Origin of the sequence: Rhodococcus sp. RS1C4 (assembly GCF_002258225.1) — a bacterium.
In the GTDB taxonomy this organism is placed as follows: Bacteria; Actinomycetota; Actinomycetes; order Mycobacteriales; family Mycobacteriaceae; genus Rhodococcoides; species Rhodococcoides fascians_E.
Genome location: NZ_NOXZ01000007.1, coordinates 113091 through 170761 on the forward strand (window position 1 = coordinate 113091; position 57671 = coordinate 170761).

Below are 57671 nucleotides of genomic sequence, written 5' to 3' on the forward strand. Positions count from 1 at the left end.
CCGCGGGCCCGACGACAAGCCAGCGAACCAGGTAGTCGGACTCGACCTACCCGAAGACATGACAAGAGCACCCGACCTGGTCGGGTGCTCTTGTTGTGTGTCTTGGATCCTGGCTTACAGCGTCCGTTCGAAACAGATGGATGTCGGCGAGTCGGTGTAAGGCCCGAATCCGTCGATGCGGGAGTACCCCTCGCGCTCGTAGAAGCGAACGGCGTCGGGTTGTCCGGATCCGGTCTCCAGTTTGAGGACACGGATCCCCCGATTTCGGGCACTGGTTTCCAGCCGTCGCAGTATCGCCACCGAAGCGCCTCGTCCCCGTTCGGGAGGGATGACGTACATCCGTTTGATTTCCGCTTCGCCCTCGTCGAGCAGTCGTAGCGCCCCGCACCCGATTCCGACGTGGGTGTCGTCCCGTGCGACGACGAACACCAGGATGTCCTCGGAGGTGGGCGCCGCGCCGGGCTCGTGGTTGCTGTTGCCGTAACGCGCGTCCAGTTCAGCGCGTTGTGCTGCGCGCAGTTGCGCGCCGACGGGGGTTTCCCAGTCCTCTTCGTCGACTGTGATCACTGTGCTGTGCCTCTTTCGTTCGCAGAGCGTGAAACGCCCATCTCGGTTGCTGGCACACTGGACAAGTGACAGTCAGCCCCGCCGAGCCTCGCACGTCCGGGGCTCTATCGCCTACCGAGCTGGCTACGGCAGCGGTGATGAGCAGTTTCGCGGTCGCCCTGTCGGTCGTCGCGATTCTCGTTCCCATGGCCACAGCGCTTCAGATCGTGGCGGCCGTGCCGATGGCCGTCGTGGTGCAGCGTCACCGCACCCGAGCACTCGTGGCAGCGGCGGTTGCGGGCGTGCTCGTGGCGTTCGTCGCAGCCGGCACCACCACCGCGTTCACCGTCGCCATGTCCGCGATCCTGGGTGGCCTCGTCGGCCGGGCCAAACGGAAGAAGCAGGGGCTGCTGTCCGTTCTGGCCACGTCGATGGTGGTGGGTCCGGCAATCGGGGCAATCATGGTCGGCCTGCTGCTGATTCTGTCGCCACTGCGAGAGCTGTTTCTGCGGACCATCGAGAACACCGTGGAAGGCTTGGCCCGCTTGATGTCTCGGGCCGAATTCCTCGTCACCCCCGCGAATGTTCTGCGGGACAGCGTCGGAACCATCCTCGATCACTGGTGGTGGTGGATTCTCGGCACGACCACACTGTCGATCGTCTTCGGCGCCCTGTTCGCCTGGCTGATCCTCGGCGCCGTCCTGGATCGGCTCGCCACCATCCCGGTGATCGACCGGTTGCCCGTCGCAACGGACGGTGCCGTCGGACCACTTCCGGTACAACTGCGCGGCGTCGGATTCCGTTATCCGGACAGCACATTCGCCGCACTGGACAACATCGACCTGCGGATCGAGCTCGGTGAGTTCGTTGCCGTCGTCGGACACAACGGGTCGGGCAAATCCACACTCGCACGCATCCTCGCGGGCCGTGAGCCGACGTCGGGGACGGTGGAACGCCCGGGCACAGCCGGACTCGGACTGACCGGAGGAACGGCCGTCGTGCTGCAACGACCGGAAAGTCAGGTGCTGGGCAGCCGCGTCGCCGACGACGTCGTGTGGGGGCTTCCGCCCGGCTACGACATCGACGTCGAATCGGTACTGTCCGAAGTCGGGCTGGCAGGTCTGGGCGAGCGGGACACGTCGTCGTTGTCCGGCGGCCAGCTGCAACGACTTGCCGTGGCGTCGGCCCTGGCTCGGCGTCCCGCTCTTCTGATTGCCGACGAGGCCACCGCGATGATCGACGCGGAGGGTCGCGCGAGTCTGGTGGCATTGGTTGCGGCACTTCCGAAACGACACCCGATGTCCGTCGTGCTCGTCACGCATCAGGAGTTGGAGACGGTGGCTGCCGATCGCGTCGTACACCTGCACAGCGGGTTCCAGGTCGCGCATACACCCGATTGGATGCGCGGGCACTTCGCCTACTCCGCGGACGCTTTCCACACCGGCGCGCCCTTGATGACGTTGACCGGCGTCACCCACACCTACAACAGCCGGACACCGTGGTCTCAGGACGCGCTGCACGGCATCGATCTGTCCATCTCGAAGGGCGACGGCATTCTTGTCCTCGGCGGCAACGGATCCGGCAAGTCGACGCTGGCCTGGATTCTCGCCGGGTTGACGTCACCGTCGGCAGGCACCGCTCGTTTGGACGGACGCGACATCGCGGGCAACGTCGGTGCCGTGGGCCTGGCCTTCCAACATTCACGTCTGCAACTGCAGCGTCGAACCGTCGCCGAGGACATCGAGTCCGCAGGAGGTCCGGAGGTGGGATCCGCCAAGGTCGCGGTGGCCATGGACGCCGTCGGGCTGGATCGCACCCTTGCGGGCCGCGAGATCGACTCGCTCAGCGGCGGGCAGATGCGTCGCGTCGTGATTGCAGGCCTGATTGTCAACAAACCTCGAATTCTCGTGCTCGACGAGCCCCTTGCCGGCTTGGATCCGCCCGGCCGAACGGAGATCATCGACGTGCTCGGATCGCTGCGACGACAAGGGATTGCCATCGTGGTGATCTCGCACGACGTCGACGGAATGGATCGAATCTGCGATCGGACCGTCGTACTCGACGCCGGCAGGGTCGCGTCGTGACCACAGTCGTTCTCCGTCAGGTCCCCGGTTCCTCGCCCATCCATCGACTCTGGGCGGGAACCAAACTGCTCGCGGTGCTGCTGATCAGCATCACGATCGTCGTCGCACCGTCCTGGGCATCCATCGGACTCGTCGTCGGAGTGCTCGTCGTCGCGGCGGTGATCGGCCGAGTTCCACCGACCGCCGTTCCGCGGCCTCCGTGGTGGATCTGGGTGCTGTTTCTCGTCGGCGCACTCATCAACGTTCCGCTCGGTCTCGATGCGGTTCTGTTGTTCCTACGCTCGACCGTCTTCGCCTTCGTTCTTCTGGGGGCCTCGTTGATGATCGGGTGGACGACGTCGATGAGCGACATCGCACCCGCAGTGGCCGTACTGGTCTCGCCGCTGAAGAAGCTGAAATTGCCGGTCGACGAATGGGCCGCGACCCTGGCACTGTGTTTGCGATCGCTACCCCTGCTCATCGAAGAGATGCGCACGATGATCGCAGCCCGCAAACTCCGGCCGAAATCGGTGCTCAACAGCGCTTCGGACAACTCGATCGTCGACCTGATCACCGCGACGATGTCCATCGCCATTCGTCGGGCAACCGAGATGGGCGAAGCGATAACCGCCCGCGGCGGTACCGGCCAGATCACCGCGCACCCGAGCCGACCGGGGCTGTCCGACGCGCTGGCCCTCGCCGTCGTCGCACTGTGCTGCACCGCCGGGATCGTGCTGACGTTCGTCTAGAGCTACTCGCCGCCGATGCGTTGGGTTCGGCTGTTCAGTGCCTGCACGAACACGTCCGGGATGTCACGCGGATCCTCGGCGACGTAGCTGGTACCACCCGTCGCAGCGGCAATTCTCTGCAGCGCAACAGGATCGGCGTCGGTGGTGATACCGACGGTGACGATGACGACGGGGCGCACCGGATCCTGTTCGCGCTGCAAGGTTTCGATCAGCTGATCCAAGCTGGGGCTGCCTTCGTCCTCGTTCGTACCGTCCGTCAGCAGGATGACACTGTTGACGAAATTCGGGTCGTACCCTTCCTTGACCCGACGGAACGCAGCGAGAGTGGTGTCGTACAAACCGGTTCCGCCACCCACGATGCCTGGAAGCCCGCGGATTGCAGACAGAATCGCTTCGCGCTGTGGCAGACCGTTGAACACCGTGTCCACCGCTCCCAGGGGAACCAACTCGCGATAATCCTGTTGTCCTCCGCCGAGACCGATGGAGAACGCCCACAGTCCCATCTCGGTCTGGTCGCTGAAGAGAGCGTTGGCCCCGAGGCTTGCATCGACGGTCAGAGCTATCCGTGTCGAGTCACCGGACCGCGCCGCCATGGACCCGGATACATCCTCGACGACCAGGGTGCGAAGCGGAAGGGCCAGCACCGACCAGTCACGCAGCGTCGATTCGATGGCCAGCGGATTCTTCAACTCCAGCGACGCGACCGAACCCACACCCCTACCGTCGGCCACTGGAACACCGCTGGCCTGCCGAAAACCGGCGGCCGTCAGGGCCTCGGTGGCCGAGGTGGTCGACAGCGCCGACGCCAAGGCGGTACCGGCATCCTTGACGCGGTCGTAGTCCGGGCCTGCTGCCGCGGTGACCGCGAGCGGGTAGTTCAGGAAATAGCTGCCCGTCGGTGGAACCGACGCTTCGAGCGGGGCATCGGGATGCGCGGCGTTGTACGCGAGCACGCTCTGCTCGGTTGCAACCGACGTGCCACCCTCGGCCGCGACCTGGTCGACGAGATCCGCCGTTCCGTGCGGCAGATTCGCGATCCGGCCGTAGTCCTGAGCTTTCGGGACCAGTGCGGCAGAGACTGCCTTGGCGTCGGAGATCGCGACCTCCGATTCCGACAGAGCTCCGAGAATCGAGGCGAGGGCTCCGCTGCTGTCCAGCGGATCGCCGATCCGAAGGCCCGGATTCTGCAGCACCTCCAGCCAGGTGTTCACCGGAACCGACTCACCCGGACGCGTGACGACGACGGGCATGGTGTTGACCACCGAGGACTTGGCCACCTCGGGAAGAGCCCCGGTCGACCGGAGAGTCTTCAGCAGCCACAGCGTCGAATCAGGGATCCACAGGTCCGGACGGTTCTCGTTGTTGCCGGCAAGTTCGGTGGCCGTGTCCGTCGGCGCCTCGGCCCTGATGTCGAAATCGGTGCACCCTCGGTCGACAGGTTCCACGGTGGACAGCACGTCCGTGACGACCGGGGCGACGGTGGGATCGACTGCAACGGACACCTGCGCGACGGTGTCGCACTCGGCGCCACCTGCACGGACGGCCTGCACTCCGAAGTATCCGCCGACGACGACCACTACTGCCGTGACGACGATCGCGCCCCCCACGTACAGCGGATTTCTGCGCGTTCCCGTTCCGTGACGCCCCGACATCCCCGTGTTCCCCCAAACAGTCAGCTTCCGTTGCACGCTGCATCATGCACGACGAAGCGCGCCGAGCAAACGGCAAACCCAAAAATAGCGGGAAAATCAGCGTCCTGCGCGGCTCTTGAGAGCATTCACAAAAACGTTGGGGATTTCCGCCGGATTTCTGGCCAGAAAGCTGGTTCCGCCGGTCGCCGCGGAGATCTGCTGGAGAACCCCGGCGTCGGCGTCGTCGGTGATACCGATCGTGACGATGACGACAGGCTTGGTGGGATCCTGCTCGGCACGCAACGTCGAGAGGAGTTCGTCGAGCGAGATGCTGCCCGGGTCCTCGTTGGAACCGTCGGTGAGGATGATGACGCTGTTGATGTAATCGGGGTCGTATCCCTCTTTGACCTGGCGGAACGCCGCGAGCGCCGTGTCGTACAGGCCTGTTCCGCCGCCCACGAGGCCCGGGAGCGTGCGCGTCGCCTGCAGCAGAAGGTCACGCTGCGACGTGCCGTTCACGTCCTCGTCGAGCCGACGAATCGGAACCAACTCGCGGTAGTCCTGGTCTCCCCCACCGAGGCCGACCGAGAAGGCCCACAACCCCAGCGCGGCGTTGTTCGGGAACAACCGATTGCCGGTATCGCTGGCCTGCACGGTGAGCCCGATACGGGTGTCCGCACCCGCGCTGTACCCCATCGACCCCGACACGTCCTCCATCACGAGGGTGCGCGACGGCAGGGCCAGAACCTGGTAGCGACGCAGGGTCTCCTCGGCAGTCTGCTGGTCGGCGATGGTCAACGCCTCGATGTCCCCGACGCCACGGCCGTCGCTGAGCGGAGTGCCGTCGGGTGCTCGGAATCCGGCGTCGGACAGAGCTTGCAACCCCGTCTCCGACGCCAGGGCCTCCGCCACGGCGAGCCCGACGGCCTTCGCGCCCTCGACGCGATCGTCGGCCGGTTCGGTCACGGCCAGCGGAAAGTTGAGAAAGAAACTGCCGGTGGGGGGCGTCGTCGTGCCGAGTTCGGCGCCGGTGGATTTCTGGAAGTCGAGGTACGACTGCTCGGACACCACCGACACTCCGCCGTCGGCGACCATCTCCTCCAGACGCACCGTCGGATCTGCTTCACCGCGGGTAGCGGCCTGCGCCTGCGCGATCGGCACCAGCGCGGCCGACACCGAATCCACGGCGTCCGCGTCGGAGCCCGCCTCCGAGAGCGCCCCGAGAATGGCAGCGTCGGAGATGGTGTTGGTCAACGGATTTCCGATGCGCAGACTCTTCAGCTGCAGAGCCGTCAACCAGGAGTCGAAGAACGGAACCTCGTCCTTGCGTGCGGCGATCACCGCCGGGGAACTCGCCACCGACTGGCTTGCTACATCCACCAGCGAACCCGTCGCGCGCACGGCCTTTCCCACCCACAGTGCGGAATCCGGGATCCACAACGACGGCGCATCCGCACCCATCGACACTGCAGCCGACGCCGTGCCGGAATCGGTCGCGGTGACCTCCACCGTCGCGCACCCGAGATCCTCGGCCGAGGTGTCGTCGACGACCTGCTGGACCACTCCTGCGATAGCAGGGTCCGCGGCCAGGGAGTACGTGGCCGGATCCGTGCAATCGGAACCGAAGGCCTTCTGCGCCGCGAACACTCCACCGCCGACGACGAGCAGGAGAACGACGGCGATGATCCCGTACTTCACCGCCGGAACGGCGCTTGCACCCGACGCGGGGGCACTGTGTCTACCAGGGGCACTGTGTCTGCCGGGCATGGAAAGGCCTCTCCGTTGTCAGGCGTACAGCGATTCGAAGGTCTTCATCGAGTTCTCGATGTCACCCTTCAGCGCCCGAGCGACGCCGGAGCCTATCGGGCCGAACAAGGGGGCACCGCCGAGCTCGACGTCCAGCGTCAGGTCGGAGCCGCCGCTCTTGCCCTCCGCGACCGACAACACCAGCCCGATCTTCACTCCGCCCTTGCCGTTGCCCTTCAACTTCAGCTTCTTCGGCGGGTCGTAGCTCTCGATGGTCCACCGGACGCGGTTACGCATCCCTTTCACCGACGCGACGGACTCCAGAGTGGTGCCGACGGACAGTTGTTCCGGCAGGTCGGAGCGCCATCCCTCGTGGATGGACAACCACTTGTCGTAGTCGGCGAGATCGGACGCATGAGTCCACGCAGTCTCGGGGTCGAGCGGGACGTTGACGGTTACCTTCAGCTTGGCCACGGAAGGGATCGTAACCAAACGCGTCAACCCCGATGTGTGAGGCAGACCTCACCGGGGCCCGCGGAGTTGTGATAGCTACCAGCTCCCACCCCCGCACACACTGCAGTCCCCCGCACAGGCTGCAACCTGTGCGAGGGACTGGAAGGTGTGCGGGAGCAGAACGAAATCGCGCGTCGTACAACACAATCGAGTTATCCCCAGGATCGTTCATCCACAGCTATCGCGAACGCGCCCGATCGACCACGATCGTCGCCATGCGATTCGACGAGGACCCGTTGCTGATGCGTAGCCAGCTCGTGCGCACCGGAACGTCGGACAGCGAGATACGGACCGCGACCAGGAACGGGACGATGAAGCGAATCCGACGCGGCGCATTCGCCGATTCGTCGGCGCTCCAGGCTCTGGGGCCCGAGGATCGCCACGTTCTCCGGACGCGGGCGCACGCGAACGCCGCCGGTGGCCGACTCGTCGTGAGTCACCAGTCCGCTGCCCTGGTCCACGGGATCGCACTGTGGGCCCCGGATCTGCAGCGTGTTCATTTCACCGTCGGTCGTAGCGGTGGTGGCCGTAAGACCGGTGGGCGGCACGTTCATCCCGCACCTCTCGAGTATCTGAAACCTGGGCAGACACCGGCTGCTGCTGTGGTCGCCGAGAAGAAGCGCGAGGACGCGCTGCGAGCGCACGGTTGGATCGTTCTCCGGTTGACGTGGTCCGACCTCGAGAACCCCGACAGGCTGGTGTCCAAGCTGCGAGCGTCGATCGAGCTCGCAGCCGCACTCCCCACCCCACGCACCGTGGTCCGGCGGTCGGCAAGGTGACCCCCTTCCCGCACACACTGCAGTCCCCCGCACAGGCTGCAACCTGTGCGAGGGACTGGAAGGTGTGCGAGAGAGATGGAACCCTCAGTGGGCGGTGGCTTTCTCCGCACCGATACCGGTGAGTGAGCGAACCTCCATCTCGGCTTGCTTGGCGCGGCTCTCGCTGTCCTTCGACAGCAGCGTACCGACGATTCCCAGCACGAATGCGAGTGGGATGGAGACGATTCCGGGGTTGGACAACGGGAACCAGGCGAAGTCCGAGCCGGGGATCATCGCGGTCTTGGATCCGGACACGGCCGGGGAGAAGACGATGAGCACGAGCGTCGAGATGAGGCCGCCGTACATGCTGCACAGTGCGCCGGTGGTGTTGAAGCGACGCCAGAACAGCGAGTACACGATGGTCGGCAGGTTCGCCGCGGCAGCGACCGCGAAGGCGAGTGCGACGAGGAACGCGATGTTCTGACCGTTCGCCAGGATGCCGAGGCCGATGGCGAGTGCACCGATCACGACGGCGGTGATGCGCGAGACCTTGACCTGCTTCTTCTCGTCGACATCGCCCTTCTTGATGACGCTGGCGTAGATGTCGTGAGCGAAGGACGCCGACGCGGTGATGGTCAGGCCGGCGACCACGGCGAGGATCGTCGCGAAGGCGACCGCCGAGATGACACCGAGCAGGATGACGCCACCGAGCTCGAAGGCCAACAGCGGTGCCGCGGAGTTCTGTCCGCCTGCCGACGCCAGGATGCGGTCCGGTCCGACGATTGCTGCGGCTCCGTAGCCGAGCACCAGGGTGAAGAGGTAGAACGCGCCGATGAGTGCGATGGCCCAGACGACGCTGCGACGAGCTTCCTTCGCGGTGGGGACGGTGTAGAAGCGCATGAGAACGTGTGGGAGACCAGCAGTTCCGAGCACGAGTGCGATACCGAGTGACAGGAAGTTGAGCTTGGACATGTTGCTGCCGCCGTACTGAGCGCCCGGCTCCAGAACCTGGCGGGCTGCGACTGCATCATCGGCGGAGCCGGTGATCGTTTCCTGTGCACTACCGAGCAGCTCGGAGATGTTGAAGCCGAACTTCGCGAGAACGAGCACCGTCATGAACAGTGCACCGGCGATGAGCAGAACCGCCTTGATGATCTGGACCCACGTGGTGCCCTTCATGCCGCCGACGAGGACGTAGACGATCATCAACACACCGACGACGGCGATGACGATGGACTGCCCGGTGCGGTCGGAGATGTCGAGCAGGAGTGCGACGAGTCCGCCTGCGCCCGCCATCTGCGCGAGGAGGTAGAACAGCGACACCGTCAGCGTCGACAGCGCGGCCGCGGTGCGCACCGGACGTTGCTTGAGGCGGAAGCTCAACACGTCGGCCATCGTGAATTTGCCTGTGTTGCGGAGCAACTCGGCCACGAGCAGCAGCGCGACGAGCCAGGCGACGAGGAAGCCGATGGAGTAGAGGAAGCCGTCGTACCCGTAGACGGCGATGGCGCCCGCGATGCCGAGGAAGCTTGCCGCGGAGAGGTAGTCGCCTGCGATGGCGACGCCGTTCTGTGGTCCGGAGAATCCGCCACCGGCGGTGAAGAACTCGGAGGCGGTCGCGTTCTTCTTCGAGGCGCGGATGACGACGAACATCGTGACGGCGACGAACGCTCCGAAGATCGCGATGTTGACGAGTGGTTCGCCGACGGTGGTGTCTGCGGCTTGCGCCAGGACGTTCATCGCTTGGCCTCCTGGGACGCGATCATGTCGTTGCGCAGTGCCTCGGCGCGCGGGTCGAGTTCACGGTTCGCGAAACGAACGTAGATGCCCGTGATCGCGAAGGTGGTGACGAACTGCCCCAGTCCGAGGAGCAGGCCGACGTTGACGTTGCCCCACACAGGGGTGGACATGAAGTCGTGCGCGTAGTTGCTCAGCAGCACGTAGACGATGTACCAGATCAGGAAGAACGCGGTCATCGGGAAGACGAAGCTGCGCAGGCGTCGACGCAGTTCCTGAAATTCCGGGCTTGCTTGCATGTCGATGAACGCTTGCTCGTCCGGTGGTGGAGATGTGTCCGGTGTTGTCACGAAAGTGCTCCCTCGTCGTGGCGTCACGGAGTGTGACGGAAGATCTGGACTGAGAGTAGTGAGATGGGGATCACAAAAGAACGTGGTGGCGTCGGTCACACGTTCAGCTGCGTAGGTCTGCGCCGAACGGTTGTCTCACCGCGACAAACGGCCGAGGTGTCAGAGTTCGCGCTCGCGGTCCTTGCCGACACCCAGGCGTTCGGGAGCGTGCAATCGGGTGAAGATGCCGCCGATGTCGACGGGAACCGTCCGCGATGTCGCCTTGCTGACCAGGTACATCAACCCGAAAGCGAGGGGCACGCTGACAGCGGCCGGGTACCCGAGGACGGTCGCCGCCCATCCCCCGAACCATGCCTCCGGAATTCCGAACACCGACAGCGACGCTGCCACGAGCGAGACGGTTCCGCCGCCGATCAGCCCGGCTGCTGCACCGGCCGCAGTCAGTCCGCGCCACCAGATGCCCAGCACGAGGAGGGGGCACAGCGTCGACGCGGCAACCGCGAACACCAGCCCCACCGTGCGGGACAGATCGAGCGACGCGAGCCCGAGGGACATCGCCAGCGGCACGGCTCCCGCGAGCACCGCTGCGATGCGGAAGTCTCGGACGCGTCCACGCAGTACATCGGTGCTGAGCACCCCGGCGATGCTCACCAACAGACCCGACGACGTCGACAGGAACGCCGCGATGGCCCCGGCGGCGACGAGAGCGGCCAGGAGTTGGCCTCCCACACCGGACAACACCGACCCGGGGAGCAGCAGTACCGCCGCGTCGGAGTTCCCGGTGATCAACAACTGCGGAACGTACAGACGCGCGAAGACTCCCAGCAGAGTCGGAAAGAGATAGAACAAGCCGAGCAGACCGAGGACCGTCAGCGACGTCACTCGCGCGGCACGACCGTCGGGATTGGTGTAGAACCGCACGAGCACGTGAGGCAAACCGAGGGTGCCGAGGAACGTCGCCAGAATGAGCGAATACACCTGGTACAGCGGATGCATGCCGCCGAGCCCGCCACCGGGCATCGCCCACTGACGGTCCGTCGTCGGTGCGCCCGCCACGACGGGAACGGCCGAACCCGCGTCGAGCACCAGGGACGTTCCCTCGGACAACTCGTGCGTGCCTGCACCCAGCACCACCGCGCCGTCGACGCTGTCACCGTCGAGAGTGCCGCTGATGAGCGCGCCGATCGGTGAATCCACCTGAACGAGAACATCGGTGTTGATCTCGACCGTCGTCACCCGGTCCACCGTCGGTGGCGCCGGACTACCGACCGCACGATCGTCGGCGAAGAAGTGCACGGCAAGCACGAGGGCCGGAACAGCGACGGCCGTCAGCTTCAACCAGTACTGGAAGGCCTGCACGAACGTGATGGAGCGCATGCCTCCACCGACGACGTTGGCGATGACGATGAACCCGACGACCGCCGCGCCCACCCACCCGGGAACTCCCAGCAAGATATTGAGAGTGAGGCCCGCACCCTGAAACTGCGGCACGAGGTACAGAGCGCAGATGACCACGACGACGAACATCGCGAGGGTGCGCAATCGCCCGGAGCCCAGTCGGAACTCGGCGAAATCGGGAACGGTGTAGGCGCCGCTGCGCCGAAGCGGCGCGGCAACGAACAGCAGCAGACCCAGATACCCGGCAGTGAAACCGATCGGATACCACAGGGCGTCGGCACCGTACTTCGCGATGAGGCCGGCGACCCCGAGAAACGATGCAGCCGAAAGGTATTCGCCGGAGATGGCGGCCGCATTCCATTTCGGCCCCACGGTGCGTGACGCGACGAGGAAGTCCGACGTGGTGCGGGCCAGGCGCACGCCGTACACACCGATGGCGACGGTCGCGGCGGCAGCGATCAGCAACGCTCCCACCGTGAGCCACGGCACCCCCGTCATGATCAGTCGTCCACCAGGTCGAGGAATTGCTGCTCGATGCGCTCGGAGCGGCGGACGTGGATCCAGCCGACACCCAGCAGCAACGGGTAGACCGCGACCCCGAGCACGACCCACGGCAACCGAACTCCGAACACCACGGCGTCGGAGAACGCGGGAACGAGCAGGCCCAGCAACGGAATCGAGAACAGTACGGCGAGCGTCACCACGGCGAGGCGGATCGACAGCAGCAGTTGAGCGCGAACGAGGCCGCGCACCATGGCGTCGCCGACCTCGGTGTGTTCCTGCACTTCCACCCGTGTTCTGACGATCCGGGCGCCGCGCCTGCGGGCAAGGACCACGCGTTCACGCGGGTTCCGACCGGGCTCCGTCACCGATTCGACCAGGATTGCAGCGGGCCGCGGACGAGACGATCCTTGAGTGCCCGGGTGTGACGCCTGCTCACCGGGAGTTCGACGGCCGCGAGGTCTCCGTGGCGTCGGAGGCACACCACGAGCCCCGATCCGACGCTCTTGATGCCCGTCACCAACGACAGGGACACCAGGTAGGACCGGTGCACTCGGAGGAAACCGACTTCTGCCCAACGACTTTCGAGGGTGGAGATAGGGATCCGCACGAGGTGAGAGCCTGTGGAGGTGTGCAGCCGGGCGTAATCGCCGTCCGCTTCCACCCACCCCACGCTCGCACGTTGCACGAGCGTCGTCGTGCCGCCGAGCTCGACCGGGATGATCTCGTCCCCTGTAGCCGGTTCCTGACCCTCCAGTCGTCGGCCCGCGGCGGTGATTCGGCGCAGAGATTCCGCCAGACGGTCCTCGCGCAAGGGTTTGAGCAGGTAGTCGACGGCGCCGAGGTCGAATGCGGCCAGTGCTCGGTCGTCGTGGGCGGTGACGAACACGACCGCCGGTGGACGCACGAAGTTCGAGAGGATCCCGGCGAGCTCCAACCCGTCGAGACCGGGCATGTTGATGTCGAGGAACACTGCGTCGATCGCCGGGTAGGACGCGTCGACCGGATGTTGCAGTCGTCGCAGTGCCGTCGTGGCGTCCGACGCGACGAAGACCTCGGCCACCGAATCCTGCGCGTTCAGCAGAAAAGCCAACTCGTCGAGCGCCGGCTTCTCGTCGTCGACTGCGAGCACAACAAGACCGGTCATCACCGCATCATCCCAGACATCCAGCGCTGCCGACCACGGCGGTCATGCCCGAATCCCCGCTTTGAACTTGGGAACCCGCATGCTGACCTTCGTTCCGGCACCCATGCCCGTGTCCACGACGAGACCGTAGTCGTTGCCGAACGCCGCGCGCAGTCGATCGTCCACATTGGACAGACCCACGTGCGCGGCCTCGTCGGAGTCCAGCGTTCCCGATCGCAGCAGTTCCGGATCCATTCCGACGCCGTCGTCCTCGACGCTGATGAGGCAGTCGGTTCCCTCGTCGGCCGCGACGATGGTGATGGTGCCGCCACCGGCGCGACCCGCGATCCCGTGCCGCACCGCGTTCTCGACCAGGGGCTGCAGCGCGAGAAACGGCAGTGCGACGTTCAGTACCTCGGGCGCGACCTGCAACGTGACCTGCAGAGTGTCGCCGAAGCGTGCCCGCTCGAGCGTCAGGTACCGATCGATGTTGCGTAGTTCGTCGGACAGGACGGTGAACTCGCCGGAGTTACGGAACGAGTAGCGGGTGAAATCCGCGAACTCCAGCACCAGCTCTCGTGCTCTGTCGGGATCGGTACGGACGAACGAGGCGACCGTGCCGAGAGCGTTGTAGATGAAGTGCGGGCTGATCTGAGCGCGCAGTGCTCGGACTTCGGCGCGGTCGAGGCGTGCACGCGAGGCGTCGAGTTCGGCCAACTCGATCTGCCCGCAGGCGTAGCGGGCGACCTCGCCGACGGCTCCGAGCATGCCCGGTCCGGGCGTCGACGTGGTGACGACACCGAGAACCCCGACGACACCGACGTCCTCGACGAGCAACGGTTGGACCACCACGGTGCGCCACGTGGCACCCGCAGGCGCGGTGATCAGAATTCGGCGCTGCCCGCCGACTGCCCGCGCGGCCGCCTCGAGGAACTGCCCGACCACCTCCTCGAAGGGACCGTTCCACGCCAGCAGGTGCGCGTCGGCGTCGGCGACGCCGAGTGCGTCGCCACCGGTGAGCGCGCGCAGATGAGGCGCGGCCTCGGCCGCGGACTGGGTGTCCAGGCCGCGGCGCAGCGGGCGGGCTGCCAACGATGCGGTATGCAGCGTCGCGTGGACCGCGCGCTCCTCGGGCGTCGTCAGATCCCGCCGTCCCCGCAGACTGATCACGGCGACGGCAACGATCGCGCAGGCCACGATGACCGCGAACCACATCAGAGCCGAGGTCATTCGGGTTGGCGCTCGGCATCGAGTTGGGTCAGCAGCGTCTTGGGCGCCACCGTCCGGTACGCATCCTCCACGATGTCCGCGATGTCCTCCCAGTCCTGCGGCACGTCGAGGTAGACGCCGATCCACCCTCGCCCGCCGAAGTACGGGGGTACGTAGAAGCGGGTGCTGTCCTTCGCAACCCAGGCTTGCTGCGCCCCGGCCGGGGCGGCGGCGACGAATCCGACGCGGTCGTCGTGGTGATGATCGGAGAACATCGCGAACTGTGGAGACTTTCTGACGAACCAGGACGGTTCGCCGTGGCTGATGCGCTCGGTGGCCTCGGGAAGCGCCAGGCACAGCGCCCGCACCATCGTCAGTGGGTTCGGATCCATGTCATCCTCCTGCACAGGTGTCGGGCGGTGGTACGCCGGCAAATCTGTCGGCCAACCACGCCACCCCGTCGGCGACGGCCGCCTGGTCCGAATGCCCCTGGCCGGGCTCTTCCCGGATGGACACGACGTCTCCCATCGAGCATGCCCGCGCTACGGCGTCGCGTGTCCATTTCGGGTCGATCAATTGATCCTGTTGCCCGACGACAGCCAGCAACGGCACATCCGTCCGCGTCCGCGGCAGTGCGACGGACGTCAACCACTCCACCATCTTCAGACGTGACGCCTCGGTGGCCGGCGTCGCGTCCGACGCCGTCAGACGCCCGGCGGCTTCCGCCTTCTGCACACCGAGGAGGTCCGTGCACGCGGTCAGCGCGCGCCTGTCGGCCTCGAGTGCGCCCCGGACGAACTCCGTTCCGGTCACCTCCGGATGCCGGTACTGCAGCCCGTCGACGAGAAACGGCGTCAGCAGAATCTGCGGAAGGGTGTTCACGTGCCCCGCGTCGAACATGGGCGCGAGATCGAGGACGGGAGACAGCGCGGCGCTGCCGACGAGCTCCAACCCGTCGGCGTAGTCCGCATGCTCCGCTGCCGCCCACACGGCCTGTCCACCTTGGGAATTACCGATCGCTCCCCACCGCGCACCGGTGCCGGGTACGACGTTCGCGGCCGCGCGGACTGCGTCGATGACGTTGTACGCCGCGGCATTGGGGTCGAGGTAGGGATGAATACCGGGAGTGCCGATGCCCTCGTAGTCCGTGACCGCGACGACCATGCCTCGTTCGAGGAACGGGGCGACCGTGCCGATGGTGCCCAACAGGTTCGGGTACAGCGACGGAGCGCACTCGTCGGTGACTCCGGTCGTGCCGTGACCCACGGACACGATGGGCCAACCACCCTGTGGCGGTGTACCTTTCGGGGCGAAGATCACCCCGGACACTTCGGTCCGCGACGTGCCGTCACCCGACGTGGACGCGTACACCACGCGGGTGGCGGACGCACCGAGGAACCGCACAGCGAGGTCGAGATGACCCATGTCCGTCTGCGAGACGATCGCACCACGTTCGTCGCCGACGGGTGCCGGTGCGACAGCGGGTACGGACGAATCGAGCGCAGGCTGCGCCTCGGGCCCGCCGCACCCGGCGAGAAGAGTCAGAGCCAGGGCACCGACCAGCCACCGCCGCACTATCGGTTTCTCCGTTCCAGTCGCGCTTCGGCCGCAGCTTCTTCCACGTCGAGACCGTCGAGCACGGTCCGCAGGACCTCGTCGTCCAGTTCACCCGCATCACGGGCGTGCACCAGTGCTGCGCGCTGCGCGACGAGGACGTTGCGCCGCAACGTGTCGAACAGTGCGCCCGCTGCGGCGATCCGCTCTTCGTGGTCTTCGGTTTCGTCGGCGTCGAGTCGCGCGCGAACCGATCGCCGCACCCGCTCCAGGACGTGCTCGACGGATTCTCGGCTGGCTCCGTCGATCCCGTTCACCGCGGCCTCGGAGAGGTACTGCTCGGCAGCCGACCTCGAGATGGACCGTGCGAGAGCCGCCTGTTCGTCGGTTCGACGCTGTTCGTCGGCGTCGGCGACGTCGAGTCTGCGGATCAGCATCGGCAACGTCAGCCCCTGGATCACCAACGTCCCCACCGCAACGACGAATGCGACCGCTTGAATGACGGCGCGGCCCGGGAACGGATCTCCCGCCACGGTGGCGAGCGGCACACCCGACGCCGCGGCCAGCGTCACCACGCCGCGCATCCCCGCCCAGGACAGGACGAGGTTCTGTCGCCACGTCAGTCCGAGTACGTCGGACGTCTCCGACGCCTTTCTGCGCAGGAGTTTGCGCACCACGGATCGTCTGGAGGTGTTGACGAAGATCCAGGCCGGCCGGACGAGAATGACGACGAGCAGAACGAGCAGGGCGTAGGCGAAGATGTGGTGCACCGGCAGTCCGTCCCGCTGCACTTCCTCGATGACCGATTTGAGTTGCAACCCCATGTAGGCGAACACGAATGCTTCGAGCAGCAGGTCCATCAACGGCCAGACCTGGCGTTCCTGGATCCGCGTCGGGACCGCGACGTCGGCGGTGACCCTGCCGAGCACGAATCCCGCGGTCACGACGGCCAGCACTCCCGACGCGTGGATCTCCTCGGCAGCCAGATACGCGGTGAACGGAAGCACGAGTCCCAGAACGGTTTCCAGCGAGGAATCGCGGATGCGCGAACGAACGAAGCGGACGATGCGGGCCAGTACGTAGCCGACGATCACTCCGCCCGCGATCTCGTACGCGAAGAACAGTACGGGCGAGTCGATCTCGATCTTCTTGCCCGTCACCGACGCGACGGCGAGGGTGAACAGAGTCAAGGCGGCCGCATCGTTGACCAGGCTTTCCCCGGTAAGGATCGCCATCATGCGGGAGGGCAGTCCGAGTTTGCGGCCGACGGCGATCGCGGCCACGGCGTCGGGCGGCGCCACCACAGCGCCCAGGACCAGTGCGGCGCCGAGAGTGAGTTCGGGGACCAGCCAATTGGCGAAGTACCCCACGGCCACCGCGGTCACGATGACCATGACGATGCCGAGCCGGAGAATGTGTCCCAGGTTCTTGCGGAAGCTGACGAACGAGAAGTCGAGGGCGGCCGAGTACAACAGCGGAGGCAGCACCACGCCGAGGATCAGCTCGGGTGACAGGGTCAGCTGAGGAACTCCTGGAACGAACGACGCCGCCGATCCGACCGCGACGAGCACCAGCGGCACCTGAAGGTCGAAGCGTTTGGCGAAACCCGCCACCGCGACGGCCGCGATCACGACGAGTAGTAGTACTGGTCCGTCCACAGCTAGATCATGCCGTCAGCTGCGCGGCCTCGCGCAGCCGACTCGCACACGATCATCCGTTCACGGCTTGTCCGGGATGGCCTTCTTCGCCGCTTCCTGCACTTTGTCGACCTTGTCGGCGTACTTGCCACCGGTCTTGTCGTCGATGAAATCGCCTGCCTTGTCGACGACGTCCTCGATCTTGTCGGAGTTCTCGGCGGCGAGCTCTTTGCCCTTGTCGACGATGCCCTTGAGGTTGTCTGCGAAACCCATGAGATCACTCCATTCGCTGTGATTGTGCTGGCGGGAGAAGCTTACTTCGCGGAACCGTTTCGTTGCAGGGCCGCGCTGATGCGCCAGGACACCTCCACGAGCACGATTCCGACGGCGCCGATCACGAACGCCGAAGTCGTCAGCGCGATGTTCGACGGGTCGAGCTTGAAGAACGTGCGGCAGAACGGGATGGTGAACAGCGCCAGGTAGCCCAGCACCGAACCGGCGAGCAGCACGATCTTCCACCACACGTACGGCCGAGCGACGACGGCGAGCACCCATACGGCGATCATGATCAACGTGATCAGTGCCGTCGTGCTGGCCTGGGTCACCTGTTCCTCGGTCGCCTGCGGTCCTTGGTAGGCGAGCAGGTAGGACACGAACGTCGCGACGCCGACGATCAGGCCCGACGGCACCGCGAGGCGCATCACGCGCGGGACGAACCCGGACCGCGCACGCTCGTTGTTGGGGGCGAGCGACAGGATGAATGCAGGGATGCCGATCGTGAACCACGCGGCGATGGTGACGTGACGCGGCAGGAACGGATACGGAATCGGCTCGAAGTGGAAGATCTGCGACAGCACCCCGGACAGGCCGATGAGGAACGCCAGCAACACCGAGTACACGGTCTTGGTGAGGAACAGGTTCGAGACGCGTTCGATGTTGCCGATGACGCGTCGGCCTTCACCCACGACGTACGGCAGCGTCGCGAACTTGTTGTCCAGCAACACGATCTGCGCGACTGCGCGTGTCGCGGCACTGCCCGAGCCCATGGCGACACCGATGTCGGCGTCCTTGAGTGCGAGCACGTCGTTGACGCCGTCGCCGGTCATCGCCACGGTGTGTCCCCGGGACTGCAGGGCGCCGACCATCCGACGCTTCTGATCGGGGCGCACTCGTCCGAACGTGGTGGAATTCTCGACGGTGTCGGCGAGGTCCTCGGTGCGCTCGGGTAGGTTGCGTGCGTCGATGGGGCTGCCGGCGAGGCCGAGAGATCCCGCGACGGCCCCCACCGACACGGCGTTGTCCCCGGAGATGACCTTCACGGCAACGGATTGGCTCGCGAAGTACTCGAGTGTCTCGCGGGCGTCGGACCGCACCTTCTGTTCCAGGATCACCAGCGCCCGCGGAGTGACCACACCGGGGGCCGCGTCGTCGTCGACCGGGAGATCACTGCTGGCGAGCAGCAGAACACGCAGTCCCGACGAGCCGACTTCCTCTGCCTGGCGTGCGATGTCGCTGGTCGGGTCCAGCAGCACGTCGGGCGCTCCGAGAAGCCAGTTGCCGTCGTCTCCGTAGGACAGGCCGCTCCACTTCTTCGCCGACGAGAACGGCGCGACCGCGGTTTCGGTCCACCCCGGATCCTCCGGGAACGCTTCGGCGATCGCCAGAACACTGGCGTTCGGGCGTGGATCGTCGTGTGCGAGCGCGGCGAGGACGCGGGGCAGCACGGCCGTGTCCCCTTCCTCCACGACGCGAAGCTCCGCGAGCCGCATACCGTTCTCGGTCAACGTGCCCGTCTTGTCCGCACAGACCACGTCGACTCGCGCAAGCCCCTCGATTGCAGGAAGCTCCTGGACGAGGCACTTGCGTTGCCCGAGCCGAACGACACCGACGGCGAACGCGATCGACGTCATCAGCACCAGACCTTCGGGCACCATCGGAACGAGAGCTGCGACCATGCCGTTCAGCGCAGGGCCCAGCGACTGCCCCGACGAGAACAGCTGGTTGTAGATGATGAGCGCGCCTGCCGGGATCATCAGGTAGGTGATGAACTTCAGGATCTTGTCGATGCCGCTGCGCAGCTCGGAGTGCACCAGGGTGAACTTGCTCGCCTCCTCGGCGAGCTTGGCGGCGTACGCATCGCGGCCGACCTTCGTCGCGCGGTAGGCACCACTACCGGCCACGACGAAACTGCCGGACAGGATGGGCGCGTCGATCTCCTTGTGCACCGCGTCCGCTTCACCGGTCAGCAGCGACTCGTCGACCTCCAGCGACGACGCTTCGACCACGCTGCCGTCGACGACGATCTGATCACCCGGGCCCAACTCGATGACGTCACCGAGAACCACCTCGTCGGGGGCGACCTCGCGCGCGACGCCGTCCCGTCGAACGACCGGTTTGCTCTGGCCGACGATCGCCAGTTCGTCCAGAGTCTTCTTGGCCCGGATCTCCTGGATGATGCCGATACCGCTGTTGGCGATGATCAGCAACCCGAACATGCCGTCGACGATCGATCCCGTCGAGAGCACGATGATCAGCAGGACACCCAGAATTGCATTGATCCGCGTGAACACGTTGCCGCGGACGATGTCCTTGACCGAACGACTCGCCCGGGCCGGAACGTCGTTGGATTTTCCGTCGGCTCGAAGTTGCGCTACTTCCGCTTCGGTGAGTCCACGTTCCCACTGCGCGTCCGTCTCGATCGACATGGACACAGAGTAGTGGTCGTCAGCCGAGCCTCGCCCACCACCGATCGTCCTGTGTTCCCCTGGATGCATCAATCCGCTGACCCGGCATCGGCACGACCGTGGGAACGCCGACGCTGTCCGCTGCGGCCTTCAGCCGAACGATGGGTTCGGACCACGGGTGGAACGCCAGATTGAACGTCGCCCAGTGCACGGGGACGAGCACGTTGCCGCCCAGATCTCCGTGTGCCCGCACGGCTTCCTCCGGGTTCATGTGTATGTCCGCCCAACGTGGGTCGTAGGCACCGACCGGCAGCAACGTCAGATCGAACGGGCCGTACTTGGCGCCGATCTCCGCGAACTTGACCGTGTAACCGGTGTCACCGCCGAAGAAGACCCGGTGCTTCGGTCCAGCGAACGCCCAGGACGCCCACTGCGTCAGATCACGCCTCAGCCCTCGACCCGAGAAGTGCCTGGCTTCGGTGCAGGTGATGGTGATGCCGGCGACCTCGGTCTGTTCGTCCCAGTCCAACTCGACGATTCGGTCCTCGGGTATCCGCCAGTGGCGCAGGTGGGCACCGATCCCCAGCGGGACGACGAACGTCGCCGTCTGCAGGCTCGCGAGGCGCACGATGGTCGCCTTGTCGAGGTGGTCGTAGTGGTCGTGAGAGATGACGATCGCGTCGACGGAGGGAAGCGCGTCGAGGGCAACAGGCGTCGGATGCAGCCGCGACGGCCCCACGGTGCGCGAGGGCGACACTCGGTGGCTCCACACCGGGTCGGCGAGGATGCGCTTGCCGTCGAGTTCGATCAGCACGGACGAGTGGCCGTACCAGGTGACGGCTGTTTCACCGGCGTCGACGGGAGCGACCTGGGGTGCGAGGGGAATCGGTTGCTGCGGCTTGCCCAGCGCGCGGCGCCGGAGGAAGGACACCAGAATCGACTCGTCGCCGCCGCCGGAGAAGCTCGAGCTGGGTTCGGTGTTGTGGAATCGGCGGTCGCGGTAGCGTGCCGACCCTGCCGCGTACGGCGCGATCTTGCCTGCTGTCGCACCGATCTGAGCCGGGAGTCCCCACGCCGCTCGGGCCACCCATGCTGCACCTGCGATGCCGAGGGCGATCGGCACGATCCGCTGTTTGGTCACCCCCGCGAGGATAGGTGAGCCGAACCGGGCGAACAGGACAGGCGGTCGTTGGCTAGCCTCACCTCATGCCTTTCGGACGCACCCTGGCCATGACGCTGGTCACCGCCACCGCAGCTCTGACCCTCGTCGCATGCTCCTCGGCCGACGACGGCGAACCGGCCCGGGAACCAGCGTCGAACAGCGCTTTTCCGGTCTCGGTAGCCGGCGCCCTCGGCACCGCCGACGTGCCGGACAAGCCCGAACGCGTCGTTGCCTTGACGTGGACCGACGCGGACATCGTGTTCTCCCTGGGCGTAACGCCGATTTCCGTGGCACAGGCCCAGACGGACTCCGGCTATCAACCGTGGTTCGAGAACGCGGTGCCGCAGACCCCTCCCGTGTGGGAAGCGAGCGGAGCCACGATCCCCATCGAGGAGATCGCGGCCCTGCAACCCGATCTGATCGTCGCCACCAAGTCCTTCACCCTCGCGCGCGCGTACGACCAGCTGAAAGAGATCGCGCCGGTCGTCCATTTCGCCGACACCCCGTCGTCGGAGACGTGGCAGAGCGCGACCGCGACGGTGGCGTCGGCGCTGGGGGTTCCCGAGACGGGCGAGCAGGTGATCGCCGACACCGAGTCCCGCATCGCCGACGCGGCCGCGCAGTTCCCCGAACTGAACGGCAAGACCTTCACGTTCTTCGTCGGACCGAGCGAGGGCGCGGTCTACATCGTCAACTCACCGGACGACGCGGGTGCCAGCTTGCTGGGACAGCTCGGCATGACCCCGACGGAGTTCGCCACCGCCCAACCCGTCAGCACCATCCCGGGCCGCGCGCAGATCAGCTACGACTACCTGTCGGAGACGGACGCGGACGTCATCATCGCGACCGGCCTGCCAGGTTCCGTCGACGAGCTCGCCGCCCAGCCCGCCGTGCAGTCTCTCCCCGCCGTTGGACGGGGTGCGTTCGTGCCGCTCTCGCCCACGCAGGCACAATCGATCGCGTTCCCGTCGCCGCTCAGTCTGGATTGGGCATTGAACGAGATAGTCCCGCAGCTGGGCGATGCGGCTCGTAAGTAGAATGCTCGCGACGGTTTTGCTCTAGAAGGAGATCGCACACACTCATGACCACCGAACAGCGGGAATTTCAGGCCGAGACGCGCCAGCTCTTGGACCTGATGGTTCACTCCATCTACTCCAACAAGGACAGCTTCCTCAGGGAGCTGATCTCCAACGCATCCGACGCCCTCGACAAGTTGCGGCTCGAGTCCTACCGCAACAAGGACCTCGACGTCGACGTCTCCGATCTCCACATCGAGTTGGACATCGACAAGGAAGCACGGACGCTCACGATCCGTGACAACGGCATCGGCATGACGCGTGACGAGGTCATCGACCTCATCGGCACGCTCGCCAAGTCCGGCACGGCCGAGGTGCGCAAGAAGCTCAAGGAAGCGAAGGACGCCGCGGCGTCGGAGGAGCTGATCGGCCAGTTCGGCATCGGCTTCTACTCGACGTTCATGGTTGCGGAGAAGGTCTCGCTGCTGACCCGCAAGGCCGGCGAAACCAGCGCCACCCGCTGGGAGTCGACCGGCGAGGGCACCTACGAGATCTCCGACGTCGACGGCGCACCGCAGGGCAGCTCGATCACGTTGCACCTCAAGCCGACCGACGAAGAGGATCACCTCTACGACTACGCGTCGGAATCGAAGATCAAGCAGCTCGTCAAGAAGTACTCGGACTTCATCGCGTGGCCCATCCGCATCGACGTCGAGAAGACGGTCAAGGCAACCGAAGAGGGCGCCGAGGACACCGTCGAAATCGAGACGCAGACGATCAACTCGCAGAAGGCTCTGTGGACTCGGCCGAAGGACGAAGTGTCCGACGAGGAGTACAAGGAGTTCTACAAGCACGTCTCCCATGCCTGGGACGAGCCGCTCGAGGTCATCCCGTTCAAGGCCGAAGGCACGTTCGAATACCAAGCGCTGCTGTTCATTCCGTCGCAGGCACCGTTCGATCTGTTCATGCGCGAAGGCAAGTCGGGCGTGCACCTGTACGTCAAGCGCGTGTTCATCATGGACGACTCGGAGGAGCTGCTGCCGGAGTACCTGCGCTTCGTCAAAGGTGTCGTCGACGCACAGGACCTCTCGCTCAACGTCTCTCGTGAAATCCTGCAGCAGGACCGTCAGATCCGTGCGATCCGTCGTCGTCTGACGCGCAAGGTCCTCTCCACGGTCAAGGAGCTGCAGAGCGAGAACGCCGAGAAGTACCAGACGTTCTGGTCTCAGTTCGGCCGCGCGCTCAAGGAAGGCCTGATCTCCGACGCCGACAACCGCGAGACGCTGCTGTCGGTGTCGTCGTTCGCGTCCACCAACTCCGAGGAGGGTCTGACCACCCTCGCCGAGTACGTCGACCGGATGAAGGGCGGACAGGAGCAGATCTACTACATGACGGGCGAATCCCGTCAGCAGATCGAAAGCTCGCCGCACATGGAGGCGTTCAAGGCGCGCGGCATCGAGGTGCTGCTGCTGACCGACTCCGTCGACGAGGTCTGGGTCGGCAACGTCCCCGAGTTCGACGGCAAATCCTTCCAGTCCATCTCCAAGGGCGAGGTCGACCTCGACACCGAAGAGGAGAAGAAGGACGCCGAAGCCAAGCGCGAGGAGCAGGACAAGGAGTTCGAGGAGCTGCTGAAGTGGCTCACCGAGACCTTGTCCGAGGACGTCAAGGAGGTTCGCCTCTCGACCCGCCTGACCACCTCGCCCGCCTGCGTCGTCGGTGACGAGTTCAGCTTCTCCCCGCAGCTCGAGAAGATGTACAAGGCGTCGGGACAGTTCGTTCCGACCTCCAAGCGCATCCTCGAACTCAACCCGACGCACGATCTGGTGACGGGGCTCAAGAAGGCACGCGAGGAGCGCAGCGACGACGCCTCCCTTGCCGAGACCGCCGAACTGCTCTATGCGACGGCTCTTCTCGCCGAAGGCACCGAGTTGAAGGATCCGGCGAAGTTCTCTCGTCTGCTGGCCGATCGGTTGACCAGAACCGTCTAGGCGGCTCCGCCGCACGTGAGTGGAAATGTAGGCCCTGGGTCAGGAGCGGAGCCTGCGGAGCGACCGGGGAACGCTACATTTCCACTCACAGCGAGAGGTGATCCAGGGCCTTCAGATAGCCCTCGGAATCGAAGTCGGGTAGCAGTGCCGACTGCAGGATGAATCCCTGACAGAGGCCGACCACCAACGGCGCCATCGACTGCGCCCGGGTGTCTGGATCATCGAAGCCGTTGCGGGTGAACCACACTCGCAAGTATCGCTCGTACAGACCGCGCAACTCCGTAACGACGGGCACCACGGTGGAGTCCGCGTCGGTCTCCCTGGCTGCCGCGGCCCAGATCTGCAGCAGAATGCTGGGATTGCCGACGTCGCGGGTCATGCCGTCCAGGAACAGTCGCACCACGACAGCAGGCGGCGGCAGAGGGTGCTGTTTCTCCAGCCCGTCGAGATCCTCGGTCCGACTCTTCAACACATCCCGCGTGACGTGCAGAACCAGATCCTGCTTGTTCTTGAAGTAGCTGTAGATCGCGCCCGCGGACAACGCCGACTCGGCGATGATGTCCGCCATCGACGTCTTCTCGAAACCTGACCTCGCGAAACACGTCATCGCCGCGTCGATGATCTGTCTGCGGCGTTCCTCACGGTGGTCTTCGCTTACCTTGGGCACGCGTCCATATTAAAAACGAATCTTCGTTCTTGACAACCGAGACCCGCCCACCCAAGATAAAGAACGGTTATTCGTTTTAAATGAGGAGTCGTCATGAAGTCCACCCCGTGGCCACGCGCAGTGGTCGTCGCACTCGCAGGCGCTGCCGCGCTCGCCGTCGTCGTACTTGCCTTTCTGTGGCCCTCGGTCACGTCGACGGCCCACGATGTTCCTGTCGCGGTCGTCGGCGACAATCCGGCCTTGACCAGCCAGTTGGCATCGTCGTTCGACGTCACCACCGTGCCCGACCGCGCTGCGGCCCTCGATCTGATCACCACACGCGAGGTCTACGGCGCCGTCGTTCCCGGACCCTCGCCCGAGGTCCTCACCGCATCCGCCAACGGCACCGTCGTCGCGCAGATGTTCGACGGCGTGGCCGCTGCCCTGAACACGACGGCGACCGACATCGTGCCCCTTGCGGCGACCGACGCCCGAGGTGCCGGGCTTTCCGCGATGGCCTTCCCCCTTGTCATCGGCGGAATAGTCGGCGGCGTCATCATCTCCATGCTCGTCAAGGGCACAGGGCGACGGCTTCTGGCGACCGTGGTGTACGGCGTCGGCGCCGGTATCGTCGTCGTCGCGATCACGCAGGGGTGGTTCGGAATCCTGCAGGGCGCGTTCGTTCCGAACATCGCCGCCGTAGCGCTGTCGGGGTTGGCGGTGAGCGCGCTGATCGTCGGCCTGACCTCGCTGATCGGACCCGCAGGAATCGGCGTCGTGGCCGTCCTGATGATGTTCATCGGAAACCAGATCTCCGGCGCCATACAGCCGTGGCAGTTCCTCCCCGAGCCCTGGGGAGCCGTCGGGCAGTTCTTCCCGCCGGGAGCAGGTGCCACCCTGCTCCGCGACCTGTCGTACTTCCCTGGCGCGTCGACGACTCAGCCCTGGCTGGTTCTCGCCGCGTGGGTGGCGGCCGGGGCGGTACTCATGGCCGTCGGACACCGCAAGCTCACCGTTGCGAGCCGCAGCACGGTGCGCGCCTCGTCGGAGACCGAACCCGAGCGTGTTGCACTGTAGGCATGACCGAACTCCTGCTGACCGAGCGCCGCGGCGATGCCGTCGTATGGACGCTGAACAATCCCGAGTCGCGCAATCCGATCTCCGACATCGAGACGGTGGAGGCGATCGAAGACGCCGTCTCCGACGTGAATCGCGATCCGAGCGTTCGGGTCGCGATTCTCACCGGGGCAGGTTCCGCGTTTTCCTCCGGCGGAAACGTCAAGCACATGCGCGACAAGGAAGGAATGTTCGGCGGTAGCCCCGCCGAGCTGAGGCAGGGGTACCGACACGGCATTCAACGGATCCCGAAAGCGTTGTATCACTGCGAAATCCCGACGATCGCCGCGGTCAACGGTGCCGCGATCGGTGCCGGTTGCGATCTGGCGTTGATGTGCGATCTCCGCATCGCGTCGACGACGGCCACGTTCGCCGAGAGCTTCGTCAAAGTGGGCATCATCCCCGGCGACGGCGGGGCCTGGCTTCTTCCCCGAGCGATCGGTATGGCGCGCGCCAGCGAGATGGCGTTCACCGGTGAGGCGATCGACGCGGCAACTGCACTCGGGTGGGGATTGGTGTCGCAGGTCGTCGAGCCCGGTGACCTGCTCGGCGCCGCCCACGCTCTGGCAGACCGTGTCGCCGCCAATCCCCCTCAGGTACTGCGCATGACCAAGAAGTTACTGCGCGAAGGTCAGCACCAGAGCCTGGAATCCTTGTTGGAGCTGTCCGCCGCGTATCAGGCCGTCGCGCACACCACGGCCGACCACGCCGAAGCAGTCGACGCCATGCTGAGCCGTCGCGATCCGAGGTTCTCCGGCCGGTAGACCCTCACTTCTGTTCCGGCAGAATGTGTTCACCCGTCTTGTCGGTACTGAGCGAGAGCGAACTGATGTACTGCTTCTCGCCGTCGGGACCGGGAACGTTGGAGGCGATCATGTCCGGTCGCTCGAATTCCATGCCGGACACGTGGCACAGAAGCGTTGCGTCCGAGGGGTTTCCGTGCTCGTCGAACATCGGCAGATCGATACCGTCGTCGGTACGGCGAAGGTAGTACTTCCCCTTCGTCGCGACAGCCAGCACAGGCGGCATGACGATGGCGATGATCAGTGCGACGATCGGCGAATACGGCTCCAGTGCGCCACCGAGGCCGCCGAAGAACGTCAGAATCGACAGGCCGGCAGCGAGCAGCATGGAGACGAAGCCGACGGGGTTGACGTTGTAGAGCATGCCGCGACGGAACTCCGGGACCTTGGGCGACAGCTTCAGGATGTACTTGTTGAAGACGATGTCCGACGCCACCACCGCGATCCAGGCGATGCCGCAGTTGGCGTAGAAGCCGAGGATGTCGTTGAGAAAGCTGAACATGTCGGCTTCCATCAGGATCAACGCGATGGCGAGGTTGAACAGCACGAACACCATGCGTCCCGGGTAGGTCTTGGTGACGCGTGTGTACGCGTTGGTCCACGCGAGCGAGCCCGAGTACGCGTTGGTCACGTTGATCTTGATCTGACTGATGACGACGAGGATGACCGCGAGAGTCATGGCAAGCCAGCCCGGCATCATGTTCTCGTAGATCTCGAGGAACTGGTGCACGGGTTCGTTGGCGATGGTGGCTCCGTCGGCGACGTTGGCGATCAGGTACACCGCCAGGAAGAGTCCGACGACCTGCTTGAGTGCACCGAAGATGACCCAGCCGGGCCCGGCGAGCAGTACTGCAGTCCACCAGCGGCGCTGGTTTTCCGGAGTCTTGGGCGGCATGAACCGCAGGTAGTCGATCTGCTCGGCGATCTGCGCGATCAGCGACAGACAGACACCGGCCGCCAGCATGACCGAGCCGAAGTTGACGCCCTTGCCCTCGGCACCGTCGGCGCCGCCGTAGGCGAAGAACGTTCCGACCGAATCGGGATGTGCAGCAACGAGGTAGATGAACGGAAAGACCATCAGGACGAGCCACAGCGGCGTCGGCCACACCTGCAGCTTGGCCAGCGCTTTCATGCCGTAGATGACGAGCGGAATGACCATCAGAGTCGATACCGCATACCCGATCGGCAGCGGGACGCCGAGCCCGAGCTCGAGGCCCTGCGCCATGATGGAACCTTCGAGGGCGAAGAAGATGAAGGTGAACGTCGCGAAGATGACGTTGGTGACGACGGATCCGTAGTACCCGAATCCGCTTCCGCGCGTGATGAGGTCGAGGTCGATGTTGTACCGGGCGGCGTAGTAGGCCAGCGGTAGACCGGTGAGGAAGATGACGACGGCGAAGACGAGAATTCCCCACAGCGCGTTTCCGGTGCCGTAGGAGATGCCGATGTTGGCGCCGATCGCGAAGTCGGCGAGGTACGCGATGCCGCCCAGTGCGGACGTGGCGACGACGCCTGTGCCCCACTTGCGGTAGCTACGCGGCGCGAAGCGCAGCGTGTAGTCCTCCAGCGTTTCCTTCAGTGCCGAATCTGTCGGCGCAGGCTGCACAGCGGTCATGCAAGGAAGGTAGAAGCGCTACGTGTCGCCCACGTCACGCGAAGTACAGATGCTGTTACGCAGAGCCGCAAACCTGACTAATCGGGCACTCTGACGGTGCGTGGGGCTCCCCCGGCTGCGTCGACGAGTATCTGCAGGAACCACCCGAGGATCGGCGCACGCAGGATCCAGCCCAGCACGGCCCATCCCAACGAGACGTGTTCGAGCGCTGCCGCGATCGCTCTGGTCCCGGTCAGCGTCACCGCTCCTTCGTAACGCACACGAGTCAAGCTCTCGGGATGGTCCTCGGCGGCCGCGGTCTCGAGCGACACCGGGCGTCGACGAGCGAACCACGGTAAGACGGTCGAGCACGGGTCGCACGTGACCGACGCGTAGAGCGTCGCCGACGGAATCAGAGCGGGTGTCCACCGGGGAATCCAGTCCCTCGTCGACTGGCGGTAGTCGTCCCAGCCAGGCCCGAACCTCGTCACCAGGTCTGCTTTCTCGTGCCATGTCGCGAGCCCGGCACCGAATGCGCCCGCGAGCAACGCCGCGCCGGCGAGAAACGGCTCGCGGAAGAGACCCGCGAGGATCAGCAGGAGCACGACGGCGGACGCCTGCATGGGATTGGCGACGTATGCGTACGGCCCGGTGGTGACCAACCGAATCGGTGGATCCCACGGAAACGGTGTGCCGCCGCCGATCACCGCGAAATCGGCGACAGCCCGCAGGGCGATCACGACGACGACGAGGGCAAGTTGGAGAAACAGAGAATCCACGACGCCACCGCCGCCGGCCGCGAGCCGGTTCCCGACCGTCGACCATCCGGAATCGGACGCCAGGAGGACGTTCGCGAGCTCGAAGGAGACGGTGGGGAGGCCGAACACGAGGACCGCGCCGAACAGCACGACCTGCATGCTCGCGCGGGTCCTGAGCGCCCGCTGGTTCGACGTCAGCGTGCCGAGCAGCACTCCGGGCAGCAGTGCGGCAGCCACGGCCAGCAGTTCTCCCCACCACCACGCGCGTTCGAGCGTCACCAGCGGCCGCAGGCTACCCATGGCGAGCACGTCCGCCGCGATCAGGACGCACACGGTGACCGACACGTTCACCCACCGGGCCAGCAGTATCGGTACTGCACCCCACAGCGCGGACCATCCGAGCACGACGTCGACGGGCACCGACGACCACATCGTTCCCGTGGTGCCGAAGCTCCACCAACCGTTCTGCACAGCAACGACGTTCACCAGTAGCAAAACCAGGAAATTCCAGAGCATCGCAAGAAACGCGGCGCCTCGAACCCGCGCGGATGAGGCCACCCAGAACGCACCGACCAGCAGCACCGGCACCAGTACCGCGCAGGAACGCAGCACCGCCACCGAGAGACCGGTGTCGATGTTCACCGGTCCAGGCTGTCCAACAGCCATCCCGCGGCGCGTTCGGTGACGTGGTCCTCGAGGGGACCGAAGTACCACGCGGGCGCCAGCTCACGGGTGTACGACAGCTCGAGATCCACCGCAGTGTGTGTCGAATCCACTGCGCTCCAGGAGATGTCCGCGACGTTCCACGTCAGCCACGACGAGATGGGCGTGGTGTCGCCGACGACCGCAAGGCGCGCGGAATCGCGTGTGCGCGAGACGACCTCGAAGGTCAACTCGGTCGTGTGCTCTCCCCAGTGGTGTTCGGACACCAGCAGGGGCCGATGGTGCGCTCCGGCGAACGTGACGGTTCGACGTGCGCCCACCTCGAGCGATCCACCGCTGTCGGCGAGCGGCTCCGGAAAACCCCAGGACAGAACTCCGGGGAGGGGTGTTCCACCGAAGTCCAGTGGTCGTTCCCACGCCGCGACGACGTCGTCCACGTCGGCGTCCAGCGTCCTGGATGCGGACACGGTGGTCGCACCGTCGAGCGTCGTCGCAGGCACGATGCCTTCCGATGCCGCGACGGCGACGAGGACGAGCGCCGGGACGGCCACCGCATGCATCCTGTCGTCTCCCGGTCCCGACTTGGTGATCTTCTCCACGACGATGGCGACGAGTCCGCCGATCAGGTAGAGGATCGGGGCCGCGAAGATGACACAGATGAAGCCCTCGCCCAGCAGCATCATCGACATCAGAAGCAGGACGGTGATGACTTTCATCGTGATACCGACGGCGCTTCGACTCGGAGCGGACAGCACTACGATCACCGCCACCACCGCAGGAATGCCGACGTAGAACGCAGCGGTCTGCGCGGCCCCCGCCTCCGTCAGCACGTACCGCAGAAACACCGCCACCGCGAAGGCGACGACGCTGCCTGCAACCACGTATTGCGCCGATGTCGGTCGACGCTTCCGTACTTCGTCCCCCTGTGTCATGCCCAGTAGGCAACCACAGTGCGGACCTTCACGCACTGAGCAGTACGAAGTTCGCCATTTCCGCTCGCAGTTGGTTCATCGCTCGATGCTGGGCGACACGTACTGCACCGGCGCTCATCCCGAGCGCTCGACCGGTTTGCGGTGCGGTCATGCCCCACACCACCCGCATCAGGATGATCTTGCGGTGGCGAGGAGGCAGGGTTGCCATCAACGCCATTGCTTCGCTTCGGAATTCGCCCTCGATGGCATGCTCTTCCGGTGTGTCGTCGGTGGACGGCTCGTCCACCACCGATTCCAGCGAATACGACCGCCGGAGAGTGGCTTTGCGACCGGCATCGGCCAACTTGTGCGCAGCGATGCCGTAGACGAAGGCCATGAACGGCTTACCCATGTCTCGGTACTTGGGAATAGCCGTCACCAACGCCAGACACACATCCTGCACCACGTCGTCTGCCGCCACGTCCAGATTGCCCAAACGTGTTGCACAGTAACGAGCGAGCCTGGGCCTGACCAGCGCAATGACGTCCTCGAGAGCTCGTCGATCGCCGCCGACTGCAAGCGGAACCCGCGTGTCGAGCATGTCCACGATGTCGTTCGTCATCGCCGAAGTCCTCCCTGACTCACCGAAGCACCTTGTGTGTAGTTCGATCCTGCGGCGGATGCGGCTTGGTCGATACCCACCCCAGGGTGAGGTGAGCCCACCCCTGCGGTGCCCGACGCTCACCTCTTCGGGTTCCTGTGTTGCCGCGCGAAGAAACGCACGATGAATCAGGGCGTAACAGCAAGTCACGCGTCGGCGAATAGCCCTACACAGCGGCCGGAAACGGAGATCAGCATGAGCGAGCGAACCTACGGACGAAGCACCGTCGTGACCGACGACGGCACTGCGCTCTCGGTGTTCGAGACCGGTCGCCGCGATGCGCCGCTCACCGTGGTGTTCGTGCACGGCCACTGCCTGGCGAAGGAATCCTGGTTCGACGTCCGGGACCAGCTGCGGCAGGCCTGGGGCGACGAGGTGCGGATGGTGTTCTACGACCACCGCGGACACGGCTCGTCGGCGACCGCCGACGCGTCGACGTACACGATCGAGCAGCTCGGACGCGACCTCGGCGCCGTGGTCAGGGCATTGGTCCCCACCGGCCGATACGTCGTGATCGGGCACTCGATGGGCGGGATGACCGCCATGTCCTACGCTCGCCAGCACCTCGGCGAGCTGGGCAGCCGCCTCGTCGGCGTCGGATTGATCGCGTCGGCCGCGAACGGCATCGCCGAGGAAGGACTCGGCGCCTGTCTCGCTCACCCCGTCGTGTCGATGTTCCGCACCGCTGTCCGACGCGCACCGAGCGTCATGGCCGCGTCGAAGCGCCTGAGCAGGGGAATCTGCGCGCCCATCGTGCGGGCGGCGGGCTGCGGATCGCGACGCGTCAGCCCGCGGGTGGTCGCCTTGGCGTCGGCGATGTTGAACGACACCTCGGTGGTGACCATGGCGGGATTCCTCGGATCGCTGCACGAATTCGACGAATCGGAGAACCTGCCGGCTCTCGCCGTGGTCCCGACGCTGGTCCTGTGCGGCTCCGACGATCTGATGACGCCGATACGCCACTCCCGCGTCATCGCCGACTTCCTGCCCGCGGCGCGGATGGTGACCGTGGAGAAGGCCGGGCACATGGTCATCCTGGAACGTGCCGGTGAGGTCGCCGACGCGGTGGCCACGCTCGTCGCCCAAGCCGACCCCGCCTCGCGTCACGATGGGGCGAGGCGCGTCCTAGAGGTCGCGTTGTGAGATGACCCCGCTGTGCATGGCGCGTTCGGCCAGCCTGACACGCTTCTGATTCTGCGGAAGGTCCTCGACTCCGAACTTGGCGAACAGCACCCGCAGATGCGTCTTGACGGCGTCGACGCTGAGGAAGATCTCCGACGCGATCTGCTGATTGGACGACGGGTTGGCGAAGGTCGCGTTGTGCTTGTACGGCCTGCACAGTGCGACGAGGACAGCTCGCTGCGTCTCGGTGAGTGACCGCGTACTCGGCATGTCGGATGCGATGCGCGTGGCCTCGTCGCCGACGCCGGAGAAGTCGTGGAAGGTCAGCAGCGACGTGCCGATGCGGATGGTGTCGCCGTGCCGCAGCCGGCGCCGCCCGGTCAGCCGGTCTCCGCCGACGAAGGTGCCGTTGCGGGAGAGCCCGTCGTCGACGATGGTCCAGTGGCCGCCCATCCATTCGACCGTCGCGTGCAGGCGCGAGACCTCGTGGTCGTCGGGGAAGGACACGTCCGCCTGTACGGACCGCCCGAGCGTCAGCCTGCCGAGCTCCGGCGACAGCGCGACGTCCCGACGTGTTCCGTCGTCGGCGTCGTATCGAAGGCGCGCACCGTCCTGCTCCCCAGGATTCACCGCTACATCCTGCTCCGGCCCGGCAGGCCGGAGCAAGACGCAGAAGCTACTTCTTGACGGGCGGTGCGTTCAGCAGGGTGATGAACGGTCCCGCGTTGCTGGCGAGTGCGGACAGACCGCCGATGGCCGTTCCGGCGAGCGATGCCGTGGAACCGAGCAGCAGTGCGCCGCCGATGCAGCCCGCGAGTGGTCCTGCGCCGAAGAGCAGAGCTGCGGGTGCGGACACGACGCCGACCGCGACTGCGCCGAGCAGGCAGCCACCGACGAGTCCCGTTGCTGCACCCAGGAATCCGCCGACGGATGCCGACAGGCTCAGGTTGTCCTTGACGCCTGCGACTGCAGCGGGAAGGTCGACCTGCTGCAGGCCGGGAATCTGCGTCGACACCGGCGTCGCGGCCGCGGGCGACACGTCGGCGGTGAGCACTGCATGGTTGCCGTCGATCTCCGCGGCAACAGGGTGCGCGAGCCCCTCGAACGCGATGGACAGCGGAACCGAATCGACGAGGGCTCCGCCTGCGTCGCGGACGACCAGATGATTGTTCTCGTTGCTCAGTGTCCCTGCGGAGGTGTCGACGAGCACCTGGTCACCCTGTGCGGTGACGTTCCACCCCACGGGCGCGGGAGCGGGCGCCGGGTCCGCGTAGGACGTCCCCATTGCGGTCGTCATTGCGGCGATGACCAATGCCGACGTTGCTGCGAATCTACCGATCTTCATGTTCCCCGTCTTCCGGTGTCTGCTTCACACACCCCTTCTGGGTGCGGCGCAAAACTACGGCGCGGAGCGAGTCCGCATACTGGACGACAGAGAGACGGGGCACGTCCATAGCGTTAACAGTGAATCAGTTCTACCCCAAAGGGACAGAACGGATTTCGTAGATTCAAGAACCGGTAATCGCCATCCTATTTCTTGCCGAACAAGCCCGGCCCGTTGGACCCACCGTGACCGACGGCGAAGTCGTACGCCGACTCCGCGTGCTCGTGTTCGTCCAACCCGTCGGCTTCGTGTTGGGCGTCCGCACGCACACCCATGACGGCTTTGATTCCGAGTGCGATCAGGGCGGTCACGACGCCGGTGTAGGCCATCACGGCGACGACCGCAACGAACTGAACCCACAGCTGATGCAGTCCGCCGCCGTAGAACAGGCCGTCGACGCCCGCCGGCATGTCGGCGCTCGCCGGCATGTCGGCGCTCGCCAGCAATCCGATCATCAGAGTGCCGACGATTCCTCCGACGAGGTGCACACCGACGACATCGAGCGAATCGTCGTAACCGAAGCGGTACTTCAGGCCGATGGCCAGCGCACACAATGCTCCCGCTGCGATGCCGATGCCCGCAGCACCGATCGGCGTCACCGCCGTACAGGACGGCGTGATCGCCACGAGTCCCGCGACGACCCCCGAGGCAGCACCGAAGGAGGTGGCCTTGCCGTCGCGGATCTTCTCGACGACGAGCCACGCCGCCATCGACATCGCCCCTGCCCCGAGGGTGTTCACCAACGCGACGGCGGCAACACCGTCGGCCGCCAGCGCCGAGCCTGCGTTGAAGCCGAACCACCCGAACCACAGCAACCCCGCACCGAGCATGACGGCGGGAAGATTGTGTGGGCGCATCGCTTCTCGCGGCCATCCCCGACGGTTGCCGACGACGAGCGCGAGAACCAGACCCGCCATTCCCGCGTTGATCTCGACGGCGGTGCCACCCGCGAAGTCGACCGCTCCCAAAGCATTCGAAATCCACCCGCCGGTCTCGGCGACCAGTCCGTCGAGAGAGAACACCCAGTGCGCCACCGGGAAGTACACGAGCGTCGCCCACAGTCCTGCGAACAGAACCCATGGCACGAACCGCATCCTGTCCGCGACGGCGCCGGAGATGAGCGCGACCGTGACCATTGCGAACCCCGCCTGAAACGCCGCGAACACCAAGCCGGGGACGGTCCCGACGAGCGGAATCGACACGGCGTCACCGGAATACGTTCCGCCCAGCAGATCACCGAGCCCGACGAACTGCAGCGGATTGCCGATCCAGCCGCCCAGCACACCGTCACCGAACACCATTCCGAACCCGAACAGCAACCACAGCAGCCACACGACGGCGATGGCCGACAGGCTCATCATCATCATGTTCAGCACACTCTTGGCGCGCACCATGCCGCCGTAGAAGAACGCGAGCCCCGGCGTCATCAGCAGCACCATCGCGGTGCAGACGAGCAACCAGGCAGTGTCACCCGTGTCGGGTGCGCCGAGTGTCACCGGCCCCTCAACGACCCTGGAACTTCGGCTTGCGCTTCTCGGTGCGCGCGCGCCGCGCTTCCTTCATGTCCTCGCTCGTCCACGCGGCACCGAACGCGTCCCACTGTTCCCGCGTCGGCTCGTCGTGCGTGCCGTCGTCGTTGAAGACGAGTTTGAGGTGCTTCAGCGCCAGCGGGGCGAGTTCGGTGATCGCCGACGCCCACTCCATCGCCACCGCGAGGTCGCCGCGCTTGTTCGCGAGACCGCTGGTGTAGGCGCGGTCGGCGTCGAGCCGCTCGCCGCCCATCAGGATCGTTCGGGCGACGCTGCCACCGGCGAGGGACGCCAGCCGCTTGATCGTCCAGTTGTTGACGGCGATGCCGAGCCTCGTCGACGGGATCTCGAAGAACGCACCGTCCGCCACCACGCGCAGATCACTCGCGATCGCGAGCTGCGTTCCCGCACCCACGGCCGGTCCGTTGATCGCGGCGATGACAGGAACAGGTGCACCGTCGACCGCCCTGAGCAGCGATTCGAGAGCCTCGGGGAACTCCTTGGCGAAGTCGTCGCCGTCCAGGTCCGCACCCGCGCAGAAGCTGGTTCCCTGGCCGGTGACGACGATGACGCGGGCATCGTCGGCGACGGCCTTCTCGATCCCCTCCCGCAGTGCCACGCACAGATGGGTGTTCAAAGCGTTGCGGCGCTCGGGGCGCTGGAGCTCGAGGGTGACGACATCTCCGTCACGAGTCTGTCCGATCATGAGATCAGACGTTACCCATCGGTAGATGTGAGCGACTACTGCGGGCTGATGTACTGGTGAACGTGATCGAAACAGATGTCGCCGTCATCGGGGCCGGCCAAGCGGGCCTGTCCGCGGGCTACCACCTCCGCCGAGCCGGGCTGGTGGCCGGCGAAGGATTCGTCATGCTCGACAGGTCTCCCGCCGCCGGAGGGGCGTGGCAGTACCGGTGGCCGTCGCTGACCCTCAGCACCGTCAACCGAGTCCACGACCTGCCGGGCATGGAGTTCGCCGAGGTGCTGACCGACGAGAATCCGGACGGAGTGATCGCCGCCGAGGCCGTCCCGCGCTACTACGACGTCTACGAGAAGAAGTTCGACCTGCAGGTTCGACGACCGGTCACCGTCACCGTGGTCTGCGACCGCGAACCCCGGTTCCGAGTCGAGTCGGAGGACATCGTGCTCTCGGCTCGCGGGCTGATCAACGCAACCGGAACCTGGGAAAAACCGTTCGTCCCGAGGTACCCCGGCGCCGAGACGTTCACCGGACGCCAACTCCACACCAAGGACTACCGCACAGCCGACGAGTTCGCCGGCAAGCACGTCGTGATCGTCGGCGGCGGCATCTCCGCTGTCCAACTGCTCGACGAGATCTCCCTCGTCACCTCCACGACCTGGGTGACACGGCGCGAGCCCGAGTTCCGCGACAGCGACTTCGGACCCGACGCCGGACGCGCCGCCGTCGCCATGGTCGAAGAACGCGTCCGCGCCGGGCTGCCACCGGGATCCGTCGTCTCCGTCACCGGGCTGCTGCTGACCGACCGACTGAAGGCAGCACGCGACCGAGGTGCCCTGCACCGGCTACCGATGTTCAGCACCATCGAACCGGGCGGAGTGCGCTGGGCCGACGATTCCTTCCTCGACGCCGACGTCATCCTCTGGGCCACCGGATTCCGCAGTGCACTCGACCACCTCGCACCCCTGCGGCTCCGCGGCCACGGCGGCGGCATCGTCATGGACGGACGCCTCGCCACCCGCGTCGCCTCCGACCACCGCGTCCACCTCCTCGGCTACGGTCCCTCCGCCAGCACCATCGGCGCCAACCGCGCCGGCCGAGCCGCAGTGACCGAACTCCTCGGCACCCTCGGCAGCAGATAGCTCGCCGAGTTCGCACTTGTGCAGGTGATTCTGCCGATTCGATCTGAACAAGTGCGAACTCGAGATCGGTAGTGAAGTTTCGGATCCGGTTCTTACCCGAAACCGTCGGTTACACGTAGAAAATTCAAGCAAATCGCCCACTTCTGCACTGAGTGTCGGATAGGTTTCTTTGCATGCCCTCCATCTTGGGCGTCCTGCCGCGGAACGTACCGCCTCGGTGCGTGAACGTTCCGCGCTCGCACAGGTTTTCACCGCACACGAACAAGGAAGTTCGCACATGGGAAAGCTCGACGGGAAAGTTGCATTCATCACCGGAGCCGCACGCGGCCAAGGCAGAAGCCACGCTCTGAAACTGGCCCAGGAAGGTGCCGACATCATCGCGATCGACATCTGCGAGCAGGTCGGCTCCGTCGGGTATCCGCTCGCCACCGAGGAGGACCTCGCCGAGACGGTCCGCCAGGTCGAAGCTCTGGATCGACGGATCGTCGCCTCCAAAGCCGATGTCCGTGACACCGCCCAGGTCACCAAGGCCGTCGACGACGGCGTGGCCGAACTCGGTCGCCTCGACATCGTTCTCGCGAATGCAGGCATCGCCACGTTCGCGCCGCTCGAGGACCTGACGGACGACGTCTGGGACGAGATGATCGCAATCAACCTCACCGGCGTGTTCAAGACCGTCCGCGCCGCCGTGCCGCACCTCAAGGCCGGCGGGAACGGGGGCGCGATCGTGTTGACCAGCTCCACCGCCGGGATCAAGGGCCTGGCCAACCTGGCGCACTACGTCGCTGCCAAACACGGAGTAGTCGGGCTGGTCAAGACATTCGCAAACGAACTGGCACCCTTCGACATTCGCGTGAACTCGGTACACCCCACCTCGGTGAACACGGACATGATCCACAACTCGGAGACGTACAACCTCTTCCTGCCGGACACCCCGAATCCCACGAAGGAAGATGCGGGCGCCGCGTTCAAGACACTCAACGCACTTCCGATCGAGTGGGTCGAACCCGTCGACATCTCCAATGCCATCGCCTTCCTGGTGTCCGACGACGCTCGCTACATCACCGGAGTCCAGTTGCCCGTCGACGCCGGGTCGGTGATCAAGTGACCGGAACACTCGAAGGCAAGGTAGCCTTCATCACCGGAGCTGCCCGCAACCAAGGCCGCAGCCACGCGCTCCGGCTCGCCGAGGAAGGCGCGGACATCATCGCCGTCGACATCTGCGGAACCGTCGACACCATCGAAATGTACCCTGCCGCAACGCGTGCCGAACTGGATGACACCGTGAAGCAGGTGGAGGCACTCGATCGTCGCATCGTCGCCACCCAGGTGGACGTCCGCGACTCGGCGGGCCTGAAGAAGGCCGTCGACGACGGGGTTGCCGAGCTCGGACGCCTCGACATCGCCCTCGGCAACGCCGGCGTCTTCGAGATTTCACCCGCGCTCGACATCACCGACGACGCCTGGCGCACCATGATCGACGTCAACCTCACCGGTGTGTGGAACACGTGCAAGGCGGCGCTCCCCCACATCGTCGCCGGCGGACGCGGTGGATCGATCGTCCTGACCAGCTCGACGGCAGGTCTGAAGGGCACCCCGAACACCGTGCACTACACCGCAACCAAACACGGCGTCGTCGGCATCATGCGAACGCTGGCGAACGAGTTCGGCCAGCACAGTATCCGCGTCAACACCGTTCATCCCACCGGTGTGGACACCGTGATGATTCAGAACCCGAAGACGTGGGGTCTGTTCGCGCCCGACGACCCGAACCCGAGCCGCGAGAAGGCCGAGCCGATCTTCGCGACCACCAACACCATGCCCATCCCGTGGGTCGAACCGATCGACATCTCCAATGCCATCGCCTTCCTGGTCTCGGATGCCGCCCGATACATCACGGGGGCAACCATTCCCGTCGATGCCGGATACACGATCAAATGACGCTGCTGACGTCGATCACCGATGTGCGCCGCCGGATCGCGGCGCACATCGTCGGGCGGGATCGTGAACTCGACCTGCTGCTGGCTGCCGTGGCCGCCGGGCGAGATCTGCTGATCGAGGGTCCGCCCGGCACCAGCAAATCCACACTGCTCGGTGCGATCACGGCGGACTGGGGCATCCCGCTGCTGTTCGTCGAAGGCAACGCCGACCTGACGCCGGCTCGAATCGTCGGGCATCACAATCCTTCTCGGGTACTCCGGGAGGATTACAGTGAGGACAACTTCGTACCGGGCCCGCTGGTCGAGGCCATGCGCACCGGCGGTTTCCTGTACGTCGAGGAATTCAATCGTGCGCCCGAGGACACGCTCAACACTCTGCTGACGGCCATGGCCGAACGCAGAATCACCATCCCCCGCGTCGGAACGGTGTCCGCTCTGCCGTCGTTCCGCGTGGTGGCGTCGATGAACCCGTACGACAACGTCGGCACCACTCGACTCTCCACCAGCGTGCACGACCGGTTGTGCCGCTTGGCCATCGGATACCAGGACGCCGAGGCCGAGCGCGGAATCGTAGCCCTGAGAACCGAATCCGACTCTCTCAGACTGATCGCCGACGCCGTCGCCATCACCCGGGCGACTCGTGAACACGAGGACATCACCCAGGGCAGCAGCGTCCGAGGAGCGATCGATCTGACGCTCGTGGCCTGGCAACTGGCGTCGTTGCGCGAGGTGACGGTCCCCGACGTCACCGACATCGAACCCCCGCGCGACCTACCCGACGACTACCGACAGGTGATGCTCGACGCCGTCTACGTCGCCCTGTCCGGGCGTATCCACGTCGACGACACCGCCGACGCCACGCCGGAAACGATCCTGCACCGGATATGGGAAGACCACTTCCTGCTTCAGCCGGCTGCCGCCGCTCCGGGTTGAAGAGCAGTACCGGCGGATTCACCCGTCCGTCGACCGAGTTCGAAAACCTCGGCACTGAAGCCGTTGCGCCGCAAACCGAAACAGCTCACCGAATCACCGTCCCTGTATCGCCCGGGCGCCGGTGGAGTCGTTCTCGTCGCCGACGGCCGCGGTCGGCCCGGACACGCTGCCGGTGAGAACAATCCGTCGGCACCCGGTTTCACCGACGAGTCCGCCGAGATCATCTCGCTGTTCGAGGCAAGCGAGAACACCACCATCGATGCCGCGACGCGGGCCAGAGCCCGAAAGATCGCTGCACGCCTGGCAGTTCGCCGTCCCCGACGCGACGTCCGCGCTCGCCGTGGAATCGGCGAACTGACGTCGCTGCGTTACCGCGACGGCTCCGACGAACTCGACATGGACCGAACGATCGACGTGCTCGCAGCCAACCCGTATCCCGAGGACGACGACATCGTCGTACGCGAGCGGCTGCACACCAAGAGGTCGATCGTTCTCGTCGTCGACATCTCGGGATCGATGAAGGGGGAACGGGTACGTACCGCGGCGGCGACGGTGGGTGCGGTGGCGGGTGAGCTGAACGCGGACGATTTGGCTGTCGTCGCATTCTGGTCCGACGCCGCCGTGCTCGCCCGGTTCGGCGATCCGACGACCCCGCTCGGGATTCTCGACACTGTGCTGAGCATCCCGGCTCGTGGACTGACGAACGTGCAGTTCGCGCTCGAGACTGCGGCGGGACTTCTGCGTACGGTCTCGTCACCCGACAAGCGTGTGCTGCTGCTCTCGGACTGCGTACACAACGCCGGACCCGACCCCCGCTACGTCGCCGCATCGATTCCCCGGCTCGACGTCCTGCTCGACGCCTCCGGTGAACACGACGTCGATCTGGGACGTGATCTCGCACGCCTCGGTCACGGCCGCATTCGAACAGTGCGCACCTACCGCGACGTCGGACCTGCCCTGACGGCGTTCTTCGACGGCTGACCCCGCGTACCGCCGGACTCATCGAACCGCCCGATACCGCGCCTCCATGGTTGCCACGGCCTCCAGGACCGCACGATCACACTGTTCCGCACTCGGCGACCAGTCCACGAGCAGCAACTTCGGCCAGAACACGAAGTTCGAGATCATTCCGAGAAACTGGGTAGCTGCGAGCTCGGCGTCCTCGACGACGAACCGTCCGGACTCGTTCGTGGTGTCGAACCACGCTCTGACCGAATCGAAGTACGGCATCTTTCCGAGGTCGAACTGCGTGCGTCCGAGCTCCGGAAATCGCGGCACCTCCGCTATGACGATCCTGAACAGGGCCACCATTTCGGGTCGACCGAGAAGTTCGACGTATCGGCGTCCGAGCCCGACCAGATCGACGTCACTGGGCAGGTCTTCGCTGCCTCCCGGTGTCCACGATTCGCGCACGATTGCTTCGAACAACGTCGCCTTGGTCGGAAACTGTTTGAACAAGGTGGCTTTCGAAACGCCGGAAGCGTCCGCGATTTTCGCCAGCGAAGTCCGATCGTAGCCGGATTTCAGGAACAGGTCGGTGGCCGCTCGAACGATGGCAGCTCGCTTTTCCTCGGCGATTCCGCGGTGATAATCCGACGGTCGTGTTGGCATCTCTGCATTCTGCACGAGGTGAGGTGAGTCGCTTGACTCACCTCACCTCTCTGATCTACGTTCGCATGGTGAGTCAATCGACTCACCACTTCGAGCAGGAGGCATTCATGGGTGAATTCGACGGCATCACAGTGTTGATCACAGGAGGAGCAGGCGGACAGGGACAGAGCCACGCGCGGGCGTATCACGCAGCCGGTGCGAACGTGGTGGCGGCAGGACGGTCGGACGCCGTCGACGACGTGGCCGAGGAACTCGGTGAGCGGGCCGTCGCCGTTCGCTTGGACGTCACTCGCCCACAGGAGTGGGCGTCGGCAATCGACGTCGCGGAGTCCCGGTTCGGACCTGTGTCGATTCTTGTCAACAACGCGGGTATCCAGAACCCGGCGGCAACCATCGAGGACACCGACCCCGCCGCATGGAACCGAATCCTCGACGTGAACCTCACCGGTCAATTTCTGGGGATCAAGGCGGTGACACCCTCGATGAGACGTGGGGGCGGCGGAGTCATCGTCAACATCGCATCGACGATGGCGCACGGAGGAACTGCGATGTACGCACCGTACGTCGCCGGCAAGTGGGCTCTCTTGGGTTTGACGAAATCTGCGGCCCTCGAGTTGGGGCGAGACAACATCAGAGTCAATTCGGTCAGTCCTGGCGTGATCGAAACCCCGTTCGTCACGCATCCCACCGCACCGGGAGAGCGACCCATAACGGACTTCTATTCGCCTGAGCCCTTTGCGATTCCGCGACTCGGACGTCCCGAGGACATCACCGAGGCACTCCTGTATCTCACCTCACCGAGGGCGTCGTTCGCCACCGGCTCCGACCTCGCCGTCGACGGCGGCATGCTGCTCGGCCCCGCGTTGCGCTAGCTCTTCTCGCCCAGCTCGTCCACCACGTACTTGGCCAGCGAACCCAACCTCGCCCGTTCCGGCATACGCGTCGGAACATCCAGAGCATCCAGCGGCGCCGACGTGACCGGCCCCACGCAGATCGCAGCGACAGGACCGCGCAGAGCGGTGAGAAACTCGTCGAGCAGTCCGTTGTCCTTGGCCGTCGACAGAAGCGAAGCGACCGCCGGTGCGCTGGTGAACGTGACGGCGTCGACCTCGTGGTTCAGGATCTTGGCGAGCAGGTCGATCAGCGGCTGTTGATCGAGTGGGCGAATCCAGCGGTACACAGGGATGGCGCGCACCTCGGCGCCGAGCCGCTCGAGGGCGTCGCTCAGATGAATCGTCGGCTCCCATTCGGTGATGGTGCCGTGAAGCTGCACTGCGACATCCACGCCCGCGATCCCCTCGGACTCGAGGTGATCGGCTACTTCCTGCGACGCCTCGGTGGCCGGGGACCAGACTTCGCGGAGTCCGGCGCCGCGAATCGCGCCGCGCGCCTTGGGTCCTCGCGCAATGATGCGGGAATTCCCCAGAGCGCTCAGCAGCGCATCACGGGAATCCCAGGTCTCCGCGGCGTCGAGCCAACCGCGGAAACCGATACCGGTACTGATCACGACCAGCTCCGGCGGATGCGCGATGATGCCTTCGGTCTTCTCCCGCAGATTGGAATCGTCGACGAGGGGAAGTACGTGAATCGCGGGAACGTGCACGGTACGGGCGCCCCGGCGCTCGAGAAGAGTCGCGAACTCGTCGGCCCGACGCTCGGCCGTCAGCGCGATCGTTTTCCCCGTCAACGGTGCCATGCCGCTCAGCATAAGCGCCGAGGGCCGGCCCACCTACACACGCGCGGACGCAGACCCTGGGGTCTGCGTCCGCGCGTGAGTGAAGAGAAATCAGGACGAGAACTTGTCCGGATCCGGGCCGGTACGGCCGTCAGCAGAGTCGAGTGCGTTGATCTGCTGGATCTCGTCGTTCGACAGCTCGAAGCCGAACACGTCGAAGTTGCTCGCGATGCGCTCGGGAGTGACCGACTTGGGGATCACGACGTTGCCGAGCTGGATGTGCCAACGCAGAATGACCTGCGCCGGGGTGACGCTGTGAGCGTCGGCGATCGGCTTCAGGGCGGGCTCCTCGAGAACCGTGCCGGAGCCGAGCGGGCTCCAGGCCTCGGTCGCGATGCCGTGCTTGGTGTGGAAAGCCCGCAGTTCCTCCTGGATGAGGCGCGGGTGAAGCTCGATCTGGTTGATCGACGGCGTCTCGCCCACGGCGTCGGCCAGCTTCTCCAGCGTCGGGATCGTGAAGTTCGAGACGCCGATGGACCCGACACGTCCGTCGGCCTTCAGCTTCTGGAACGCCTTGAACGTGTCGATGTACTTGTCGCGGTCCAGCTGCTGCCAGTGAATGAGGTACAGGTCCAGGTACTCGAGGCCGAGGCGCTCCAGACTGGCGTCGAAGGCCTTCAGCGTGGAGTCGTAACCCTGGTCGTCGTTCCACAACTTGGTGGTGACGAACAGCTCGTCGCGGGCGATGCCGGACTCCGCGATCGCCTTACCGGTACCGGTCTCGTTCTCGTAGACCTTGGCGGTGTCGATGCTGCGGTAACCGACCTTCAGAGCCTCGGCTACCGCGTCGTGCGCGCCGTCGTCCGGGACCTGCCACACGCCGAAGCCGAGCTGCGGAATCGCATGTCCGTCGTTGAGGGTGATCGTCGGGACAGTGCTTGTCTGCGGTGAAAACGTCATACGAAGGCCAACGGTCGGCGGTGCGAGTCTGTTCCCTGGCAGGGAATACTGATCGGGTGACTGCCACGCTCCGTATCGACGACCTTGCTGCTTTTCACGGTGACCGCACGCTGTTCTCAGGCCTCGACCTCACCGTGACCGAAGGCGATGTCATCGGCCTCGTCGGAGCCAACGGTGCAGGTAAATCGACGTTGCTCACGCTTCTGGCCGGCGTCGGAACCGCCGATTCCGAGGGGGAGATCTACACGAGCCCGCCCGACGCCACCGTCGGATATCTCGCGCAGGAACCCGAACGTATCGCCGATGAAACCATCGTGGAGTTCGTCGGACGACGAACCGGCGTCACGGCCGCTGAGCAGGCGATGAACGATGCAGCCGAAGCCCTCGGCGACGACGACGGTGAGGATCGTTACACTCCCGCGTTGGAGCGATGGCTTGCCCTCGGCGGCGCCGATCTCGCCGAGCGAACGGCGAAGGTGCTCGCCGACCTCGATGTCGACGGAAGCGCACTCATGACGTCGCTGTCCGGTGGCCAGGCTGCCCGGGCAGGGCTCGCCGCCATTCTGCTGGCCAGGTACGACATTCTGCTGCTCGACGAGCCGACCAACGACCTCGACCTGGCCGGCCTCGAGCAGTTGGAACGGTTCGTGGTCGAAACGCGAGCGGCGATCGTCGTCGTCAGCCACGACCGTGAGTTCCTGGCCAGGACGGTCACCGGCATCGTCGAGTTGGATCGCGCGCAACACCGCATCGACGTGTACGACGGGGGTTACGAGTCCTACCTCGCCGAGCGAGAGATCGCCCGTCAGCACGCGCGGGAGAAGTACGACGAATTCGCCGACACCAAGGCCTCGCTCGAATCTCGTGCGCAGATGCAGCGCAACTGGATGGAATCCGGTGTCCGCAATGCACGCCGCAAGGCGACCGACAACGACAAGATCAGCCGCAAGACTCGGGCGGAGTCCACCGAGAAGCAGGCCGCGAAAGCCCGTCAGACGCAGCGGCGCATCGAACGGCTCGAGGTGGTCGAAGAGCCCCGCAAGGAGTGGGAGCTGCGCATGGAGATCGCAGCTGCACCCCGAAGCGGGACCGTCGTGTCGGTGCTGAGCGGTGCTGTCGTCCGTCGGACAGGTTTCACGTTCGGACCCGTCACCACGCAGATCGAATTCGGTGACAGAGTCTTGATCACGGGCGAGAACGGCTCGGGCAAGACCACATTGCTGTCCGTTCTGCTCGGAAAACTCGTTCCCGACGACGGGACGGCGTCCCTGGGTTCCGGCGTCGCGATCGGCGAAATCGATCAGGCTCGTGGGCTGTTCACCGGGACAGCGACCGTATCGGACTCGCTGAGCGCAGCAGTCCCCGACTGGCCCGACGCCGATGTGCGGACCCTCCTGGCGAAATTCGGCCTACGCGGCGACGATCCCCTCCGGCCTGCAGGCTCCCTGTCCCCCGGTGAACGCACCCGCGCGGCCTTGGCCCTGCTGCAGGCGCGCGGCGTCAACCTTCTGGTGCTCGACGAGCCGACGAACCACTTGGACCTTCCGGCCATCGAGCAGTTGGAACGGGCGATGGAGAACTTCGAGGGCACGCTCCTGCTGGTCACCCACGACCGCCGCATGCTGGGCACCGTCCGGGCGACCCGTCGGTGGACCATGACGTCGGGGCAACTCACCGAGGCCTGACGTTATCCATGGTTGACAGATCGTTGGGTTTATACAACACTTTGTTCCATGAGCCCCGTCAAGCGTGGGAACACGCTCCCGATCTTCAACCGGGTGGGAGTTCTGCGGGCCGAACGAAAGATGAGCCGCGCGCAACTCGCCGAACTCATCGAAGTCAACCCGCAGACAGTGGGCGCCCTCGAGCGGGGCGACCACTATCCGAGCCTCGACCTGGCACTGCGCATCTGTGAAGTATTCGACCTTCCCGTCGAAGCAGTGTTCTCACGCAAGGAACTCGGTCCACTCTCCGCCGAACTGTTCAGAAGGGAGAACGACAAGTGACCACCCCCGACTCGAACATTCTGACGCGCTACCAGGACTACCGCACACGCAGGTTTCTCGAGAACGACGCGAAGACTCGGCACATGCTGCCGAAGTGGCGAACCCAGAAGCGCCGTCGAATCCTTGCGGTTGCAGTAATTTCCACCCTCGTCGCGCTTCTCGCCATCGCTGTTGCATCGCTGTTCTGGAAGTGGGCACCCATCCTGTGGGTCGCCGGCACCGTCGCCTTCCTCGTGCTGTGGACGATGCTGCAAACCGCCTCCGGCCGCCACAGCGATGCACCCGTGGGCGCACTCGACGAATGGGAAGTACAGCAGCGCAACGAGGCTCGGTCGATCGGCTTGACCGTCACCCAGGGCCTCGTCATGGTCTCGGTGTTCACGCTGATCATCCTCGCCACCGGATACGAGAACGAGCGACTCGCCTACGCAGGCGCGTTGTGGACACTCGTCAGCCTGATGGCCGGAATCTGCTCCCCGGCAATGATTCTCGCCTGGATCACTCCCGACCCCGACCCGGAAGACCTCTGAGAAACGAGAAGAAAGGGCACCATGAGCACCCTTACGATCGACAACATCTCCAAGAGATACGGCGACAAGATCGCCCTCGACTCCCTGAAGTTCGACGTACACCCCGGTGAACTCTTCGGCTTCGTCGGCAGCAACGGCGCAGGCAAGACCACCACCATGCGCATCACCCTCGGCGTACTGTCCGCCGACTCCGGGCAGGTCCTGCTCGGCGGCAAACCCGTCGACCTCGATGTCCGCCGCACCATCGGCTACATGCCGGAGGAACGCGGCCTCTATCCCAAGATGAAGGTCGGCCCGCAGCTCGCGTATCTGGCCGAACTGCACGGCCTTTCACCGTCGGACGCCAAGTCGGCCGTAGGCACGTGGACCGAACGACTCGGTATCTCGGAACGACTGAACGACACCGTCGACGCACTCAGCCTGGGCAACCAGCAGCGCGTTCAGCTCGCCGCGGCACTCGTGCACGACCCCGCGGTTCTGGTACTGGACGAGCCGTTCTCCGGTCTCGACCCGGTTGCCGTCGACGTCATGAGCGACGTACTCCGCGAGAAAGCGTCGTCCGGAGTCCCGGTGATCTTCTCCAGCCACCAGTTGGATCTCGTGCAACGACTGTGCGACCGAGTCGGCATCATCGCCGCCGGATCCATGAAAGCCGTCGGCACCGTCGACGAACTCCGCGGATCAGGTGATGCGCAACTCGAAGTACACGCACCGAACGCCCAGCCCGGCTGGGCCGACGGCATCGCAGGCGCCCGGGCCGTCAGTCACAGCGCCGGCCGGACGCTCCTCTCGATCGCACCGGGAACCGACGACCAGGCCATCCTTCGTGCCGCCCTCGCCACCGGACCCGTACACGAATTCTCCTTCCACAAACCGTCGTTGAGCGACCTGTTCCGAGAGGCAGTGGCATGAGCACCCAAGTATCTTCGAGCCGGGCAATCGGCCTGATCGCCAAGCGCGAGTTCACCGTTCAGGTGATGAAGAAAAGCTTCGTCATCTCCAACGTCATCATTCTCGCCGTCATCATCGGCGGCATCATCGCGTACTCCATCTTCGCGGGCGGAGACGACGAAGACCGCGACGTCGTCGGCATCGTCGGCGACCAACAGATCGCGGCCGTCATCACCGCCACCGGAGACGCCGTCGGCAGCCCCGTCGACATCCGCGAGATCGCCGACGCCGACGCAGCTCGATCGGACGTCGAATCCGGCGACGTCGCAGTAGCTCTCGTACCGGCGGGATCCGGCGCCTACACCGCGATCACCGATTCCGAGCTCACCGGAGCACTGCGAGCCGTCGTCGAAGGCAGTGTCCAATCGCAGGCTACCGACGCCGCGCTGGCGCAGCAAGGCGTCGACCGGGACGCCGTCGCAACCGCCGTCGCGAACGCAACGGTCACGGTCGAAGCTATCGACCCGCCGGATCCCGAAGCAGGACAACGAGTTGCGCTGTCTCTGGCTGCCGTGTTCATCCTGTACGCCCAGATCATCGGCTTCGGAATGTACGTTGCCATGGGCGTCGTCGAAGAGAAGTCCTCGCGCGTCGTCGAACTGCTGCTCTCCACCGTCAGGCCGCTTCAGTTGCTGTGGGGCAAGATCCTCGGCATCGGAGCCGTCGGAATCCTGCAACTCGCCCTCTACGGTGCGGCAGGTGTGGGCGCCGGACTTGCAACGGGCACACTCACCATCACCGGAACCGCGATCAGCGTCTTCGCCGGCACCCTCGGCTGGTTCGTGCTCGGCTTCGCCTTCTTCGCGGTCCTGTACGCAGCCGGTGGATCGATGGTCTCCAGGCAAGAAGACGTCAATTCGACGACGATGCCGCTCCTGTTGCTGATCATGGCAATGTTCTTCGCGGCGTTCTACTCGGTCGGCGACCCGGAGAGCACACTCAGCAACGTTCTCAGCTGGATTCCGCCGTTCTCCGCCGTCATGATGCCGCTCCGTATCGCAGCAGGCGTCGCGCCGGTCTACCAGATCATCGGAACCGCCCTCATCATGGCGGCCACCACCGCGGCACTCGCCGTCGTCGCCGCCAAGATCTACCAGCGGTCCATTCTGCGCATCGGCAAGACCGTCACGTGGAAGGAAGCATTCGCCCGTTAGGATCCGGGAGTGGAGCCTGCAGGAACGACCCGATTAGGCTCTGATTCATGACAACACGGACGTCCGCCGCCGAGATACTCGATGCAGTTCTCGACGGCGGATCGTTCGTGTCGTGGGATCGTGCGCCGATCGACGTCTCCCCCGGCCCGAAGTATGCCGCCGACTTGGCGAAAGCCCGAGACAAGAGCGGCGTCGACGAGTCCGTTCTCACCGGACAGGGACTGGTCGACGGCAGGCCGGTGGCCATCATTGCGTGCGAGTTCGCTTTCCTGGCCGGGTCGATCGGCGTGGCGGCCGCCGAACGAATCGCCACTGCCATCGAGCGCGCCACCGCGGAGAACCTCCCGCTGATCGCGTCGCCCACGTCGGGTGGGACTCGCATGCAGGAGGGCACCCTCGCGTTCGTACAGATGGTGAAGATCGCGGGTGCGGTGACCTTGCACAAACAAGCCGGCCTGCCGTACCTGGTGTATCTCCGCAATCCGACGACCGGGGGCGTCTTCGCATCCTGGGGATCACTCGCTCACGTCACGTTCGCCGAGCCCGGTGCGCTCATCGGATTTCTCGGCCCGCGCGTCTATCAAGCACTGTACGACAAGCCCTTTCCCGAAGGCGTACAGACCGCCGAGAACCTCTACCACCATGGCGTCATCGACGGTGTGGTTCCCGTGGACAGCCTCAGACACCTCATGGTCCGCGCGCTCCGCGTCGTCAGCCACGAGGGCGAGACAGCCCACCACCTCGACCCGGCTCCCACCGTCGGCGACATCCCTGATCGTTCCGCGTGGCATTCCGTGGAATCCTCACGTCGCCCCGATCGGCCGGGCGTGCGGGAACTCCTCGAACATGCAGCCAGCGAACAGGTCCCGCTCAGCGGCACCGGCCAAGGCGAGTCGGACACGACGATCCTGTTGTCGTTGTGCAAATTCCGAGGAATCTCCTGTGTGGTCTTCGGCAACGACCGAAGCAGCCACAGCATCACCGCGACGATGGGACCAGGCGCGCTGCGTCAGGCTCGGCGTGGAATGAAACTGGCCGAGGAGCTCCGCATTCCTCTGGTCCTCGTCATCGACACGTTCGGCGCAGCACTGTCCAAGGAAGCGGAAGAAGGCGGGATCGCACCCGAGATCGCCCGATGCATCAGCGATCTCGTGACCGTCGACACCCCGACGGTGTCGGTTCTCCTCGGCCAGGGAACAGGCGGCGGCGCCCTCGCCCTGCTGCCCGCCGACCGCACCTTGTGCGCACAGAACGCCTGGCTCGCACCGCTTCCGCCGGAAGGCGCCAGCGCCATCGTTCACCGCGACACAGCACATGCGTCGGACATGGCCGAGGCACAAGGCATTCGGTCCGTGGACCTGCTCCGCGACGGCATCGTCGATGCCATCGTGCCCGAACACCCCGATGCAGCAGAGGAACCCGTCGATTTCTCGATCCGCATCGCCGGGGCCATCGCACGAGAACTGCGCAACATCAGCTCCGACGACGACCGCGTGTCCTCACGCCTCGCCCGGTACCGACGCCTGGGCCTCGGGAATCAAGGCCAGTAGGTCACCGGCCCGCACATCCGACGGAAGCTCCACCTTGGCGTCGCCCATCGCGAAGAACTGCCGACCCACCACCGAATGGCGGTTGGCGATATCGGCGACCTCCACGCACCCGAGCACGGCATCGACACGCACGATCCCGGCAATCACCGATCTCACCCGCGTCACCACCACACAACCCAACCGCGCCGGCGTGCCCTCGCAATCAGCGAAATCGTCGACGAACACCCCGTCGACCATCAATCGCCCATCACGAAAACCCGTGCCCGACGGCCACAACTCCGAATCGAATCGTGGTCGGCCTGCATTACGAAGAGACGGCAGCATCTCGAAAAGAGTCACATCAGCGAGTCTCCATCCGCCCCCACCGCGTCGCCAGGATCTTGACGGAATCATTATGGCCACGGGGTCGACGTCTACGCGGCCTTGCCACCGACGCCGTCCGCTGCAACGGATTGCCCGATACTCCGCGAGTCGGCAGGATTCCGTCGTATCGAGAAGTATCGGGCAATTCATGCCGCCACCGATTACGCGTGGGATGTCCGGTCGGCGTCGATCGACCGACGGCGACGCTTCACCACCGACACGATCTCCTCCACCACGGCATCCAGGTCCGACATGACGGTGGCCACGGAGTATCGCAGCACCAGCCACCCGTCGAGGACCAGCGCGTTCTGGCGTCGGCGATCGCTCGTGAACACCGCACCTGTGCTGTGGAACTCGCGCCCGTCGATCTCGACGATGACGCGCGCACGAAAGTCGACGAGGTCTCCGTAGTACGGTCCGACTCTCGCGTTGATGTCCATGAACAGATTGCGTGCGGTCAATGCGCGCGCCACCACGCGCTCCGCTTCCGAGAACGTGCCGGGGCAGCACCGTCGGAGTTGTGTGCGTAGGGCCTGCATTCCGTCCATCCCCTTGGCGGGATCGCAGAACGCCGCCAGCCGGCGCGCAGGAATGTGCGTGCCGACGGCGTCGTCGAAGAACTTCTCGAGTTCGGCCGTCGGCATCGTTGCCGCGAGGTCGACGAACGCCTGCTCGATCGACACGACGTGCAGCCCCCGTAGTTTTTGCACGTCAGGAAGTGCACGTCGGCGTAGCACGACCCAATCGGGTGACCGGACCTGCGCGTTGGGTGCAACGGTCGCCTCGACCGAGCGCGGTTCCGCCTCTACCAGGCCCCACAGCCAACCCGCGGTCGAATGGCTGAAGACCGCGTCCGGTTTCCACAGAGCGACGGCGCGACACAGGTCCATGTAGCCCGGTTTCTCCGTCGCGTACACGCCCGGCAGCAGCCGAGTGAGCCGGCCGCTTCGGCTCCGACGGGAGATGGTGCTGACGCTGAGTCCCTGCGCGATCAGCTGCGCTTTCGTGGTGAGTACCCCCATGCGCGCATGATGGCGCATACCTCCGACAGATCCGATGCGATGGATTGCCCGATACTGTGCAATTACTCGGGATCCCGCCGATTCGAAAAGTATCGGGCAATTCGTGGCACTAGGCTCGGGACATGAGCGGCGAGTATCGAGAAGCATTCGACAGAGCCAGGTCCGATCGTGAGGGTTTCTGGCTGGACGCGGCCGAGGGGATCGATTGGGTCAGTGCTCCGACGACGGCGTTCGATGGCCGCTGGTTCCCCGACGGCGTGCTCAATACGTGTGTCAATGCGCTCGATCGGCATGTGGATGCGGGCGACGGGGACCGTACCGCGCTGATCTACGACTCGGCGATGACCGGTACGCAGCGCCGATACACCTATGCCGAGCTGTTGAACGAGGTGGCGCTGTTCGCGGGAGTTCTCGTGCGCAACGGTGTGGGGAAGGGTGACCGCGTCATTCTGTACCTGCCCATGATTCCCGAGGCAGCCGTGGCGATGCTGGCGTGTGCGCGAATCGGTGCGGTGCATTCGGTGGTGTTCGGCGGATTCGCGGCGAAGGAGCTCGCGGCGCGGATCGACGACGCCGAACCGGTGCTGGTGGTGACGGCGAGTGGCGGTTTCGAGCCGGGACGGGTCGTGGAGTACCTCCCGATCGTCGAGAAGGCGCTCGCTCTGTCCTCGTCGCCGACGGTGATCGTCAAGAGCCGCGACGGGATTCCGAGCGATCACGGATGGCTGGACTGGGATGCCGAGATGGCCGAAGCGTCACCGGCGCAACCAGTTCCGGTGAAGGCTACGGATCCGCTCTACATCCTCTACACCTCGGGGACCACCGGAAAACCCAAAGGCGTCGTACGCGACAACGGTGGCCATGCCGTCGCACTGCGATGGTCGATGCACAACATCTACGACGTCGGTCCGGGTCAGGTCATGTGGACGGCGTCCGACGTCGGCTGGGTCGTCGGGCATTCCTACATCGTCTACGGCCCACTGCTGGCAGGTGCGACAACAATTCTCTACGAAGGCAAACCCGTCGGCACTCCCGACGCCGGGGCCTTCTGGCGGGTCATCGAAAGTCACGGTGTGCGAGCATTGTTCACCGCCCCGACGGCGTTACGCGCCATTCGCAAGGTGGATCCGCACGCCGAGAAACTGAAGAAGTACGACGTCTCGAGCTTGGAGACACTGTTCGTCGCGGGCGAGCGACTGGATCCCGATACCTACGAGTGGATCAGCCGAACCCTGGACCGGCCCGTCGTCGACCACTGGTGGCAGACCGAGACCGGCTGGGCGATCGCGGCGAATCTCCGCGGGCTGGAGCCGCTTCCGATCAAATCCGGTTCGCCGACCGTCGCGGTACCGGGTTTCGAGGTGACGATCGTGGACGCTGCCGGCGCCGAGGTCGACGCCGGTACCGAGGGCAACATCGTCGTGAAACTCCCGCTGCCTCCCGGCACCCTGGTGGGATTGTGGAACGACGAGGACCGCTTCCAGCGCTCGTACCTCGACACGTTCCCCGGCAATTACCTGACCGGCGATTCCGGTTACATCGACGCCGACGGGTACGTGTACGTCCTCGGTCGCAGCGACGACGTGATCAACGTTGCGGGACATCGACTGTCGACAGGATCGATGGAAGCCGTCGTCGCGAGCCACCCCGCGGTGGCCGAATGCGCGGTGATCGGAATTCACGACGACCTCAAGGGCCAGCGGCCGAGCGGGTACGTGGTCCTCAAGGCGGGCGAAACCATCGAGGAGGATCGCTTGCGCACGGAACTGGTCGCGATGGTGCGTGACCAGATCGGCGCACTCGCGACATTCCGGGACGTGACGATCGTCGGTGCGCTTCCCAAGACGAGGTCCGGGAAAATCCTGCGCAAGACCATGCGGCAGATCGTCGCAGGTGAGGAGTACGGGGTGCCGTCGACCATCGAGGATCCAGCGGTTCTGGATGCGCTGGAGAAGCTACTCCGTAGGTGAGGGCAGGAAAACGAGCAAGGTTGTCCGAAATCCGCGCGCCCCAGGCGGTCCGCTCGCCGTAATCTCATGCCATGACCGATGTCGCAGTGACGAAGAAGACGGATTGGCTTGCGCTCGGAGCGGTGACGGTCACCGTGGTGTCCTGGGCGTCGGCGTTCGTCGCGATTCGGGGAGTCGGTACGTCGTTCGGAGCGGGTCCGCTGGCGCTCGGCAGGTTGCTGATCGGCACGGGCGCGCTCGGGCTGATTCTCCTGGCGAAACGCACCTGGGTCAGACCTACCCGCACCCAGTGGATCCAGATCCTCAGCGTCGGGGTGTTCTGGTTCGCGATCTACAACGTGGCCCTCAACGCCGCCGAACAACGCGTCGATGCAGGCACCACCTCGATGATCATTCAGATCGGCCCGATTCTCGTTGCCCTGTTCGCCGGACTCCTCCTCGGCGAGGGCTTTCCGCGGTGGCTCGTGATCGGCGCGGCGATCGCGTTCTCCGGGGCCGTGCTCGTGGGTGTCGTCACTGCCGTGACCACCACCGACACCGTCAGAACCGACGCGGATGCCCTCGGCATCGCACTGTGCCTCGTCTCCGCGGTGACCTACGCAATCGGTGTGCTCTGCCAGAAACCGGTGCTGCGCAGCGTGCCCGGCCTCCAGGTCACGTGGATGGCCTGCGCGATCGGCGCCCTGTGCACTCTCCCGTTCGCCCCGGCCCTGCTCGACGACCTGGCCGACGCATCCGCCCAGGCAACCGGCGGTCTGCTCTACCTCGGCCTCGTTCCGACAGCGCTTGCGTTTTCCACGTGGGCCTACGCGCTCACCCGAATGGATGCAGGCAGGCTCGGCATCACCACATACGCCGTCCCACCCATCACCGTTGCGCTGAGCTGGGCCCTGCTGAACGAAGTTCCGCACATCCTCGCAGTGCTGGGCGGCGTCGTCTGCCTCGTCGGCGTCGGGCTCTCTCGCCGACGGTGAGCGTCACAGCGCCTTGAACCGGGCTATCGCGACCTCTCGCTCGTGCTTGTGGTCGACGATGGCGTCGGGGTAATCCTTGGGGCGTCCGAACTTCAAGGTGTGCACGGCCTTGCCTTCTTCCCCGCGCAGCTCGGGAACCCAGCGGCGTACGTAATCACCGGTGGGGTCGAACTTCTCGCCCTGGGTGATCGGGTTGAACACACGAAAGTACGGGGACGCATCGGTTCCCGTGCCTGCCGTCCACTGCCAGCCGTGTTGGTTGCTGGCCAGATCGCCGTCGACCAATCGGTCCAGGAAGTATCGCGCTCCCCACCACCACGGCAGATGCAGATCCTTGACGAGGAACGACGCCACGATCATGCGGACCCGGTTGTGCATCCAGTTCTCGGAATTCAGCTGTCGCATACCGGCGTCGACGATGGGGAAGCCGGTCTTGCCGTCCTTCCACGCGTCGAACAGCTCCTGGGCGTGCTTGCTGGTGTCCAGCTCGATCTTGTCGAACTTCTTGTCGTAGTTCTCCCGCGCGCTGTCCGGGCGCTGAAACAGAATGTCCGCGTAGAAGTCTCGCCAGGCGATCTGGCGACGGTACGACGCGGACCCCTCGCTGCGCAGTTTTCCGAGGTCAGCCAGCATCGTCCGCGGGTGGATGGTGCCGTACTTCAGGTGGACCGACATACGCGAGGTCGAGTCCAGGTCCGGCCGGTTGCGCTCGTCGTCGTAGTCCGAGACTCGCTCCAGAAACTCGGCCCAGGCGTCGGACGCAGCCTTCTCCCCTGCAGGCGCGTCGGACGCGTCCTTTTCGGTGGGGATCTTCACGCGTCGGGGAAGCCCCTTCACATCCGACGGGTCGAGCCACGACACGGTTTTCGCCGACGTGTCCGCCGGGCCCCGCCATCCGTGTTCCATCCACTGCCGGAAGTACGGAGTGAACACGCGGTAGGGCTCGCCGTCGTTCTTGGTGACGCGGCCGGGGGCGATGGCGTAGGGCGATCCCGTCGACACCAACGACACGTGTTCACCGACGCGCTCGTCCCTGGACCGCCCGTACGGCCCGTAATCCGCGCTGATGTGGACCTCCTCGGCGTCGACGGCCTTCGCGACCTTGGGCACCACGGTTTCCGGATCACCCTTCACGACCAGCAGCCGACCGTCCAACTGCTCGTCGAGTGCCTCGAGCGAACGGAAGAGAAAGTCCCGACGCGGCCCGCCCGACGCCTTCAGCAGCACGTCGTCGAGAACGAACAATCCGAGCACGGGCCCGTCGGAATCGGCCGCAGCCGTCAGCGTCGGAAGATCACCGGTTCGCAGGTCACGTCGAAACCACACCACAGTCATGCGTGTATTCATACCCGCGGGACTGTTCGACAATCCATTTCTCACAGTTCTCCCACATTTGCCTCACCGAGCCCCCAAAGTAGCCTTCTACCTTGGGAAACATGAGAAACACAGCAACCCCCATCTTTCCGGGAGCGGCGTCGCTGATCGACACGACGTGCACGTTCGACGCCTACTACGCCAAGCTCTACGCCAATGCACCTGAACTGGCGTGGACGCTCGATGCCGATCGCGAACGCCGCAGTGCGCTCGAGGAATTCTTCGCCAAATCGCCCGAGGAGCGCGAGATGACCGTCCGGAGCTGGGCGGCATAGCACGATAGAGCTGTGCCCGAATCAGCCACCGTACTCGTAGTCGACGACGACGCGGACGTGCTCGCCTCGCTTCAACGCGGACTCCGCCTGTCCGGATTCACCGTCATCACCGCGGTCGACGGCGCCGAAGCGCTCACCGCGGTCTCCCAGCGATCGCCCGACGTGGTGGTCCTGGACATCAACATGCCGGTCCTCGACGGCGCCAGCGTCGTCAAAGCCCTCCGCGCGATGGGCAACGACGTACCCATCTGTGTGCTGAGTGCTCGGAGCTCGGTCGACGATCGCATCTCCGGCCTGGAATCCGGCGCCGACGACTACCTGACCAAACCGTTCGTCCTGGCCGAGCTGGTCGCTCGGATCCGCGCGATGCTCCGCAGACGTGCTACGGCACCTGCGCCACCCGAATCCAGCTCCGCCATCACCGTCGGCGGCCTGAGTGTCGACATCCCGGGCCATCGCGCCCACGTCGGGATGCGCGAACTGGATCTGACCAAACGGGAATTCGAACTGCTCGCAGTCCTCGCCAGGAACGCAGGCGTCGTTCTGACGCGTGAGCGGCTGCTCGAGCTGGTGTGGGGGTACGACTTCGTGGCCGACACCAATGTCGTCGACGTGTTCGTCGGTTATCTCCGGCGCAAGATCGAGGTCGACGGTCAATCCCGTGTCCTGCACACCGTGCGCGGTGTCGGTTTCGTGCTGCGGCCGAGCTCGTGAGGTTCTCTCTTCGCGCCCGAGTGGCCGTCGCGACCGCACTGGGTGCGACGATCGTCGTCGCGACGCTCGCGACCGTCGCCTCCGTGGTCATCTCCCGCAACAACGTGAGCAACCTCGACGACCGGTTGACGACGGCGTCCCAGGTTCTGATTCCCAGTGCATCGAGCCTCGAACTGTTCCTCGACCAGCTGGGCAGCTCAGGGGCGTTCGCGGTGACGATCCGAACCGGCGATACCGTCATCGCGTCGACTCCGACGCAGCTGCCGAAG

At 65.3% G+C, this 57671-nt stretch carries 57 protein-coding genes (2 of these 57 cut by a window edge); 26 read left to right on the plus strand and 31 right to left on the minus strand.

Translation table 11 applies throughout. The features are described from left to right. A protein-coding gene (locus CH289_RS02075; RefSeq protein WP_051127748.1) for a DEAD/DEAH box helicase crosses the window boundary here: on the plus strand, positions 1 to 35 show its end. It extends 1441 nt beyond the left edge of the window; only the last 35 of its 1476 coding nucleotides appear in the window; the start codon falls outside the window, past its left edge; it ends in the stop codon at positions 33 to 35. A 79-nt stretch (positions 36 to 114) separates the two neighbouring features. Here the strand turns inward: CH289_RS02075 and CH289_RS02080 are convergent, their stop codons facing one another. Continuing rightward, a complete protein-coding gene (locus CH289_RS02080; protein WP_019664439.1) occupies positions 115 to 567 on the minus strand; it encodes a GNAT family N-acetyltransferase in 453 nt (150 codons plus the stop codon). 65 nt (positions 568 to 632) lie between these two features. Here CH289_RS02080 and CH289_RS02085 point away from each other — a divergent pair, with 65 nt between their 5' ends. Both CH289_RS02085 and CH289_RS02090 read left to right on the plus strand, forming a co-directional pair. After that, a complete protein-coding gene (locus tag CH289_RS02085; protein ID WP_027498756.1) occupies positions 633 to 2630 on the plus strand; it encodes an ATP-binding cassette domain-containing protein in 1998 nt (665 codons plus the stop codon). Beyond that, positions 2627 to 3358 carry an energy-coupling factor transporter transmembrane component T family protein gene (locus tag CH289_RS02090; protein ID WP_019664437.1) on the plus strand — a complete coding sequence of 244 codons (732 nt, stop codon included), beginning with the start codon at positions 2627 to 2629 and terminating at the stop codon, positions 3356 to 3358. Before CH289_RS02085 ends, CH289_RS02090 begins: the two co-directional genes overlap by 4 nt. Positions 3359 to 3360: 2 nt before the next feature. On the opposite strand, the gene CH289_RS02095 is transcribed toward CH289_RS02090, so the two are convergent. From CH289_RS02095 to CH289_RS02105, 3 genes are all read right to left on the minus strand, one after another. Beyond that, entirely contained in the window at positions 3361 to 5010 is a 1650-nt protein-coding gene (locus CH289_RS02095; protein ID WP_020111461.1) for a substrate-binding domain-containing protein, read from the minus strand. 96 nt (positions 5011 to 5106) lie between these two features. Then, positions 5107 to 6756, minus strand: a complete 1650-nt coding sequence (locus tag CH289_RS02100) for a VWA domain-containing protein (protein WP_442978560.1) — start codon at positions 6754 to 6756, stop codon at positions 5107 to 5109. A gap of 18 nt (positions 6757 to 6774) precedes the next feature. Beyond that, entirely contained in the window at positions 6775 to 7209 is a 435-nt protein-coding gene (locus tag CH289_RS02105; RefSeq protein WP_019664434.1) for a type II toxin-antitoxin system Rv0910 family toxin, read from the minus strand. Positions 7210 to 7463: 254 nt separating this feature from the next. Here CH289_RS02105 and CH289_RS02110 point away from each other — a divergent pair, with 254 nt between their 5' ends. Continuing rightward, the gene (locus tag CH289_RS02110; RefSeq protein WP_020111463.1) at positions 7464 to 8027 is read left to right on the plus strand and encodes a hypothetical protein; all 564 of its coding nucleotides are present in this window, start codon (positions 7464 to 7466) and stop codon (positions 8025 to 8027) included. A gap of 84 nt (positions 8028 to 8111) precedes the next feature. On the opposite strand, the gene CH289_RS02115 is transcribed toward CH289_RS02110, so the two are convergent. The 12 genes from CH289_RS02115 to CH289_RS02170 form a co-directional block, all read right to left on the minus strand. Beyond that, entirely contained in the window at positions 8112 to 9746 is a 1635-nt protein-coding gene (locus CH289_RS02115) for a solute symporter family protein (protein WP_019664432.1), read from the minus strand. Beyond that, complete coding sequence (locus CH289_RS02120) at positions 9743 to 10042, minus strand: DUF485 domain-containing protein (RefSeq protein ID WP_019664431.1); 300 nt, start codon at positions 10040 to 10042, stop codon at positions 9743 to 9745. The genes CH289_RS02115 and CH289_RS02120 overlap by 4 nt, the downstream gene beginning before the upstream one ends. A gap of 210 nt (positions 10043 to 10252) precedes the next feature. After that, positions 10253 to 11989 carry a sodium/solute symporter gene (locus tag CH289_RS02125; protein ID WP_020111464.1) on the minus strand — a complete coding sequence of 579 codons (1737 nt, stop codon included), beginning with the start codon at positions 11987 to 11989 and terminating at the stop codon, positions 10253 to 10255. Between the two features lie 2 nt (positions 11990 to 11991). Next, a complete protein-coding gene (locus CH289_RS02130; protein ID WP_019664429.1) occupies positions 11992 to 12360 on the minus strand; it encodes a DUF485 domain-containing protein in 369 nt (122 codons plus the stop codon). Further along, entirely contained in the window at positions 12357 to 13139 is a 783-nt protein-coding gene (locus CH289_RS02135) for a LytR/AlgR family response regulator transcription factor (protein ID WP_020111465.1), read from the minus strand. The genes CH289_RS02130 and CH289_RS02135 overlap by 4 nt, the downstream gene beginning before the upstream one ends. A 42-nt stretch (positions 13140 to 13181) precedes the next feature. Beyond that, positions 13182 to 14333, minus strand: coding sequence for a sensor histidine kinase (locus tag CH289_RS02140; RefSeq protein ID WP_371828072.1), 1152 nt, complete (start codon positions 14331 to 14333; stop codon positions 13182 to 13184). 11 nt (positions 14334 to 14344) lie between these two features. Beyond that, a complete protein-coding gene (locus CH289_RS02145; protein ID WP_026347670.1) occupies positions 14345 to 14719 on the minus strand; it encodes an MmcQ/YjbR family DNA-binding protein in 375 nt (124 codons plus the stop codon). Position 14720: 1 nt separating this feature from the next. Beyond that, positions 14721 to 15902 (minus strand): lipase family protein, encoded by a 1182-nt coding sequence (locus CH289_RS02150; RefSeq protein ID WP_020111466.1) that lies wholly within the window; start codon positions 15900 to 15902, stop codon positions 14721 to 14723. After that, positions 15902 to 17539 carry a Na+/H+ antiporter gene (locus tag CH289_RS02155; RefSeq protein WP_020111467.1) on the minus strand — a complete coding sequence of 546 codons (1638 nt, stop codon included), beginning with the start codon at positions 17537 to 17539 and terminating at the stop codon, positions 15902 to 15904. Before CH289_RS02155 ends, CH289_RS02150 begins: the two co-directional genes overlap by 1 nt. 60 nt (positions 17540 to 17599) lie before the next feature. Further along, on the minus strand, positions 17600 to 17791 hold the full coding sequence (locus tag CH289_RS02160) for an antitoxin (RefSeq protein WP_019664423.1): 192 nt from the start codon (positions 17789 to 17791) through the stop codon (positions 17600 to 17602). A 41-nt stretch (positions 17792 to 17832) separates the two neighbouring features. Next, on the minus strand, positions 17833 to 20223 hold the full coding sequence (locus tag CH289_RS02165; RefSeq protein ID WP_026347669.1) for an HAD-IC family P-type ATPase: 2391 nt from the start codon (positions 20221 to 20223) through the stop codon (positions 17833 to 17835). 19 nt (positions 20224 to 20242) lie between these two features. Next, positions 20243 to 21343: an MBL fold metallo-hydrolase gene (locus tag CH289_RS02170; RefSeq protein WP_020111469.1), complete on the minus strand. Its 1101-nt coding sequence runs from the start codon at positions 21341 to 21343 to the stop codon at positions 20243 to 20245. 65 nt (positions 21344 to 21408) lie between these two features. Here CH289_RS02170 and CH289_RS02175 point away from each other — a divergent pair, with 65 nt between their 5' ends. Both CH289_RS02175 and htpG read left to right on the plus strand, forming a co-directional pair. Then, positions 21409 to 22401: an ABC transporter substrate-binding protein gene (locus tag CH289_RS02175; RefSeq protein WP_037143815.1), complete on the plus strand. Its 993-nt coding sequence runs from the start codon at positions 21409 to 21411 to the stop codon at positions 22399 to 22401. Positions 22402 to 22445: 44 nt separating this feature from the next. Continuing rightward, positions 22446 to 24371, plus strand: a complete 1926-nt coding sequence (gene htpG, locus CH289_RS02180) for a molecular chaperone HtpG (protein WP_019664419.1) — start codon at positions 22446 to 22448, stop codon at positions 24369 to 24371. Between the two features lie 85 nt (positions 24372 to 24456). Here htpG and CH289_RS02185 read toward each other — a convergent pair whose 3' ends face one another. Then, positions 24457 to 25038: a TetR/AcrR family transcriptional regulator gene (locus CH289_RS02185; RefSeq protein WP_019664418.1), complete on the minus strand. Its 582-nt coding sequence runs from the start codon at positions 25036 to 25038 to the stop codon at positions 24457 to 24459. A 93-nt stretch (positions 25039 to 25131) separates the two neighbouring features. Between CH289_RS02185 and CH289_RS02190 the strand changes: the two genes are divergently transcribed. Together CH289_RS02190 and CH289_RS02195 are read left to right on the plus strand one after the other, a co-directional pair. Further along, positions 25132 to 26094: a hypothetical protein gene (locus CH289_RS02190; protein WP_020111473.1), complete on the plus strand. Its 963-nt coding sequence runs from the start codon at positions 25132 to 25134 to the stop codon at positions 26092 to 26094. Between the two features lie 2 nt (positions 26095 to 26096). Further along, positions 26097 to 26897, plus strand: coding sequence for a crotonase/enoyl-CoA hydratase family protein (locus CH289_RS02195; protein ID WP_020111474.1), 801 nt, complete (start codon positions 26097 to 26099; stop codon positions 26895 to 26897). Positions 26898 to 26901: 4 nt separating this feature from the next. On the opposite strand, the gene CH289_RS02200 is transcribed toward CH289_RS02195, so the two are convergent. The 4 genes from CH289_RS02200 to shbA all read right to left on the minus strand — a co-directional run bounded on the left by CH289_RS02200 (position 26902) and on the right by shbA (position 31484). Then, on the minus strand, positions 26902 to 28551 hold the full coding sequence (locus CH289_RS02200) for a purine-cytosine permease family protein (RefSeq protein ID WP_094727138.1): 1650 nt from the start codon (positions 28549 to 28551) through the stop codon (positions 26902 to 26904). A gap of 77 nt (positions 28552 to 28628) precedes the next feature. After that, complete coding sequence (locus CH289_RS02205; protein ID WP_094727140.1) at positions 28629 to 29930, minus strand: methyltransferase family protein; 1302 nt, start codon at positions 29928 to 29930, stop codon at positions 28629 to 28631. Next, positions 29927 to 30883: a hypothetical protein gene (locus CH289_RS02210; RefSeq protein ID WP_256976942.1), complete on the minus strand. Its 957-nt coding sequence runs from the start codon at positions 30881 to 30883 to the stop codon at positions 29927 to 29929. Before CH289_RS02210 ends, CH289_RS02205 begins: the two co-directional genes overlap by 4 nt. Positions 30884 to 30911: 28 nt before the next feature. Then, positions 30912 to 31484, minus strand: coding sequence for an RNA polymerase sigma factor ShbA (gene shbA, locus CH289_RS02215; RefSeq protein WP_019664412.1), 573 nt, complete (start codon positions 31482 to 31484; stop codon positions 30912 to 30914). A 234-nt stretch (positions 31485 to 31718) separates the two neighbouring features. Here shbA and CH289_RS02220 point away from each other — a divergent pair, with 234 nt between their 5' ends. Further along, positions 31719 to 32666, plus strand: coding sequence for an alpha/beta fold hydrolase (locus CH289_RS02220; RefSeq protein WP_020111478.1), 948 nt, complete (start codon positions 31719 to 31721; stop codon positions 32664 to 32666). Here the strand turns inward: CH289_RS02220 and CH289_RS02225 are convergent. The 4 genes from CH289_RS02225 to CH289_RS02240 form a co-directional block, all read right to left on the minus strand. Continuing rightward, positions 32649 to 33275 (minus strand): FHA domain-containing protein, encoded by a 627-nt coding sequence (locus CH289_RS02225; protein WP_019664410.1) that lies wholly within the window; start codon positions 33273 to 33275, stop codon positions 32649 to 32651. The two genes, CH289_RS02220 and CH289_RS02225, sit on opposite strands and share 18 nt — an antisense overlap. Positions 33276 to 33321: 46 nt before the next feature. Further along, complete coding sequence (locus CH289_RS02230; protein WP_019664409.1) at positions 33322 to 33990, minus strand: hypothetical protein; 669 nt, start codon at positions 33988 to 33990, stop codon at positions 33322 to 33324. A 185-nt stretch (positions 33991 to 34175) separates the two neighbouring features. Then, a complete protein-coding gene (locus CH289_RS02235) occupies positions 34176 to 35525 on the minus strand; it encodes an ammonium transporter (RefSeq protein ID WP_094727144.1) in 1350 nt (449 codons plus the stop codon). A 7-nt stretch (positions 35526 to 35532) separates the two neighbouring features. Then, positions 35533 to 36264, minus strand: a complete 732-nt coding sequence (locus tag CH289_RS02240) for an enoyl-CoA hydratase (RefSeq protein WP_094727146.1) — start codon at positions 36262 to 36264, stop codon at positions 35533 to 35535. A gap of 56 nt (positions 36265 to 36320) precedes the next feature. Between CH289_RS02240 and CH289_RS02245 the strand changes: the two genes are divergently transcribed. The 5 genes from CH289_RS02245 (at position 36321) to CH289_RS02265 (ending at position 41254) form a co-directional block, all read left to right on the plus strand. Further along, on the plus strand, positions 36321 to 37400 hold the full coding sequence (locus tag CH289_RS02245) for an NAD(P)-binding domain-containing protein (protein WP_094727148.1): 1080 nt from the start codon (positions 36321 to 36323) through the stop codon (positions 37398 to 37400). A 277-nt stretch (positions 37401 to 37677) separates the two neighbouring features. Continuing rightward, positions 37678 to 38508 carry a mycofactocin-coupled SDR family oxidoreductase gene (locus tag CH289_RS02250; protein ID WP_033190821.1) on the plus strand — a complete coding sequence of 277 codons (831 nt, stop codon included), beginning with the start codon at positions 37678 to 37680 and terminating at the stop codon, positions 38506 to 38508. Beyond that, positions 38505 to 39341 (plus strand): mycofactocin-coupled SDR family oxidoreductase, encoded by an 837-nt coding sequence (locus CH289_RS02255; protein ID WP_094727150.1) that lies wholly within the window; start codon positions 38505 to 38507, stop codon positions 39339 to 39341. Before CH289_RS02250 ends, CH289_RS02255 begins: the two co-directional genes overlap by 4 nt. After that, entirely contained in the window at positions 39338 to 40273 is a 936-nt protein-coding gene (locus CH289_RS02260; protein WP_094626333.1) for an AAA family ATPase, read from the plus strand. The genes CH289_RS02255 and CH289_RS02260 overlap by 4 nt, the downstream gene beginning before the upstream one ends. A 63-nt stretch (positions 40274 to 40336) precedes the next feature. After that, entirely contained in the window at positions 40337 to 41254 is a 918-nt protein-coding gene (locus CH289_RS02265) for a vWA domain-containing protein (RefSeq protein WP_020111486.1), read from the plus strand. 18 nt (positions 41255 to 41272) lie between these two features. Here the strand turns inward: CH289_RS02265 and CH289_RS02270 are convergent, their stop codons facing one another. After that, a complete protein-coding gene (locus CH289_RS02270; protein ID WP_020111487.1) occupies positions 41273 to 41884 on the minus strand; it encodes a TetR/AcrR family transcriptional regulator in 612 nt (203 codons plus the stop codon). Between the two features lie 23 nt (positions 41885 to 41907). Here CH289_RS02270 and CH289_RS02275 point away from each other — a divergent pair, with 23 nt between their 5' ends. Next, positions 41908 to 42756, plus strand: a complete 849-nt coding sequence (locus CH289_RS02275; RefSeq protein WP_196806166.1) for an SDR family NAD(P)-dependent oxidoreductase — start codon at positions 41908 to 41910, stop codon at positions 42754 to 42756. Here the strand turns inward: CH289_RS02275 and CH289_RS02280 are convergent. Continuing rightward, positions 42753 to 43592: a uroporphyrinogen-III synthase gene (locus CH289_RS02280; RefSeq protein WP_094727152.1), complete on the minus strand. Its 840-nt coding sequence runs from the start codon at positions 43590 to 43592 to the stop codon at positions 42753 to 42755. The two genes, CH289_RS02275 and CH289_RS02280, sit on opposite strands and share 4 nt — an antisense overlap. Positions 43593 to 43670: 78 nt before the next feature. Beyond that, positions 43671 to 44519 (minus strand): aldo/keto reductase, encoded by an 849-nt coding sequence (locus tag CH289_RS02285; RefSeq protein ID WP_019664398.1) that lies wholly within the window; start codon positions 44517 to 44519, stop codon positions 43671 to 43673. Positions 44520 to 44575: 56 nt separating this feature from the next. Between CH289_RS02285 and CH289_RS02290 the strand changes: the two genes are divergently transcribed. The 6 genes from CH289_RS02290 to CH289_RS02315 are packed head-to-tail and all read left to right on the plus strand — an operon-like array spanning position 44576 to position 50710. After that, positions 44576 to 46204, plus strand: a complete 1629-nt coding sequence (locus CH289_RS02290; protein WP_094713105.1) for an ABC-F family ATP-binding cassette domain-containing protein — start codon at positions 44576 to 44578, stop codon at positions 46202 to 46204. A gap of 48 nt (positions 46205 to 46252) precedes the next feature. Next, entirely contained in the window at positions 46253 to 46525 is a 273-nt protein-coding gene (locus tag CH289_RS02295) for a helix-turn-helix transcriptional regulator (protein WP_019664396.1), read from the plus strand. Next, positions 46522 to 47055: a membrane protein gene (locus tag CH289_RS02300; protein ID WP_037161615.1), complete on the plus strand. Its 534-nt coding sequence runs from the start codon at positions 46522 to 46524 to the stop codon at positions 47053 to 47055. The genes CH289_RS02295 and CH289_RS02300 overlap by 4 nt, the downstream gene beginning before the upstream one ends. A 21-nt stretch (positions 47056 to 47076) precedes the next feature. Continuing rightward, a complete protein-coding gene (locus CH289_RS02305; protein WP_019664394.1) occupies positions 47077 to 47967 on the plus strand; it encodes an ABC transporter ATP-binding protein in 891 nt (296 codons plus the stop codon). Then, complete coding sequence (locus CH289_RS02310; protein ID WP_020111492.1) at positions 47964 to 49160, plus strand: ABC transporter permease; 1197 nt, start codon at positions 47964 to 47966, stop codon at positions 49158 to 49160. Before CH289_RS02305 ends, CH289_RS02310 begins: the two co-directional genes overlap by 4 nt. A gap of 47 nt (positions 49161 to 49207) precedes the next feature. Continuing rightward, on the plus strand, positions 49208 to 50710 hold the full coding sequence (locus tag CH289_RS02315; RefSeq protein ID WP_033190711.1) for a carboxyl transferase domain-containing protein: 1503 nt from the start codon (positions 49208 to 49210) through the stop codon (positions 50708 to 50710). On the opposite strand, the gene CH289_RS02320 is transcribed toward CH289_RS02315, so the two are convergent. Beyond that, a complete protein-coding gene (locus tag CH289_RS02320; RefSeq protein ID WP_141216208.1) occupies positions 50660 to 51049 on the minus strand; it encodes a hypothetical protein in 390 nt (129 codons plus the stop codon). The two genes, CH289_RS02315 and CH289_RS02320, sit on opposite strands and share 51 nt — an antisense overlap. 185 nt (positions 51050 to 51234) lie before the next feature. Further along, positions 51235 to 52095, minus strand: a complete 861-nt coding sequence (locus CH289_RS02325; protein ID WP_033190709.1) for a DUF559 domain-containing protein — start codon at positions 52093 to 52095, stop codon at positions 51235 to 51237. A 122-nt stretch (positions 52096 to 52217) separates the two neighbouring features. Here CH289_RS02325 and CH289_RS02330 point away from each other — a divergent pair, with 122 nt between their 5' ends. Further along, positions 52218 to 54065 (plus strand): propionyl-CoA synthetase, encoded by a 1848-nt coding sequence (locus CH289_RS02330; RefSeq protein WP_033190708.1) that lies wholly within the window; start codon positions 52218 to 52220, stop codon positions 54063 to 54065. A gap of 71 nt (positions 54066 to 54136) precedes the next feature. Next, a complete protein-coding gene (locus CH289_RS02335) occupies positions 54137 to 55039 on the plus strand; it encodes a DMT family transporter (RefSeq protein WP_033190707.1) in 903 nt (300 codons plus the stop codon). A 3-nt stretch (positions 55040 to 55042) separates the two neighbouring features. On the opposite strand, the gene CH289_RS02340 is transcribed toward CH289_RS02335, so the two are convergent. Then, complete coding sequence (locus CH289_RS02340) at positions 55043 to 56374, minus strand: cryptochrome/photolyase family protein (protein WP_033190706.1); 1332 nt, start codon at positions 56372 to 56374, stop codon at positions 55043 to 55045. A 101-nt stretch (positions 56375 to 56475) separates the two neighbouring features. Between CH289_RS02340 and CH289_RS02345 the strand changes: the two genes are divergently transcribed. The 3 genes in view from CH289_RS02345 to CH289_RS02355 are tightly spaced (at most 20 nt apart) and all read left to right on the plus strand, a layout consistent with a single transcriptional unit that may run on beyond the window. Continuing rightward, positions 56476 to 56688 (plus strand): hypothetical protein, encoded by a 213-nt coding sequence (locus tag CH289_RS02345; RefSeq protein WP_019664386.1) that lies wholly within the window; start codon positions 56476 to 56478, stop codon positions 56686 to 56688. Positions 56689 to 56700: 12 nt separating this feature from the next. Next, complete coding sequence (locus CH289_RS02350; RefSeq protein WP_019664385.1) at positions 56701 to 57402, plus strand: response regulator transcription factor; 702 nt, start codon at positions 56701 to 56703, stop codon at positions 57400 to 57402. A gap of 20 nt (positions 57403 to 57422) precedes the next feature. After that, positions 57423 to 57671 carry the 5' portion of a sensor histidine kinase gene (locus CH289_RS02355; RefSeq protein WP_094727155.1) on the plus strand. It continues 1032 nt past the right edge of the window, so 249 of the gene's 1281 nt are visible here — the first part of the coding sequence; it begins with the start codon at positions 57423 to 57425; the stop codon falls past the right edge of the window.

Coding starts and splice junctions, on each gene's coding strand:
- CH289_RS02095 (WP_020111461.1), bottom strand. CDS start 5,010: ATGTCGGGGCGTCACGGAACGGGAACGCGCAGAAATCCGCTGTACGTG.
- CH289_RS02100 (WP_442978560.1), bottom strand. CDS start 6,756: ATGCCCGGCAGACACAGTGCCCCTGGTAGACACAGTGCCCCCGCGTCG.
- CH289_RS02110 (WP_020111463.1), top strand. CDS start 7,464: ATGCGATTCGACGAGGACCCGTTGCTGATGCGTAGCCAGCTCGTGCGC.
- CH289_RS02115 (WP_019664432.1), bottom strand. CDS start 9,746: ATGAACGTCCTGGCGCAAGCCGCAGACACCACCGTCGGCGAACCACTC.
- CH289_RS02120 (WP_019664431.1), bottom strand. CDS start 10,042: ATGCAAGCAAGCCCGGAATTTCAGGAACTGCGTCGACGCCTGCGCAGC.
- CH289_RS02125 (WP_020111464.1), bottom strand. CDS start 11,989: ATGACGGGGGTGCCGTGGCTCACGGTGGGAGCGTTGCTGATCGCTGCC.
- CH289_RS02135 (WP_020111465.1), bottom strand. CDS start 13,139: ATGACCGGTCTTGTTGTGCTCGCAGTCGACGACGAGAAGCCGGCGCTC.
- CH289_RS02140 (WP_371828072.1), bottom strand. CDS start 14,333: ATGTGGTTCGCGGTCATCGTGGCCTGCGCGATCGTTGCCGTCGCCGTG.
- CH289_RS02145 (WP_026347670.1), bottom strand. CDS start 14,719: ATGGATCCGAACCCACTGACGATGGTGCGGGCGCTGTGCCTGGCGCTT.
- CH289_RS02160 (WP_019664423.1), bottom strand. CDS start 17,791: ATGGGTTTCGCAGACAACCTCAAGGGCATCGTCGACAAGGGCAAAGAG.
- CH289_RS02165 (WP_026347669.1), bottom strand. CDS start 20,223: ATGTCGATCGAGACGGACGCGCAGTGGGAACGTGGACTCACCGAAGCG.
- CH289_RS02175 (WP_037143815.1), top strand. CDS start 21,409: ATGCCTTTCGGACGCACCCTGGCCATGACGCTGGTCACCGCCACCGCA.
- htpG (WP_019664419.1), top strand. CDS start 22,446: ATGACCACCGAACAGCGGGAATTTCAGGCCGAGACGCGCCAGCTCTTG.
- CH289_RS02190 (WP_020111473.1), top strand. CDS start 25,132: ATGAAGTCCACCCCGTGGCCACGCGCAGTGGTCGTCGCACTCGCAGGC.
- CH289_RS02195 (WP_020111474.1), top strand. CDS start 26,097: ATGACCGAACTCCTGCTGACCGAGCGCCGCGGCGATGCCGTCGTATGG.
- CH289_RS02200 (WP_094727138.1), bottom strand. CDS start 28,551: ATGACCGCTGTGCAGCCTGCGCCGACAGATTCGGCACTGAAGGAAACG.
- CH289_RS02210 (WP_256976942.1), bottom strand. CDS start 30,883: ATGACACAGGGGGACGAAGTACGGAAGCGTCGACCGACATCGGCGCAA.
- shbA (WP_019664412.1), bottom strand. CDS start 31,484: ATGACGAACGACATCGTGGACATGCTCGACACGCGGGTTCCGCTTGCA.
- CH289_RS02220 (WP_020111478.1), top strand. CDS start 31,719: ATGAGCGAGCGAACCTACGGACGAAGCACCGTCGTGACCGACGACGGC.
- CH289_RS02230 (WP_019664409.1), bottom strand. CDS start 33,990: ATGAAGATCGGTAGATTCGCAGCAACGTCGGCATTGGTCATCGCCGCA.
- CH289_RS02240 (WP_094727146.1), bottom strand. CDS start 36,264: ATGATCGGACAGACTCGTGACGGAGATGTCGTCACCCTCGAGCTCCAG.
- CH289_RS02250 (WP_033190821.1), top strand. CDS start 37,678: ATGGGAAAGCTCGACGGGAAAGTTGCATTCATCACCGGAGCCGCACGC.
- CH289_RS02260 (WP_094626333.1), top strand. CDS start 39,338: ATGACGCTGCTGACGTCGATCACCGATGTGCGCCGCCGGATCGCGGCG.
- CH289_RS02270 (WP_020111487.1), bottom strand. CDS start 41,884: ATGCCAACACGACCGTCGGATTATCACCGCGGAATCGCCGAGGAAAAG.
- CH289_RS02280 (WP_094727152.1), bottom strand. CDS start 43,592: ATGCTGAGCGGCATGGCACCGTTGACGGGGAAAACGATCGCGCTGACG.
- CH289_RS02285 (WP_019664398.1), bottom strand. CDS start 44,519: ATGACGTTTTCACCGCAGACAAGCACTGTCCCGACGATCACCCTCAAC.
- CH289_RS02295 (WP_019664396.1), top strand. CDS start 46,253: ATGAGCCCCGTCAAGCGTGGGAACACGCTCCCGATCTTCAACCGGGTG.
- CH289_RS02305 (WP_019664394.1), top strand. CDS start 47,077: ATGAGCACCCTTACGATCGACAACATCTCCAAGAGATACGGCGACAAG.
- CH289_RS02310 (WP_020111492.1), top strand. CDS start 47,964: ATGAGCACCCAAGTATCTTCGAGCCGGGCAATCGGCCTGATCGCCAAG.
- CH289_RS02315 (WP_033190711.1), top strand. CDS start 49,208: ATGACAACACGGACGTCCGCCGCCGAGATACTCGATGCAGTTCTCGAC.
- CH289_RS02325 (WP_033190709.1), bottom strand. CDS start 52,095: ATGGGGGTACTCACCACGAAAGCGCAGCTGATCGCGCAGGGACTCAGC.
- CH289_RS02330 (WP_033190708.1), top strand. CDS start 52,218: ATGAGCGGCGAGTATCGAGAAGCATTCGACAGAGCCAGGTCCGATCGT.
- CH289_RS02335 (WP_033190707.1), top strand. CDS start 54,137: ATGACCGATGTCGCAGTGACGAAGAAGACGGATTGGCTTGCGCTCGGA.
- CH289_RS02340 (WP_033190706.1), bottom strand. CDS start 56,374: ATGACTGTGGTGTGGTTTCGACGTGACCTGCGAACCGGTGATCTTCCG.
- CH289_RS02345 (WP_019664386.1), top strand. CDS start 56,476: ATGAGAAACACAGCAACCCCCATCTTTCCGGGAGCGGCGTCGCTGATC.